We start from the raw sequence: 57671 nt of genomic DNA, 5'->3' as shown, positions 1-57671 counted from the left end.
GAAATGCCGCATCTGGTGCGCCGACGCCGTCATGGATGAAGCCGGTGTCCGGATCACCGAACACGACGAAGGCGAAGATACCGAGCCGGGTCCCGAAGTTGACGAAGAACGGGAATTGCGCCGCTTCCGGGAGTTCCTGGATGACGTGGAGCCGGAGGATTTCGAAGGCTGAAGGCAGCCTAAGGTTAAAGTTGAGGGTGAAAGTTTCGACACGATTTGAAAATCGTCCGGACGTCTTTGACCTGAGGCCCCTGCACGCCTAACGTCGAAGATATCAAGTTCCCGTTGCATACAGGACTCGCGCAAGTCACACTGAAAGGTGCGGACGCGTTGAAATTACACGAGTGCATTTTCCCTTTTCGTGTTGATCCCCGCATGCACCATCCCCAAGGGAACTTCTGACAAGGAGGGTCACGTGAGTCCCAAAGGCGAAGCAGGCGAGCTAAAGCAGGCCTCGACAGGCATTGCTGTACCCGCAAGCGGTGCCCAGGGTCTGCTTTTCACCGAGGACCTTCCGGTCCTGGATGAAGATGCCGGCTACCGTGGTCCCACGGCGTGCAAGGCGGCAGGGATTACCTACCGCCAGCTGGACTACTGGGCACGTACAGGACTTGTTGAACCCGCTGTGCGCGGCGCCGCTGGTTCCGGATCGCAGCGGCTCTACGGCTTCCGGGACATCCTGGTCCTCAAAGTCGTCAAGCGCCTCCTGGACACAGGTGTGTCCCTCCAGCAGATCCGCACGGCCGTTGAACATTTGCGTGAACGCGGAGTGGAAGACCTGGCGCAAATCACGCTCATGAGCGATGGCGCGAGTGTCTATGAATGTACTTCCGCGGACGAAGTCATTGACCTGGTGCAAGGTGGCCAAGGCGTATTCGGCATCGCAGTAGGCCGCGTGTGGCGCGAAGTCGAGGGCAGCCTTGCTGCGCTCCCAAGCGAGCACGCTGCAGAACAGTCCTTTCCGGACGACGAACTCAGTAAGCGCCGCTCCGCGCGCCGCACAGGCTGAACCGCCGTCGGGATCGCCGCGAGCGGTTACTGAAGACCAATGAAGCCGCCTTCCAACAGGAAGGCGGCTTCATCGCTATTCTCGAAGGGGAGTAGCTTCTGCCTCGCAGATTCCCCAGCCTTCGTCAGCGCTTGCGGCGTTCCCGCGTGCCGTTGTTTGAGGACAGCATGTTCTCCAGAAGAGAGTCAAACAGCTTGGCGGTGTTCTTGGCGGAGTCGCCAGGCCAGTGATGTACGGCGTGGGCGGCACCCTGGATTTGCTGCCAGTTCGCCTGCTCCGGAATATGCGGTGCCAGCAAGAGATCGCCGAACATCGATTCCATCTCCGCGAGGCGGAACGTGTGCTCGGACGAGGCGGGCCGGACCCGGTTGGCAACAATCCCTGCAGGAGCCAGCTGGGGAGCGAACTCCTGGCGGAACAGTTGGATGGCGCGCATGGTGCGCTCCGTGCCGGCTACCGAGAAGAGTCCCGGTTCGGCGACAAGGACCACGCGGTCACTCGCGCTCCACGCCATACGGGTGAGGCCGTTGAGGGATGGCGGACAGTCGACGAGCACCAGCTCGTACTTTTCGGCCGGGGCAAGGACCGTAGCCAGGCGACGGAGATCGCGCCGCCCGAGATCCGGCCGATCGTAGATTCCGGTGTAGGCGGATCCGACGGCGACATCAAGGGCCGTCCCTCCGCCATTGCCGCGCGCGTGGTCAACCCAGCCGCTGCTGACCACGTTCTCCAAGAGCCTGGCCTTGCGGGGGTTCTTGAGCATACGGCCAATGTCGAGCTGGTCGCCGGCCTGGACGCCAAGGGCCGTGGTGGCGTCGGCATGGGGATCCAAGTCCACAACAAGGGTGGGGATGCCTGCGGCCAGTGCGGCCGAGGCTAGCCCAGTGGTTACGGATGTCTTGCCCACGCCGCCTTTGAGGCTGCTGATGCTGACTACTTGCACTTGAAAACCCAAAACCTAACGCCGGTTGCCGTGTCGCGGTGCTTGTGTTCCGGCCTTGCCGGAACCGGGGCCCTGCCGCTGCCCTTCAACATCATATGTTGAGTGGACGCCGATTCCTGCCTTATCAGCCCGGAACGGCTTGGGCCGCTTGTTACTCGATCGCCTTTTAGCACGTGAAACTGCATCGTGCGCGAAGGTACACTGCTCGTGACGAATCCCTGTGTGACTGTCACCACAAAGATTTGTGTTTGGGTATGGAGGTCTTACACACTGTGACCACCGACCGTTACACCCGCAATGATGCAGGAGAAGCATGTTTTCCAAGATTCTGGTGGCTAATCGCGGCGAAATCGCGATCAGGGCCTTCCGCGCTAGCTATGAACTGGGCGCCAAGACCGTAGCGGTCTTCCCGTATGAGGATCGCAACTCGATCCACCGGCAGAAGGCCGATGAGGCCTACCTGATCGGCCAGGAAGGTCATCCGGTCCGCGCTTACCTGGACGTAGCCGAAATCGTCCGCGTCGCCAAAGAATCGGGTGCAGACGCGATCTACCCGGGCTACGGATTCCTGTCCGAGAACCCGGACCTCGCCCGGGCGGCCCAAGAGGCAGGCATCACGTTTATCGGCCCTCCGGCGGAGGTGCTGGAGCTCGCCGGTAACAAGGTCGCCGCACTCGAAGCCGCCCGCAAGGCCGGCGTACCGGTCTTGAAGTCCAGCGCGCCGTCCCGCGACATCGACGAGCTCATCGCCGCAGCCGACGAGGTCGGATTCCCGATCTTCGCCAAGGCTGTAGCTGGCGGCGGTGGCCGCGGCATGCGCCGGGTAGAGACCCGCGAGGACCTTCCGGAAGCCCTCCAGTCGGCCATGCGCGAGGCGGACGCCGCGTTCGGCGATCCCACCATGTTCCTGGAGCAGGCAGTGCTGCGTCCTCGTCACATCGAGGTCCAGATCCTGGCCGATGCCGAGGGCAACGTCATGCACCTCTTCGAGCGCGACTGCTCCCTGCAGCGCCGCCACCAGAAAGTCGTGGAAATCGCACCGGCCCCCAACCTGGACGAGTCCATTCGCCAGGCCCTCTACCGGGATGCCGTGGCTTTTGCGAAGGCCCTGAACTACGTCAACGCCGGAACGGTCGAGTTCCTGGTGGACACCGAGGGCGAACGAGCCGGCCAGCACGTGTTCATCGAGATGAACCCGCGCATCCAGGTTGAGCACACGGTCACTGAGGAAATCACGGACGTAGATCTCGTCCAGGCGCAGATGCGCATCGCATCGGGCGAGACCCTTGCGGACCTCGGCTTGAGCCAGGAGTCGGTATCCATCAAGGGTGCCGCACTGCAGTGCCGCATCACCACGGAAGATCCCGCCAACGGCTTCCGGCCCGACGTCGGAAAGATCACCGGCTACCGTTCCGCAGGTGGCGCGGGTGTCCGTCTCGACGGCGGCACGGTCTACTCGGGTGCCGAGATCAGCCCCCACTTTGACTCCATGCTGGTCAAGCTGACCTGCCGCGGACGCGACTACCCGGCTGCCGTGGCCCGCGCCCGGCGCGGTTTGGCCGAGTTCCGGATCCGTGGCGTGTCCACCAACATCCCCTTCCTCCAGGCCGTCCTTGCCGATCCGGACTTCATTGCGGGCAACGTGGCGACCGACTTCATCGACAAGCGCCCTGAACTGCTGAAGTCCCACGTCTCCGCGGACCGCGGCACCAAGCTGCTGACCTGGTTGGCCGATGTGACGGTCAACAAGCCCAACGGCGAACTCAAAGTCCACACGGACCCCGCAGCCAAGCTCCCATCGGTTGCTGGGATCGTTGCACCGGCCGGCTCGCGCCAGAAGCTGCAGGAGTTGGGACCCGAAGGTTTTGCGAAGGCGCTGCGCGAGCAGCAGGCTGTGGCCGTCACGGACACCACCTTCCGCGATGCCCACCAGTCGCTCCTTGCCACCCGTGTCCGTACCCGCGACCTCGTCGCTGCGGGCCCTGCGGTTTCCGCGCTGCTGCCGGAACTGCTGTCGGTCGAAGCCTGGGGCGGTGCCACCTACGACGTCGCACTGCGCTTCCTCGGTGAGGATCCTTGGGACCGGCTGGCCGCCCTGCGCAAGGCCTTGCCCAACGTCTGCCTGCAGATGCTGCTCCGTGGACGTAACACGGTCGGGTACACGCCCTACCCGGAGGAAGTCACCGAGGCGTTCGTCAACGAGGCTGCTGCAACGGGCATCGATATCTTCCGCATCTTCGACGCCCTCAACGACGTCAACCAGATGGCTCCGGCCATCCGCGCAGTGCGGGCCACTGGCACCGCGGTAGCCGAGGTGGCACTCTGCTACACCGGCGATCTCCTCGACCCGAACGAGAACCTGTACACCCTCGACTACTACCTGGACCTCGCCCAGAAGATCGTCGACGCCGGTGCGCACATCCTCGCCATCAAGGACATGGCCGGCCTGCTTCGCCCGGCGGCCGCAGCCAAGCTTGTCACCGCCTTGCGTGAACGCTTCGACCTTCCGGTCCACCTGCACACGCACGACACCGCAGGCGGCCAGCTGGCCACCCTGTTGGCAGCCGTGGACGCCGGCGTGGACGCCGTCGACGTCGCGTCTGCGTCCCTGGCCGGTACGACGAGCCAGCCGTCGGCGTCGGCCCTTGTGGCCGCCTTGGCACATACTCCGCGCGACACCGGACTCAGCCTGGCCAGCGTCAGCTCCCTGGAGCCCTACTGGGAAGCGGTCCGCCGGGTCTATGCGCCGTTCGAGTCCGGGCTTCCCGGTCCCACAGGCCGGGTCTACCAGCACGAAATCCCGGGCGGCCAGCTGTCCAACCTGCGCCAGCAGGCCATCGCGCTGGGCCTCGGCGAGCGTTTCGAGGCCATTGAGGACATGTACACGGCCGCGGACCGTATCCTGGGCCGCTTGGTCAAGGTGACGCCCTCGTCCAAGGTGGTGGGCGATCTCGCGCTGCACCTCGTGGGAATCCATGCAGATCCGGCGGACTTCAACGAGAACCCGCAGAACTACGACATCCCGGACTCCGTCATCGGCTTCCTATCGGGCGAATTGGGAGATCCTCCCGGAGGATGGCCGGAGCCGTTCCGCACCAAGGCGCTCCAGGGCCGCAGCATCAAGGTCCGCGACGTCGAACTGAGCGCCGAAGACAGTGCTGCGCTCAAGGGCGATTCCAAGTCCCGCCAGAGGACCCTGAACCGGCTGCTGTTCGAGGGCCCCACCAAGGACTACCTCAAGAGCGTGGACACCTACGGCAACCTGTCGGTGCTCGATACCCGCGACTACCTGTATGGTCTCCAGCTCGGTGCCGAACACGTCATGGAGCTCGAAAAGGGCGTGCGCCTGATCGCCTCCTTGGAAGCAGTCTCGGAGCCCGACGAAAAGGGCATGCGCACAGTCATGTGCAAGCTCAACGGCCAGTCCCGTCCCGTGGTGGTTCGTGACAAGTCGGTCGTGAGCAACGTGAAGGCCGCAGAGAAGGCGGATGCGTCCCAGCCCGGCCAGGTGGCAGCGCCGTTCGCCGGCGCCGTGACCCTGACCGTCAAAGCAGGCGACGCCGTCAAGGCCGGCGACACCGTCGCCACCATCGAGGCGATGAAGATGGAAGCATCCATCACGACGCCGGTAGCCGGCACGGTCTCGCGCCTCGCCATCAACAACGTGGAGCAGGTCCAGGGCGGCGATCTATTGATCGTGGTCGAATAGCGGCCCGCTCCTCCGCGGAGCACGCATCAAGGAAGGTCCCGGGCTGTGAGCCCGGGACCTTCCTTTTTTGCTTTGACCGATGCGTCGGGGTGCGGCGCGTCAGGAAGCCTTGGGCGCCGAGTACATTTCCTCGATCACGGCGTCGAAATCCTTCATGACCTGGGCGCGCTTGACCTTCAACGACGGCGTGAGGTGGCCGGAAGCCTCGGTGAAGTCGGACGGCACAATCCGGAACGACTTGATCGCTTCCGCATGGGAGACGGACTGGTTGGCGTGGCTGATCAGTTCCTGGACGGCTGCCCGGACGAGGGCGTTGTCCGCGGCAGCCGTCGTCGTCGTGGACGAGGGAAGGCCGTGGCGCTCGAGCCAGCCGGGCAGGGCTTCCTCGTCGAGGGTGACCAGCGCGCCGATAAAGGGCCGGTTGTCGCCGATGACAAGGACTTGGGACACCAGGGCGTCTGCACGGATTTGGTCCTCCAGCAGGGCAGGAACAACGTTCTTGCCGCTGGCTGTGACGATGATTTCCTTCTTGCGGCCGGTGATCTTAAGGAAACCGTGTTCGTCGAGTTCGCCGATGTCACCTGTCCGGAACCACCCGTCCACGAAGGTCTCCGCGGCGAGGTCGTCCCGCTTGAAGTAGCCCCTCATGACGCAGACGCCCTTGGCGAGGATTTCGCCGTCGTCGGCGATCCTGACCGCATTGCCGGGGAGCGGGGCCCCCACCGTGCCGATCTTGATCAGGGACGGGGTGTTGACCGAAATGGGTGCCGTGGTCTCTGTCAGGCCGTATCCTTCCAGGATCTGCAAGCCGATACCGTGGAAGAAATGGCCTAGCCGTTCGCCGAGGGGGCCGCCACCGGAGACGGCGTGGCTGACGTGGCCGCCCATGGCAGCGCGAAGCTTCCCGTACACCAAACGGTCGAAGACGGCGTGCTTGAGCCTCAGTACCAACCCGACGGATCCCGACTGCTGCGCCTTGGAGTAGGCGATCGCCGTGTCCACTGCCTTGTGGAAGATGGCACCCTTGCCACCGTCCTCTGCCTTCGTGAGGGCCGAGTTGAAGACCTTCTCGAAGACACGCGGCACAGCCAGGATGAAGGACGGCTGGAAGCTCTGCAGGTCCGCCAACAGGTTCTTGATATCCGGCGTGTGTGCCACTTGGGCGCCAGCGGCGACGGCGAGGACCGAGATGAAACGGGCAAAGACGTGGGCCAACGGGAGGAACATGATGGTCTTGGCGTCCTCGTTGACGACATCGCCGAGGGAAGCCAAGGCGTTCTCCGAGAGTTCCACGAAGTTGCCGTGTGTGAGTTCGCATCCCTTGGGGCGCCCCGTGGTGCCGGAGGTGTAGATGATCGTGGCGACGTCGACAAGCACAGCGCTGCTGCGGCGCGTCTCAAGTTCCTCGTCGCTGACACTGCTGCCGGCGCTGCGAAGGGCGTCAAGGCCGCCGCCTTCAAGCTGCCAGACATGGGCGACTGAGCTGAGGCCTTCAGCCGTGACGGCCTGCCGGATGACGTCTTCGTGGTGTGCTGACTCGGCGAATGCCGCGACTGCGCCGGAGTCACCGAGGTTCCAGGCCACTTGCGACGGCGATGACGTTTCATAGATCGGCACGGAAATGCCGCCTGCGAACCAGACAGCGAAGTCCACGAGGGACCATTCGTAACGGGTCCTGGACATGATCCCCACGCGGTCGCCCACACTGACGCCGTTGGCGATCAGGCCTTTAGCCAGGGCCGATACGTCCTTGAGGAAGTCCGTTGCCCGGATGTCCTGCCATTGGCCGGCGCTGTTGAGCTTGGCAAACAGTGCCGGGTTGGATGGCTTGGCGGCCTGACGAACCACGAGGTCCGTGATGTTGGTTTCGGGGGCAACATTCACCAGGGGCGGAACACTGAATTCACGCACGATAGCTCCTTCGATATCAACAGACCATTGCGGGGCTGCTCTAACTCTATACGGCCAAGTAATGGGTGTGTCGCAATTCACCTTACTCAAGTTACTGATGAGTAACTTTACGTGAAGCGTGGGATTCCGCCAACGCGGGCGGGCGAGCGCTCCGTCGGTACAGCCTGCATGTAAGTACATATGCGGCACTCGGAATAGGATGGCGACATGCCCCTGAATTCATCCAACGACCAGATCCCGGCAAGAGTTCGGAAGATTTCCTGGTCCGGCTCGACCTCAACCGGCCGGCGCCCCGGCTCCACGCACGGCGGCCTGCGTTGGGAATCGGTCCCGTGGGCCGCGCGCCGTTCCCATTTGGGCCGCAGGGGGCTGGCGATCGGAATCGACATCGGCGGCACGAAGGTGGCAGCGGGAGTTGTGGATTCCTCGGGCCGTGTGGTCGAGGAAGCGCGCCGCTCCACCCCGGGCAATGACGCCAGGGCAGTAGAGCAAGTGATCGTCGAGCTTGTCCAGGAGTTGGGCAAAAGCCACCGGATTGCATCTGTGGGGATCGGCGCCGCCGGTTGGATGGATCTCGACGGCGGCACGGTGCTGTTCAGCCCGCATCTCGCCTGGCGTAACGAGCCGCTGCGCGAAAACCTGCAGAGCCTGCTGAGGCGCCCGGTACTCGTCACCAACGACGCCGACGCCGCTGCCTGGGCTGAATGGCGCTTCGGCGCAGGACAAGGGGAGAGTCGCCTCGTCTGCATTACGCTCGGCACGGGCATCGGTGGTGCCATGGTCATGGATGGACGGGTGGAGCGTGGGCGTTTCGGCGTAGCAGGGGAGTTCGGCCACCAGATCGTGGTGCCCGGCGGGCATCGCTGCGAATGCGGTAACAGGGGCTGCTGGGAGCAATATGCTTCCGGTAACGCGCTCGGCAGGGAAGCCCGGGAACTGGCCCTTCGGAATTCACCGGTTGCCTACGAATTGCTCAAGGCCGCCGGAGGCTCTGCCGAGAACATCACGGGCGTTACGGTGACGGAGCGGGCAAAAGCCGGGGACTCCGCTTCGAGGGAGCTCCTGGAAGAAGTGGGGCACTGGCTGGGGCTCGGCCTTGCGAACCTGGCGGCCGCGCTCGACCCAGGGACGTTCGTCATCGGCGGTGGGCTGTGCGACGCCGGTGAGCTTCTTGTGGGCCCGGCGCGGACAGCATTCACCCGGAACCTCACTGGCCGCGGTTTCCGTCCCGCTGCCGCCATCAAGCTTGCCGCACTAGGACCGCGAGCAGGGATGATCGGTGCTGCCGATCTCTCCCGGGTCAGCGGCAGGGCGCGCGGCTAGACGCGGGCGCCGTCGTCGTTCTCGTCTTTTTCCTGGGGCAGCTTCATGATGAGGTACACCACTGAGGCGAGAAATGTCGCCAGAATGCCCATCACGGCCAGGAGCGGCGCCGAGCGCCAGAACATCGCGGTGAAGAGCAGGGCGAGCGGGCCGCCCACCGCTCCGAGCCAGGCGAGCATGGTCAGCGGTTCGGTACCGGCCAGGCTCGGCGGTTCCTCCGGCACGAACCCGTTCTCGTCCTCGACGTCGTAGTCACGCGGACCGGTAGCGCCGCCCTCCCCGCTCACGGGTTCTTCGGCAGCGCCCCTTTTGGACAACCCAAGAGGATCGAAGTCTTGGAAGGAACGGGACGATGAGCGGCCTGGAACTTGGCCAGGCTCTGTTCCGGTATCGTTGGTGGGCTCCTCCGCTGCCGGCGCTTCGTCCAGCGCCGAGGAAGGCATCGACTCAAGCCGGGCCACCAAATCGAGCCAGACGGCGTCGTCGTCTTTGTTGGCGCTCTGGTCGGGGGAATCAGGGCCTGGCCTATTCATGGGGTGAATCCCGGAGCTCGGTGCCGGACTGGCTGGCGGGGGCGGAACTGCTTGTCAATCCGGCCATCGTTTTCTTGATGAACTCGGCCGAGCCCCGGAAAATCTCCAGGGCATCGTTGTCCAGCGTGGCCACGTGGTAGCTGTTCTCCAAGGTGCTGAACTCCATCGAAGCCGTGACCCGCTCCGTCAACTGCTTGATGCTTCGATCCGAAACCACGTGGTCCACGGAGGAACGGAAGATGCGCACCGGCGCGGAAATCCGGGGGAGCAGGGTGACGGTGTCCTTGTACATCTTTTTCAACTCATGGGCGGCGGCGACCGGTGTCCTGGGGTACGCTCCCTCGTCCATGCCGGGTTTGAGGATGTCGTTGGCAATGGCCGGGGTGGATTTCATGACGTGCTTGAGGATGCCAACCACGGCGGCGCGGGGGTCATCGATCACCAGTCCCGGATTGACGACGACGGTACCAGCCACGGGGCGCGTAGCCGCGATCCGCAGAGCCAGCGTCCCTCCCATCGACAAGCCGGCGGCGAAGACGAATTCGCACTCGGCCTGAAGCTCGAGATACGCGGCATCCACCGCATGGTGCCACTCCTGCCAGTGCCGGGTGGCCATGTCCTGCCACGTGGTCCCATGGCCTGGAAGCAGGGGGAGTCGGACGGCGTAGCCTTCCGCCGCAAGATACTCTGCCCAAGGGCGCATGCTATGCGGGCTGCCCGTGAAGCCGTGGCTCATCACGACGCCGATGCTGGGTCCACTACCGGTGAAGTCGCTGGCGTACGGCGAGGGATCGATGAGAGTGTTCATGATGACTCCGAGGCTACTCTGTTGGCGGCACTGCTTTCCGTGATGAGTCCATCGTGTCACTGTTCGGGACATTTCTCACTGGAGTAGGGTGGCTTCTGAGTGCCGGCCGGGACCGTCCGGAGGCCGTGCAGACGCCGCCCCTGAGAGGAACCAAAGTGTTCTATTGGGTCATGAAACGGATCTTTCTGGGTCCGCTTCTCAGATTGCTGTTCCGCCCTTGGGTCAAGGGCCTCGACAATGTTCCCCACGATGGCGCCGCGATACTCGCATCCAATCATTTGTCCTTTTCAGACTCGATCTTCATGCCGGTGATGGTGCCCCGGCGCGTCAGTTTCCTGGCCAAGTCCGAGTACTTCACGGGCACGGGGCTCAAGGGCAGGCTCACGGCCATGTTCTTCCGGCTCACCAACCAGTTGCCGATGGACCGTTCGGGCGGGGCTGCGTCCGAGTTGTCCTTGCAGGCCGGCAGGGACGTCCTGGCCGACGGCGGCCTGCTGGGCATCTACCCGGAGGGCACCCGCAGTCCCGATGCCAAGCTATACCGAGGCAAAGTGGGAGTCGCCAAACTTGCCCTCCAAACCCGGGTGCCCGTTGTTCCCGTAGCGATGATCGGCACCGAGAAAGTCCAACCCATCGGCAAGCGTTTGCCCAACATCCGCCGGATCGGGATCATTTTCGGGCAACCGTTGGACTTCAGCCGGTACTACGGCCAAGAGGAAGACCGCTCCGTTCAACGCGCCGTGACCGATGAAATCATGTACGAACTCATGCGGCTCTCCGGGCAGGAATACGTGGACGAATACGCCGCCGTCGTCAAGCAGCGGCTGGCCGGGCAGCTTCCGGGGCCAGGGTCGGACGACGGCGGCGGCACAGTCACCCGGAAAGTGTGACGACCAGCGAATAAGGGTTACGGAAGCCGTGCCCCGAACAGCGCGCAAGGCAACTAGTCTTGGAGAGTGACTGAGCTATCCGCGAACCCCGCACCGTCCGTGACCGGCACCCTGACTAGTTCCCTGGGCAGCCCCCTGACCAGCACCGCGCAAAGTGGCGCGGCAAACTATCCCGGCTTGGACGATTGGCGTCAGATGCCTATCTCGCAGCAACCCACCTGGACCGACAGAGGCGTCTTCGATGCCTCCGTCAAAGAACTCTCTGTGCTTCCGCCGCTGGTCTTCGCGGGCGAAGTCGACATCTTGCGCGAGCGTTTGGCCGCTGCGGCCCAGGGCAAGGCATTCCTGCTTCAAGGCGGCGACTGCGCCGAGACATTCGGAGACGCCACCGCTGACAAGATCAGCGCCCGGGTCCGCACCATCCTGCAGATGGCCGTTGTCCTCACCTATGGTGCGGCGATGCCCGTCATCAAGATGGGCCGCATGGCCGGCCAGTTCGCCAAGCCACGGTCGTCGAACGAGGAAACCCGCGACGGCGTGACCTTGCCTGCCTACCGCGGCGACATCGTCAACGGCTACGACTTCACGCCGGAGTCCCGCGCCCACGATGCCAGCCGCATGTTGAAGGCCTACCACACCTCGGCTTCCACGCTGAACCTCATCCGCGCCTTCACGCAGGGCGGCTTCGCCGATCTTCGCCTGGTGCACCTCTGGAACAAGGGCTTCACCGAAAACCCCGCCCATGCCCGCTACGAGTCCTTGGCGAGGGACATCGACCGTGCCATCAAGTTCATGGCATCCTGCGGTGCCGATTTCGAAGCCCTCAAGCGCGTGGAGTTCTTCGCCAGTCACGAGGCACTGCTGCTGGACTACGAGCGCGCCCTGACGCGCATCGACTCCCGCACGGGACTTCCCTACGACACATCCGGGCACTTCCTCTGGATCGGTGAGCGCACGCGTGAGCTCGATCATGCGCATGTGGACTTCCTGTCCCGCGTGCGCAATCCGATCGGCGTCAAGCTCGGTCCCGGGACCTCGGGAGACGACGCGTTGCGCCTTATTGACAAGCTGGACCCGAACCGCGAGCCTGGCCGCCTCACCTTCATCACCCGGATGGGTTCCAAGAACATCCGCGAGAAGCTGCCCGCCGTCGTCGAGAAGGTTACGGCCTCCGGCGCGCAGGTTCTCTGGGTCACCGACCCGATGCACGGGAACACGGTCACCTCGCCCAACGGGTACAAGACCCGCAACTTCGACGACGTCGTGGACGAAGTCCGCGGTTTCTTCGAGGTCCACCACGCCCTGGGCACGGTACCCGGTGGCTTGCACATGGAGATGACCGGCGACGACGTCGCGGAATGCCTTGGCGGCGCCGATCCCATTGACCAGGACGCCTTCCTGGACCGCTACGAGTCGGTGTGCGATCCGCGCCTGAACCACATGCAGTCCCTCGAGATGGCATTCCTCGTGGCTGGAGCCCTCACAAAGCGGTAGTCCAGCTCCTGCGAGCAGGCCCGATACAGGAAAGGCGATCCGGAATGTTCCGGATCGCCTTTCCTGTATGGGGGCGTCCTACACGACGGTCAAGGTGACGACGGAGCCCTCCGGCGCATCGCTGTCCACGGGGTTCTGGTCACGGACGGTGCCGAAGAAGCCACCCAGGATGTTGTTGATCTTGACGTCGAATCCGAGCGACTCCAAGGCTTTGCGGGCGGCGTCCGCCTGCTTGCCGATGAAGTTGGGGACGTGCACCATTTTCGGCCCTTTGGACAGGGTCAACGTCACCGCGTCGCCGCGGACTAAGGTGCCGTTGGCAGGGGTCTGGCTGACCACGGCTCCTGCGGGGACCTTTTTGTCGTTGACGGGTTCCGGCGCAATTTTCGCGGTCAATCCGGCGTCGCTGATCGCTTGGACGGCTGCTTGCTGAGTCATGCCGCGGACATCGGGTACCGGGAGGGGCTGGGGTCCCTTGGAAACCACCAGTGCCACCGGGGTGCCGTGGCGGACTGCGGTGTCCTGGGCCGGGGACTGGGAGATGACCGAGCCTGAGGGCACTTTGTCGTCATACTGCTCGGTGACTTTGCCGAGCGTCATCCCGGCCACGCCAAGGGCATTCTTTGCCTGGTCGAGTGTCAAGCCCGGCATCGCAGCGAGCGGAAACAACTGCGGACCCTTCGAGACGAAGAGCGAGACCGCTTGGAACTTCCGGACCACCTGGCCAGACGAGGGCTCGGAACCAACTGCCAACCCGGCCGTGACGTCGTCGTCGAACACGTCCTTTGGCTCGGATTGGAAGCCTGCGGTTCTCAGCAGCTGCTGTGCCTCCGCAACCGTTTTGTTCTTGGTGTCGGGAATGGTTCCGGGCGAGCCGGGCCCCATGCCGAAGAACCAGCCTGCCGCAGTGGCAAGGATCGCCAGGACAATCACGACAATCGTCCAGATCACCGCCCGGCGGCGCGGATTGCCTTCCCGCAAGGAGCGCGACGGCGTGGCCGCGGCCCGGGCGCGGTCCTTCTCTTCCTGGCGCGCCATCCTCTTGATGTCGCGCTTGCTCGCCGGGGCTCCGGCCGGTGCTTGGGGCGCCCGGTCCTGTGGCACCTGGACGTCGAAAGACGCGGCACCGGGGGAGAACCCCGACGGCGGAAGCACCGTGGTTGGATTGCGCTGGCTTGAGATGATCTCCGTCGGGCGGCCGATCCGTTCCAGGGGCTCAGTGCGTTCAGCATGGAAAGGGGCGACCACCGCGGTTGCCCCGGCCGCTTCTTGTTGCCCTTCGGGCCTTGCCGCCTTGGCTGCCGGCGGGTTGATGTCCAGTTGCGCGTCGCTCAAGGTCGTCCGGATATGCCGCAGTTCCGACAGGAGCGCAGAACCGTCCACTGGACGCTCTTCGGGTTCCTTCGCGGTGCACCACTGGACGAGTTCGTCCACGTCCGTAGCAAGTCCGGGCACAGCGAGCGACGGCGGAGCGACCGCCGCGTTGACGTGCTGGTAGGCAACCTGGATGGGAACGTCGCCCGCATAGGGTTGCTCGCCGGTAAGCATCTCGTAAAGCATGATGCCGGCAGAGTAGATGTCGCTCCGGGCATCGGCGGGTTTGCCGAGGACCAGTTCGGGAGCCAAATATGCCACCGTGCCGATCAGGGCGCCGGTGCTGGTCGTCGCAGTGACCGCCCGGGCCAGGCCGAAATCGCCCACCTTGATGCGGCCGTCGTCGGCGATCAGGACATTCTCCGGTTTCACGTCGCGGTGAATCAGCCCTGCAGCATGGGCGGCCGCGAGCCCTTCGATGACGGGGTCGATCAGTGCAAAGGCCAGCCGGGGTGGAAGGGCTGCCTTCTCGTTGAGGACGTCGCGCAGAGTGTGGCCTTTGATGTACTCCATGACGATGTACGCAATGTGGCCGTCCTGTCCGTGGTCGAGGACCCCCACGACGTGCGGGTGGGAAAGGCTGGCCGCGGCCCGGGCCTCACGCTGCAAGCGGTCGAGGAAATTTTGGTCATTGGCCAAGAGCGGATGCAGCACTTTGAGCGCCACGTCGCGGTCGAGCCGCTTGTCGGTGGCGAGATAGACGGTTGACATTCCGCCGCTCGCAAGGCGCGATCGCACCAGGTAGCGCCCGTCCACGAGGGATCCGAGGAGATGGTCCGAAACTTGTTCCTGCACCCTACGATCCTAGTTGAGCAAAAACACGGGCCCGAATCGACATGCGATCCGGGCCCGTGTTATGCGACGTGACTTAGCTGAAGTTCTTCTTCAGGGCCAGGATCGAGGCGACGTAGGCCTTGGTGTCGTCGTACATGCCGTGCTTGCTCACCGAGTACTGGCCCTGGTAGTAGCCTGCGATGGCCGTGTTCAAATCCTTGCTGGTATTCACGAGGGTCCGGATGATGGCGATTCCGGCGGTCACGTTGTCATACGGATCCAGGATGTTGAGCTTGCGTCCCACCAGTTGCGAAGCCCATTCTCCGGAGGACGGAATCACCTGCATCGTGCCGATGGCGTTGGCAGGAGAGACCGCACGCTGGTTGAAACCGGATTCCTGGTAGGCGAATGCCATGGCCAACGAAGGGTCCACGCCCATCCGACGGGCGGTATCGGCGACGATAGCCTTCATCTGGGCGGTGCTGGGAACCGGGGAAGCATTGAGCAGGGCCTTGTTCGCATTGGCTGAACTGACCACCGCATCCGGGTAGGTGTAGCCCAGGAACGTGCTCGGAACCAAGGGGGTGCTGACGGGAGCCGGGGCTGGGGCCGCAGAAGCGCCCGGGATGGCGAGCTTCTGCCCCGGATAAATGATGGTGCTCATGGACAGCTTGTTGGCTGAGAGCAGCGATGACAGGGAGACGCCAATGCGGGACGCGATGCCGCCCAAAGTGTCACCCGACTTGATGGTGTACGAGCCGGTGTTGGCAAGTGCTGGTGCCGCCGGCGCGGGAGCAGGCGCCGGGGCCGGTGCTGAAGGAGCTGGTGCGTTCGTTCCCGGGCCGACCTTGATCTTCTGTCCCGGGTAGATGATGGACCCGCCGTTGAGGCCGTTCCACGTGAAGACGTCTGACAGCGCCACGCCGTGGCGGGCCGCAATGCCGCTCAGGGTATCCCCGGACTTGACTGTGTAGCTGGCAGCCGACGACGACGACGGGCTGGGGGCCGGGCTCGGCGCGGGTGCCGGCGCACTTGGAGCAGTCCCGGAACCGGACAGCTTGATCTGTTGTCCCGGGTAGATGATGGTGTTGGCCGAGAGCCCGTTGAGCTGCAGGACGGTGTTGGTGTTCAACCCGTAGCGGGCCGCGATGCCGCTGATGGTATCGCCCCGGACGATGGTGTACGTGGCCGGAGTCGCCGGTGCCATGGGCTGCATGGCAGCCGGGATGGTGGCGGCAACCGCAGACGCGGGAATGACGTTTGCAGACACAGCCGAGGCCTGCGCTTGCATGGCCGCAGCCAGCGACGCAGGAATCTTCTGGGTTTGTACCGCTGGAAGCGCGGTTGCCGCTGGGGCGAGCGCCAATGAAGAGAGCATGACGGCGGGCAGTGCCGCTGTGGTGGCCGCAATTATGGGCATGCTCGTTGTCTTCTTGGGCGAGCGGGGCGTCGTCATGGGAGCAATCCTCATCTCAGCAGCGGATGTTGGGAATGCCGCTGTTGCCAGTGTTACTAAAGTGAGTAGTGATGCAAATGTGATCAATGTGAATCTCTCACATTTTTCGATTCCGCACAAGAAATCCCGGCGCATTCGATTCTTGGGCAATTCGAGGACACAAATTCCGCTCCCACCGTCCGTCTGGCTAGGCGCAAAGCGCGCGGGCGTGGCAATCTTGATCCGTGAGTAATGTAGAAAGCCTCGTTTCCGATTGGCTGCCGCTGCCCGATGTGGCAGAGCTGCTGAACGTTTCAATCACCAAGGTCCACGGTCTTCTGGATGAGCGTGCAGTGGTGGCTGTGAGAGTGGGCGAACGCAACATCCGTTCGATTCCTGCCCTTTTTATCCAGGACGGTCATGTGGTGGATAGCCTGAAGGGCACCATCGCAGTGCTTGGCGATGCCGGGTACACGGATGAGGAGCTCATTGCGTGGCTTTTCACTCCGGATGAGTCACTGCGTGGCCGCCCTGTCGACGCGCTGCGTGAAGGGCGCAAGACTGAAATCCGACGCAGGGCTCAATCACTTGCCTGGTAAGGGACTCCTGCCTTAAATACAGTGGTGGCGATCAGCTTGCTGATCGCCACCACTGTATTTAAGGCAGGTATTTAGACTGTCCTTAACCTGGATTTACGCAAGGGTTCACGCAGCCCGGCTGACGGCGGCTTCGGCCAACTGCCTCAGTGCGGTAAGCGGGAGTTCAGCCAGGGGGAGGCGTTCCAAGGCTTCGAAAGCCTCGTTGCTGAGCTCTTCGATCATTGATTCCGTGGCTTCGAGCGCGCCGCAATCCACGATGATCCGCCTGATTTCGGCAACCTCGGCCTCGCCAAGGTCCTGCCTTCCGAGCATGGTATCGATGTAGCTCGAATCAGTAGCCCCGGCCTGGTTGATGGCGAAGCCCACCAGCACGGTCCGCTTGCCTTCGCGGAGGTCATCCCCCGCGGGCTTTCCCGTAGTCCCGGGGTCTCCGAATACCCCCAGGACGTCGTCGCGTAACTGGAATGCCTCACCAAGCGGCAACGCGAAGGCGGAATAGCCTCGCAGGAGCTCTTCACTGGCACCGGCCAAGGCCCCACCAAGAGCCAAGGGGTGTTCCGTTGAGTACTTTGCCGATTTGAAACGGATGATGGACTGGGCGCGGTGGACGGCACCTGCGCGGTCCCGCACCGGGCCTGCAACTTCCTCCAGGATGTCCAGGTATTGGCCGGCCATGACCTCGGCGCGCATCAGGTTGAAGATCCGCCGCGCAGGCGTTCCGGAGGCTGCCCTGCCGCCAATCTCCGTGAACGCCTCTTCGCTGAAGGACAGGCACAGGTCTCCGGTCAGAATGGCGGCCGCATGCCCGAACCGTTCGCTGTCGAGGGCCCAGCCTTGGCCCTCATGGAGTTGGCTGAACCGCTTGTGGACGCTTGGACCGCCGCGCCGTGTATCAGAGCGGTCGATGATGTCATCGTGAATCAGGGCCGCAGCCTGAAAAAGTTCCAAAGCGCAGCCAGCAGTGATGATGTCCGGATGCGCGGACTCACCCCCGGCACCTCGCCACCCCCAGTAGCACATCAGGGCCCGGAGCCGTTTGCCACCTGTCACAAGGCTCGTGATTGAGCCCATGAGGGGAGCGACGTCGGGGGAGATGGTGGCCATGGTTTCTTGTTGCACCCCAAGGAAGCCGTTAAGTTTGGCGGCGACGTCGGCCACAAAACGGCTCTGTTCCGAACCGAGGCTCTCCGTGGTCACTTGATTGACCCGGCGGCCACGTTGGCACCGATGGTGAACGTGGATTTGCCTGTGGTTTCCACCACCGAGATATTCACCGTTTCATTGTCGCCACGGAGGAAGTCCTTTGATTTGATACTTCCCACAGTGTTTCCGGGAACTTCCTTAAAGCCCTGCACCGTCAGCGCAGAGGTATAAAAGGCCACTACTGCGTCCGCCGGGGACGTAATGGTGCCCACCAGGGCCACCGAGGCCGGGGAGGAGTTCTTATCGAAACTGCTGGATTCGACTGCTGCCTGGGGCATCAGTGGAATCAGTTGCTGGGGGAATCCCGGGACCAGGGCGCCGACGGCAGCGGAAGCTCCTGCGGCTGCCGTGGAAGTGGTAGCCGGCGCCGGACTTGCCGAGGCAGTGACCGCCCCGGACGATGTTGGCGCCGCCCCTTGGGATGCCGTGCTTGCAGGGGACGACCCGCAAGCCGAGATGGTCAACGCGACGCCCGTGGCCAACAGGGCCAGGCTGACGGGTTGAGGCTTTCCAAAGAGCTTCACAGGGATTTCCTCCTGGGGACGACGCCGGATGCTGCCTCCAGTTTAGGACGCCGGATGCGGCCTCCAGTAACCAGTGCCGCGGCATAGGATTTCCTTGTGAGACCACAAGCAGAGAACAACGGGCGGGGCCCCGGACAAGAATCCGCCCCGGATCCTGCTGCTCTGCGGGAACTGCGGCGCACCAGCATCCTCCACGTGGACATGGATGCCTTCTTTGTCTCGGTGGAACTGCGCACTCGTCCTGAACTCAAGGGAAAGCCCGTCATTGTGGGCTTCCCGGTGGATCGCTCAGTTGTGCTGTCCGCCTCCTACGAAGCGCGCGCGCTGGGCGTGAAGTCTGCAATGCCCATGGCCAACGCCATGCGGATGTGCCCCAACGCCGTCATCATCGAGCCCCGCCACAGCCTCTACTACGAGGTGTCCCGGCAGCTGATGGGAATATTTGAATCAATAACGGACCTCGTGGAGCCCTTGAGCGTCGACGAAGCTTTCCTGGACGTCGGCGGCGCGATCAGGAGGCTTGGTCCGCCTGTCCAGATCGGCCATTTGATCCGGCGCCGCGTTGCGTCCGAGCTGGGAATCACTGCGTCCGTGGGGATAGCCGCCAACAAGTTCGTTGCCAAGATCGCATCTACGCGCTGCAAACCCGACGGACTGCTGCTGATTGAGGCGGGCCAGACCGTAGCCTATTTGCACAGCCTGCCCGTGAACGCCTTGTGGGGAGTCGGGGCCAAGACCGCCGATGTCCTCGCCAGGCTGGGGATCCGTACCGTGGCTGATGTTGCAGCCACGCCGCTTGCTTCCTTGAAAAAGGTCCTTGGAGCTTCGGGAGAGCATGTCCACCGATTGTCGATGGGTTTGGATCCGCGGCCGGTCACGCCTACCCGCCTCGAAAAGAGCATCGGCTCCGAGGAAACGTTCGCTGTTGACACCCCGGATGACGCACTCCTGCACCGCGAGTTGCTGAGGCTCTCCCACCGAACCGCTTCACGGTTGCGGACAGCCGGAATGCTGGCCCGGACCATAGCGCTGAAGTTGCGCTACGCGGATTTTTCGACAATCAGCCGTAGCAAGACAATGCATACGCCGGTGGACAGCGCCCAGCTGATCTATCAGGTGGCGAGCCAGTTGCTGGCGTCCTTGGGGGAGCGGCCCATGAGCGTGCGCCTTGTGGGAGTCCGGGCCGAGCAGCTCGAACCGGCCGAACATGCCTCGCTGCAGTTAAGCCTGGATCGCAGGGACGACAACTGGCGGGCGGCTGAGCAGGCGCTTGACCGTGTCACCGAGCGATTCGGCAGCAAGACTGTCCTTCCGGCAACGCTTCTGGAACCGCATGCGGAGCCTGAAGGACCGGGCCCTCACTAGGTGGCGAAGAGCCTTCGCGGGCCTCCGGCGTGTCTTTCAGAACAGCGGCCAACAAACTATCCTAGAGATACACAGATTTAGACCGTCTGGATAAATTGTCATGTTGCGTCTGTTCCGTGAGACCGTGTTCACAAGACCCGGTCTTCGGGAACCCTTTTTTGGGTTCGTCCGTTCAAGGGAACAGAGGCAACGGCCGCGGCGTATCCAGGCGCTGGCCGACTAAAGGAGGTCGCGATGCCCCTATCGGAGCACGAACAGAAGCTCCTCGAGCAACTCGAGAAGCAACTGCATGAGGACGATCCAAAGTTTGCCAATTCAATGGGCTCTGACCCCATTCGATCATGGTCGACCAGGCACATCGTTATTGGCGTTCTAGGCACTATCGCCGGGATTCTCTTGTTGTTGGTAGGTGTGTCCTTGCAGAACATCTTCCTTGGCGTGCTGGGCTTCATCGTCATGGGCGCCGGCGTTTACTTCGCCACCCTGCGAAGGGCAGTCGGCGGCAAGTCGAAGAGTGCGAAGCCGGGTAAGGCAAAGAACTCATTCATGAGCAACCTCGAGGAACGCTGGGACGAGCGCCGCCGCGGCGAGGAGTAGCTGAGCGCTCCATTCAGGGGCTTGTCTTCCACGGATGCCGAGTCCTCCACATTGCACCACCAGGCTCTGGCCTGATTGCGAAAAGACCCGAATATCGGGTCTTTTCGCATTTAACGCCGAGTTCGCAGCGCCTCCCGGACCTGCAGGCGCGACTCGGGGCCGCCGTCGTGCGCTTCCCTGGAGCGCCGCCGCAAAGTCTCCTCCACTCTCAACCACCCCTGAAATCCTCATGTTTTCAGGCTCCCGCATTCGAAAGTGGGGCCGAAACACGCCGGATTGCGTTGACTGTGGGGGCTTGTGGAGTAAAGTGGAGCGAGTAAGAGGGTAGTGGCGGCGTGGGGCAGGTACGGGCACCTTTACGGATGGGGGCGGTGGGCCAGTGTTTCTTGGCACGCATTCTCCCCGTCTGGACGAAAAGGGCCGGATCATCCTTCCCGCCAAGTTCCGCGAGGAACTTGCTGACGGCTTGGTGCTCACAAGGGGCCAGGAGCGTTGCATCTACGTCTTCAGCCAGCGGGAATTCGAACGTATTCACGAATCCATGCGGGAGGCCCCCATCTCCTCCAAGCAGTCACGTGACTACATCCGGGTTTTCCTGTCCGGAGCCTCTGACGAGGTACCTGACAAGCAGGGGCGCGTGACGATTCCGCCCGCGCTCCGGAGCTACGCAGGTCTTGAGCGGGAATTGGCGGTCATCGGCGCCGGAACCCGTGCGGAGATCTGGGATGCCCAGGCTTGGGACGAATACCTGGCCGAGAAGGAAGCCGCCTTCTCGGAGACCGACGACGACAACCTTCCCGGGTTCATGTAGAAACCGGGACAGGAAGCAGCAAGGCTTCTTGGACGGGATCTCCAGCCGCCCATCGCATTGTTTTCCTGGCTCACCTTCCCCGGAGCCAGGCAGACGCTGCGATAGGCGCGGATGGGGATCCGGCTCAAGAAGCGACCCGCCCGACTGACAGACGAACAATTCAGCTCTGAGGAGGCCGCATGGAGGAGCAAGACGCGCCAAAACCAACCGCGGAGCGACATGTACCGGTCCTGAGGGACCGGTGCATCAATTTGTTGGCCCCAGGTTTTGAGGCGGCCCGCAGCCGTGGCGAAACACCCGTCGCCATCGATGCCACGTTGGGAATGGGTGGCCACTCCGAAGCAATGCTGCAACGGTTCCCCGATCTGCACCTTGTAGGGATAGACCGTGACGAAGAGGCCCTCGCCCTCGCTGGAGAGCGCCTGCAGCCATTCTCGGCCCGCACTGACCTGGTACACGCTGTCTATGACGAGATCGAAGATGTCCTTGCGGACCTTGGTATCCCCGAGGTGCACGGGATCCTCATGGATCTCGGCGTGTCTTCCCTCCAACTGGACGAGCGGGAGCGCGGCTTTGCCTACTCCTATGACGCGCCACTGGACATGCGGATGGACACCAGCCGCGGCCAGACTGCCGCTGACGTAGTCAACAACTATTCCGAAGAAGACCTGGTCCGGATTATCCGCAAGTGGGGCGAAGAGAAGTTTGCCGGCAGGATCGCAAACCGCATCGTCACGGCGAGGGCCACCAAGCCATTCGCCACCACCGGCGAACTCGTCGAGCAGATCCGCGGCGTTGTTCCTGCGGCGGCTGCAAAGTCCGGCGGGCATCCGGCAAAGCGGACTTTCCAAGCCTTGAGGATTGAAGTCAACGAGGAACTCGACGTCCTGGAGCGAGCAGTTCCTGCCGCTCTCTCAGCCTCGGCAATGGGGGGACGGGTAGTGGTGATGTCGTACCACTCACTCGAAGACAAGATCGTCAAGTCCGTCTTCCAGTCCCGGTCCAAGTCATCGGCCCCGCTCGGCTTCCCGGTGGAGCTGGAGGAACACAAGCCGGAATTCAAGACCTTGACCAAGGGCACGGAAGTGCCGACACCAGAAGAAATCGCCGAAAACCCGCGTGCGGCATCTGCCCGCCTGCGGGCCGTGGAACGCATCAAAGCGAGGAGAACAGCATGAGCACCGCTGCCGCGAAGATCCTGCCGACCACGGTGGGCAACACCGCGCGTGCACTGCCTGCCCGGGGACCGGAGCGCGACGCGACCCGCAAGGCGCGGACGCCGCTCTCGCTCGTGCAGAGTGTTCCCGGACGACGGCGGACTCCGTTCGTCGTTTTTTGCTTCGGCGTGCTCGCGGCCGCCTTGTTGACTGTCCTGGTGCTCAACATCTCCGTTTCCACGGCCCAATACGACCTTGTGAAGCTCAGGAACGACGATGCGTCCCTGAACAAGCAGAACCAGGATCTGACACAGCAGGTCCAGAACTACCAAGCTCCCCAGAATCTGGCCGCCAAGGCCGCAGAATTGGGAATGGTAGCTTCCACTGCCACGGGCCAGATCGATCTGGACAACCTGACGGTCACAGGAAAAGCCACGCCGGCAACCAAGGGACAGAATCCCGGTGCCGTTATCGCTGCTCCTGCGGTTGCGGGCCAGTCCAGCGTCGTACCTCCTGCACCCGCCAAGAATGATTCGCTGGACAGCCGCAAAGCCAACGGGACCGCCGACTCCACACCGGCTAAACCGCAGGCGCCCGCGGTTCCTGCGGCACCCAAGCCGCCGGTTGTGGATCTCCACGGTGGTTCGGTCCCCGCTCCACAGCAGAAGGTACCCGGGCAGTAGCGTCCAGCCGACCTGATTTCAGGGTAAACAGCAAGGCAAGCAGCAAGGAATCGACGTGGTCCAGAACACCGGCAAATCGAAGAACAAGAGAACGCCGGCGGCGAAGAAGCGCCTGCGCATTGGCCTCGGAATCATGCTGACCCTGTTGCTGGTGGTTGGGGGCAAATTGTTCCTGGTCCAAGGACTGGACGTCGGAGGCCTGGCCGAGGCGGGTTACAACAACAGGCTGACAACCACCATCCTGCCAGCCGAACGGGGCAAGATCCTTGACGCCAACGGCACCGTGCTGGCCAGCAGCGTGATCCGCTACAACATTGTGGTGGACCAAACGGTCAATACAAACACTGATCAATTTCCTCGTTTCAACTCCCAGACCCAGGCCATAGACACGATCTCCAGGTCCCAGGGGATAGCAGAGCTTTCCAGCGCCCTGGGGATGGACGTCGGGCAGGTCACGCAGGCCGTGACCGGGGTGAAGAAGTACAACATCGTGGCCAAGGAAGTGAAGCCAGACGTCGAAGACCGGATATCCCAACTGCACATCCCTGGTGTGGTGTCGGAAGGCGTCAGCAAGCGGGTCTATCCCAACGGCAGTGTCGCCGGTGGCGTCATTGGCTTCCTCAAGGACGGCACCACGGGCCAGGCCGGCCTTGAGCAGACCCAGGACGATCTACTTCGCGGCAAAGATGGCAAGCGCGTCTTTGAGATCGGCGCCGATGGCCTTCGCATCCCCGTGGCAACGGACCTGCTGACACCTGCCGTGAACGGCCAGGACGTCAAGCTGACCCTGAACACGGACATCCAGTACTTTGCGCAGCAAGCCATCCAGACCCAGGTCAACCAGCTCAATGCCGAGTGGGGATCGGTCGTCGTCGAGGACATCAAGACGGGGAACATCATCGCGATGGCGGACACGAACGCCCCGGACCCCAACGATCCCGGCAAGGTGGCGGCCGCGGACCGCGGCGTGCGGTCGGTGACGGCCGCCTACGAGCCCGGCTCGGTGGAGAAAATGATCACGGCATCGGCCGCGATCAATGAAGGAAAGTCCAGTCCGCTGGACACTGTCACCATTCCACCGGCCGTGACCATTGACGGCCAGACGTTCACCGATGCGTTCACGCACGGCACCGAACAGAGGACGCTCGCCGGTATCCTCGGCTATTCGATGAACACAGGTACCGTGATGATCGGGAGCCGCCTGAGCAAGCAACAGCGGTACGACTACCTCCAGCGATTCGGCATCGGCGAAGCGCCGGACATTGGTCTTCCCGCCGAAACCACCGGCATCCTGGCCAAGCCCGATCAATGGGATGACCGCCAGCAGTACACCGTACTTTTCGGACAGGGCGTCTCTCAGTCCACCCTCCAGACCGTCCGGGCCTACCAAAGCGTGGCCAACGGCGGTGTGATGCTTCAACCGCGGCTGATCGACGGCTACGTCGGAGCCGACGGGGTCGAGAACAAGGTGCCTGCCAAGGATCCCCGCCAGGTGGTCACCAAGGAAACGGCCCAACAGGTCCGGGACATCCTTGAGAGCAACGTCACCATGGGTGAAGTGAAAGACGCCGGCATCGACGGATACCGGGTGGGTGCCAAGACAGGAACCTCCGAGGCGCCTCGTGAAGATGGTTTGCCCGGCTTCGATGGGTACACCGCCTCCATTATCGGAATGGCTCCTATGGAGAATCCACAGTTCATCGTCGAGGTAGTTGTCCAGCGTCCTAAAGGGAACATTTACGGCATCACCCAGGGGCCGATTTTCCGCTCAGTCATGGGCCAGGTCCTGCGCACCTACAACGTCCCGCCGTCCACCGGCACTCCGGCGCGCTTCCCCCAGTACGGCAAATAGGGCCAGTACTGCAAACAGGGCCAGTACTGCGAAGAGGAACAGTGCGGGAAGTAAGTCAGTTTCGCCAAGTAAGCTTGTTGGGCATCTGTCCGGCCACATAACGATCCACCCATGCCGTTTCCGGGAGTCCTACGGTTCTCGCGCGGCCAGTTTTACGAGTACCAACGGAGACCCCCTTGTCAGAGCAGAATGATGCCGTATCGATCCCTACAGGGACCCCGCCGGCTACGGACAAACCCGGCTTCCGTCCAGCCGTCGTGGCGCCTGTTCCCCTTGAGGTCATCGCGGCCTCCCTCGGAATCGCGCTGCCCCCGGACACCGGCGGCACGTCGGTGACGGGTGTGTCCCTCAACTCGCGCACCGTCGAGCCGGGAGACTTGTATCTGGCGCTGCCCGGAGCCACCCGCCACGGGGCCGACTTTGTCACCCAGGCGGTGGCGGCCGGTGCTGTGGCCGTCTTGAGCGATGAAGCGGGCGCCCGCCAATTGGCGTTTGGGGACCTTGCTGTGCCCGTGCTGATCGTTGGCATTCCCCGTGCCGCCGTCGGCACGCTCGCTGCCCTCATTTATCGAAGCCAACCCGTCGATGGGGTTTCACCCACACTTTTCGGTGTAACCGGGACGAACGGCAAAACGACCACGACGTATTTCATCAACTCCCTCCTCCGCGCACTGGGCATGAATCCCGGCCTGATCGGGACGATCGAAATTCTTGCGGGTGGCGAGGCCATCCCGAGCCTGTTGACCACGCCGGAGTCTACGGATGTCCATGCCTTGCTCGCCCTCATGCGCGAACGTGGGCTCGACGCGGCGTCCATGGAGGTCTCCTCCCACGCCCTGTCGTTCCACAGGGTCGACTCGGTGATGTTCGACGTTGCCGGCTTCACCAACCTGACACAGGATCACCTCGATCTCCACGGAAACATGGACGAGTACTTCCGGACCAAGGCGGAGCTCTTCACCAGCGCGCGCGCACGGCGGGCTGTAGTGACCGTGGACGACCCGTGGGGGCGCTTGCTGGCCGACGAGGCGGGAATTCCCGTGACCACGCTGTCGGCCACGCAGGGGAGCGTCGCTGACTGGACGGTGGAGGCATCAGCGCAACGCGGGCTTGGAACGGACTTTGAATTGCGCCACCGCGATGGAACAGTCCTGCGCGTCCACACAGGATTGCCGGGGGACTTCAACGTCGCCAACGCGGCGCTGGCTACCATTATGGTGCTCGACTCCGGCATCGACCCGCTGGCACTGCAGGCGGCGCTGGACAGGCACGATCCCTTCACCGTTTCCGTACCGGGCCGGATGCAGCTGATCTCGGATGCCCCGGCATCCGTTGTTGATTTCGCGCACAACCCGGACGCACTAGCGAGGGCCCTGAAGGCTGTACGCTCCCAAGCATCTGGATCCCGCGTGATTGTCGTTTTCGGCGCCACTGGCCAGCGCGACCAGGGCAAGCGGCCGACCATGGGCGCCATAGCCGCCCGGCTCGCCGACGTCGTGATTATCAGCGACGACGATCCCCATGACGAAGACGCTGCGACGATCCGCTGGGAAGTCATCGCCGGTGCCCGTGCCGCGCGCGAGTCAGAGGACCTCGACTGCGAGATCGTGGAAGCGTACCCCCGGGACGTCGCCATCCGCCAAGCCGTGGAACTGGCCACTGAGCGGGACACCATTCTGATCGCCGGCCGAGGACACGAGGTCTGGCAGGAAGTGAAGGGTGTCAACCTTGCCCTCGATGACCGGGTGGAACTGCGGGCGGCCTTGACAGCCAGGGGATTCAAAGTTTCCACGGACGAGCGGATAGAGTCCTAGACCGAGATGATTGCACTTACTGCGGCGGAGATCGCCGATATCACCAACGGCCGATTGGCAGCGGACCCGGGCATTGTCCCGGCGTCCGTCGTTACCGATTCCCGTGAGGTGGCTGCTGGATCGTTGTACGTGGCCAAGCCAGGAGAGAACGCCGACGGCCATGATTACGTGGGCGTCGCTTTTGAGCGCGGGGCCGTCCTGGCGCTGACAGAGCGCGACGTTTCCGACGACGACGGCCGGCCTTACCCCGCCGTCGTCGTCGATGACGCCGTGCTCGCCATGGGTGCGCTGGCTGCAGAGTCCGTGCGCCGCATCCGCGCCGCCCGTGCGGCGCAGGGGCAGGCCTTTACTGTTATCGGCATCACAGGCTCGGCGGGCAAGACCACCACCAAGGACTTGCTCGCTGGCATTCTTTCCCGGGCCGGGGCCACAGTGGCCCCGCAGGGTTCGTACAACGGTGAAGTCGGCGTGCCGCTCACCGTGTTCGGAGCCGATGCAGGCACCCGTTATCTCGTGATCGAAATGGGCGCCACCGGCGTTGGCCACATCAAGTATCTCGCCGAGATGGTCCAACCGGACATCGGCGTCGTTCTTTGCGTCGGCACCGCCCACGCCGGCGAGTTCGGCGGCGTGGAGAACATAGCCAAGGCCAAGGGCGAACTCGTCGAGGCGCTGGGGCAGGACGGAACCGCCGTCATCAACCTCGACGACACGCGGGTCGCAGCGATGGTCTCCCGCACCCACGCCAAAGTGCTCGGAACCACGGCCACCGGCGTTTCCGGCTCCGCAGTCGAAGCCAGGAACGCCGATATCGACGAAGACGGCCACCCGGAATTCGAGCTCCTCCTGCCCGACGGCGGGGTCCCCCATCCCGTCCACAGCAAGCTCATCGGTGCGCACCACATCACCAACCTGCTTGCCGCCGCGGCCGCGGCGTTCGCCGCAGGACTCCCTGCGGCCGGGATTGCCGACTCGCTGAGCGAGCAGTCGCCGGCCAGCCGATGGCGAATGGAACGCACTGAGCGGGCAGACGGCGTCACCATCATCAACGACGCGTACAATGCGAATCCGGAATCCATGCGCGCAGCCCTGCGCACCCTCGCCGACCTCGGCCAGGGACGCCGCACCTGGGCGGTGCTGGGCGCGATGCTGGAACTTGGCGAAGATTCCATCCGCGAACACACCGCTGTGGGGACGCAAGTGGTTCGCTTGAACATTTCCCGGCTCGTAGTGGTTGGCCGCGAAGCCCGGTCGCTGTACATTTCCGCGATCCAGGAAGGCTCCTGGGGCGACGAATGCAGTTTCACCGAAACGGCCGACGAGGCCTACGAACTGCTGCAGGCTGAGCTCGAACCAGGCGACCTGGTGCTTTTCAAGTCCTCAAACGGGGTCGGCCTGAGGTATTTGGGGGATCGGATAGCATTACCCCCACAGGCCGGGACGAGTGCGAACACCGCGGCTACAACTGCCGCCAATGAAGGGAACGAGCTGCTGTGATTGCACTGTTGATCGGCGCGGGCGTCGCCCTCTTGGTGGCTTTGATCGGAACGCCACTCTTCATCCGGTTCCTCGTCACCAAGGGATACGGCCAGTTCATCCGCGACGACGGACCCACTTCCCACCACACCAAGCGTGGCACTCCCACCATGGGCGGTACCGTCGTGGTGGCCGCCGTGCTCATCAGCTACGGGTTGACCCACCTGATCATGTGGATGATGAACCCACGATCACCGGGCCCCTCAGCTTCGGGCCTGCTCTTGCTGTTCCTTATGGTCGGCATGGGATTCGTGGGTTTCCTCGACGATTTCATCAAGATTTCCAAGCAACGCAGCCTCGGACTCAATGCCAAAGCCAAGCTGATCCTTCAAGCGTTCGTGGGCATTGTCTTCGCAGTGCTGGTCCTGAACTTCCCTGACGCGGAGGGGATCACCCCGGCCTCCACGCATATTTCCCTTGTACGGGACATTCCCTGGCTGAACCTGGCCTTTGGGGGCACCGTCCTTGGTGCCATCCTCTTTGTCATCTGGTCGAACCTGATCGTCACCGCGGCAACCAACGGCGTCAACCTCACGGACGGACTGGACGGCCTTGCCGCTGGTGCCTCCATCATGGTCTTCGGGGCTTACACACTCATGGGCATCTGGCAGAACAACCAGGCTTGCGGTTCACCCCGCGAGGCGGGCAGCGGCTGCTATTCGGTCCGCGACCCGCTCGATCTGGCGCTGTTGGCGGCAATTTGCAGTGCTGCGCTGGTGGGATTCCTCTGGTGGAACACGTCTCCGGCGAAGATCTTCATGGGTGACACCGGTTCCCTGGCTATCGGCGGTGCGGTGGCCGGCTTTGCGATCCTCTCCCGCACCGAACTTCTTTTGGGCATCATCGGCGGGCTCTTCGTCCTCATCACGCTGTCGGTCATCATCCAGGTGGGCTACTTCAAGGTCACCAAGGGTAAGCGAGTCTTCAAGATGGCCCCCCTTCAGCATCATTTCGAACTCAAGGGCTGGGCCGAGATCACGGTGGTTGTCCGATTCTGGATTCTCTGCGGCCTGTTCGTGGCCGCAGGCCTTGGGATTTTCTATGCTGAATGGGTGGTGCTGCTGTGAGCTCAAGTCCTCAAACCAAGCCTTCGGCCAATGACCGGCTCGGGAACCTCGTCAGTTGGGATTCCGATTGGAAGGGCCTGCGCGTCGTCGTGACGGGCATCGGCGTCTCCGGTTTCGCGGCCGCCGATACCTTGATCGAACTCGGCGCACGCGTGGTGGTTGTTGACGCTGCCACCAGTGCCAAAGCCCTCGCCCAGGCGGACACCTTGAAGATCGTGGGCGCAGCCGACGTCCTCCTCGGCCAAGACGCCGTCAAAACACTGCCCCGTGTGGACGGTGAGAAGGCCGAACTCGTCGTGACGTCGCCGGGCTGGCGGCCGGACCAGTCCCTTCTGGCAGCTGCCAAACGGGCCCACGTACCGGTGTGGGGCGACGTCGAACTCGCTTGGCGGGTGCGCGAACGCAAGGGCCGCAAGACGGCGGACTGGCTCACGATCACGGGTACCAACGGCAAAACCACCACGGTGGGCATGACCGAAGCCATGCTGCAGGCAGCGGGGCTCAAAGCAATCGCTGTGGGGAATGTAGGCACTCCCATCCTGGACGCACTCCGTGATCCTGTGGAGTACGACACTTTCGCGGTTGAACTTTCCAGCTTCCAGTTGCACTGGATCGAATCCCTCTCCCCAGTGGCCAGCGTCTGCCTCAACGTCGCCGAGGACCACGTCGACTGGCACGGCTCTTACGAGTCCTACCTCGCGGACAAAGCAAAGATCTTCGAGAACACCCAGAAGGCGTGTATCTACAACGCTGAGCAGATCGAGACCGAGCGCATGGTGGAAAACGCCGACGTGGTCGAGGGTTGCCGGGCAGTCGGTTTCACCACCTTGACCCCGGCTGTCAGCATGCTCGGCGTCGTCGAGGGGTTGCTCGTGGACCGCGCGTTCATCGAAGAACGCAAGAGTTCGGCAGAGGAACTTGCCTCCCTGGCGGATCTGGGCACTCCTGCTCCGCGACACATGGTTGCCAACGCGCTGGCTGCTGCCGCATTGGTGCGCGCCTACGGCGTCGAATCGGCTGCGGTGCGTGAGGGACTCAGGAACTATCTCCCGGGAGACCACCGCATCCAGCCTGTGGCCAAGCAGAACGGCGTGCTCTGGGTCAACGACTCCAAGGCGACCAATCCGCACGCTGCTTCTGCAGCCCTGTCGGCGTTCGAAAAGGTCGTCTGGATTGCAGGCGGCTTGTCCAAAGGCGTCAACTATGACGACTTGGTCAAAAGCAACGCGCACCGGCTCAAGGCGGTAGTGCTGATCGGCTCCGACACCGCGGACCTGGAAGCCTCCCTCAAGCGACACGCAGCGGATGTGCCCGTAATCGGGCAGCCCAAGGGCGACACTGAAATGGTGCAGTCCGCCGATTCAGCTGGTGCCGCCGCGGAACCGTCTCCGATCTTCGGCGACACCGTCATGGCCCATGCTGTCGAGTCGGCAGCAAGTATCGCCGAGCCCGGCGATACCGTGCTGATGGCCCCGGCGGCTGCCTCCATGGACCAGTTCTCTTCCTACGCTCACCGTGGCGATGCTTTCATCCGGGCAGTGCGCGAGCTTGTGGAAGGCCAGGCACAGACCACCGAGGAGTAACAATGGTCAGCACGCCCACGCGCAGCGGGCCCGGACGGACCCCGGCCGGCAAGGCAGATCCCGCTGGACGCGCGGCAGGCGTTGCCCGAGCCTCGCTGCCGGCCCGCATTCGCTCGGGGATTACCGGGTTTTGGACAACCCTCGAGGGAAGCGGTAAATCGAGGGGCGGGTCAACCTACTACCTGATCCTTGGCGCCTCGCTCGCACTCACGGCTATCGGGATCATCATGGTCCTGTCCGCGTCCAGCGTCGAAGCGATTGCGGCCGGCGAATCCCCGTACTCCATCGCCACCAAGCAAGGCATGTTCGCCGGTATCGGCATCGTCGCGATGCTGGTGCTTTCACGAGTCAACGTCCTTTGGCTCAAGAGATTCGCGTGGCCCTCGATAATCCTTGCCGGTGCCTTGTTGGTCCTTGTCCTGGTCATCGGCAAGCGTGTGTTGGGCAACCAGAACTGGATCGAGATCGGCGGCTTCACCTTCCAGCCTTCGGAGTACGCCAAGTTCGCCCTGGTGCTCTGGATGGCCACGGTGCTTTCCGTCAAGGCCAAACTCCTCGACAAATGGACGCACGCCCTGATCCCCATCGTCCCGGTATCCGGCGTCATCATTACTTTGATCGTCCTGGGGCACGACCTTGGCACCTCGTTGGTGGTCATGCTCATCATGGCTGCAGGGTTGTTTTTCGGCGGTGTCAATCTGAAGCTCTTCGCCGGGGCGGGTGGTGTTGCTGCCGCTGCCGCGCTGATTCTGGCATTCACCAGTGGAAACCGGATGTGCCGGATCACCTCGTGGATGGGGCAGAGCTGCGCAGGGGCAAGCGACATCGGCTTCCAGAGCGAACAGGGGCTCAGCGCGCTTGCCTCGGGAGGTTGGTTTGGCGTTGGACTTGGCCAGAGCCGGCAAAAATACCAGTGGATTCCAGAAGCCCACAACGACTTCATCTTCGCCGTCATCGGGGAGGAACTCGGCCTCGTGGGGACCATCGTGGTCTTGGTGCTTTTTGCACTGCTCGCCGTTGCCATCTACCGGGTTGTCAGCCATCAGGAAGACTTGTTCGCCCGCGTGCTCGGCGGCTCGATCATGGCGTGGATGCTTGGACAGGCCGCGATCAACATGGCCATGGTGGCCGGTCTGCTGCCCGTTATCGGCGTTCCGCTGCCTTTCATTTCCTATGGCGGTTCAGCGTTGGTGATGTCGCTATGCGGCGTGGGCGTAGTGTTGTCTTTGGCCCGCGCCCAAATGGCTCCTGCCAGCCGTTCCAAGCCGCGCTGGCGACTTGCGAAAACTGCACGAAAGCGTACATAGCACTCCATGAATTCCCAGCCCAAGCCCCTCTCCGTGGTCCTCGCCGGCGGCGGGACCGCCGGACACATCAGCCCGTTGCTCGCCATTGCCGATGCCATCAAGTCGCTGAGGCCAGATGCCAGGATCCTTGCCGTCGGCACTCCCAATGGCATGGAGACGCGTCTCGTTCCGGCTGCCGGCTACGAGTTGGCCACCATCGATCGGGTTCCATTTCCCCGGAAGCCTTCCGCGGACCTGCTCAAACTGCCCGGCAGGCTCGCGGCTGCCGTCAAACAGGCCGGACGCATCCTGGACGACGCGCAGGCCGACGTCCTCCTCGGCGTCGGCGGCTATGTCTGCACTCCGATGTACCTCGCGGCTTGGCGTCGTAGGATCCCCATCGTCATCCACGAGGCAAACACCCGCGCCGGGCTTGCCAACCGCGTAGGAGCCATGTTCACCAAGCGTGTGGGGGTGGCCTTCCCCGAGACCCGGCTACGGCACGCCCGCCACGTCGGGATGCCCATGCGCAAAGCCATCGCCGGATTGGACCGTGCGGCTTGGCGCGCGGATGCCAGGCAGTCCCTGGGCCTGGACGCTGGACAACCCGCACTCATCGTCACGGGCGGTTCTTCCGGCGCCCAGAGCATCAACCGCACCATTGCCGGTGCTGTCGCCGCTTTGGCCGAAGCCGGTATCCAGACACTGCACATCACCGGCCGCGGCAAGGCAGTAACGAACGACGACGGCGCCCCCCTGGCTGCCGACGGCTATCACCAGGTGGAATACGTGGATGGCATGGAAAATGTCTACGCGGCAGCAGACGTTCTCCTTGCCCGCTCAGGGGCTGCAACGGTCAGTGAGGTGGCCGCCGTCGGGCTCCCTGCGGTATTCGTTCCGCTGCCCATCGGAAACGGCGAGCAGGCGATGAATGCCTCCGCCTTGGTCAAGGCCGGGGCAGCGCTTTTGGTCGACGACCGGGCATTGACCACGGAATGGCTCAAAGCCGAGTTGATTCCTCTGCTCACGGATCAAGCCCGCCTTGAGGACATGGCCAGCAAGGCAAAGGGACTTGGCATCAGAAATGCTGATCAGCGGATGGCTGATCTCGTCTTGGAAGCGGTAACCGAATGACCCAGCCCCTCGCACACATCGGTTCCCTCGGCCGGGTCCACTTCATCGGCATCGGCGGTGTGGGCATGTCCGCCGTCGCACGCATCATGGTGGCCCGGGGCGTTCCGGTGAGCGGTTCGGACGCCAAAGACCTGCCCGTCATGCAGGACCTCCAGTCCGCCGGGGCACGGATCGCAGTTGGCTACGCCGCAGAAAATCTTCGTGACGCGCAGACCGTCGTCGCGGGTTCGGCCATCAGGGCTGACAATCCGGAGCTGGAAGCGGCCCGTGCGGCCGGACTTCCGGTGCTCCACCGCTCAGAGGCCCTCGCGGCAACCATGGGCACAGACCGTGTGGTGACAGTGGCCGGCACCCACGGGAAGTCCACCACCACCTCTATGGTGGCTGTGTTGCTCAAGGAAGCGGGCCTGGATCCGTCGTTCGCCATCGGCGCCAACGTACCCGCCCTCGGTGTCAACGCAGCGCACGGCACCTCGGATATCTTCGTTGCCGAAGCCGATGAATCAGACGGTTCTTTCCTGAACTACCGGCCCCTCATCGCCGTCGTCACCAACGTCGAGGCCGACCACCTGGACTATTACGGCACGCCGGAGGCTGTCTATGCCTCCTTCGACAGTTTCGCGGCACTCCTGCCCGCCAACGGTGTGCTTCTTGCGTGCGCGGACGACGACGGCGCCCGGGCCCTCGCGGAACGGACCCGCGCAGCGGGCAATACCCGGGTGCTGAACTACGGAACCGCAGAGGGCGCCGATATCCGCCTGCACGATGGGGGACCTGGCGATGTCTGGGTGTCTATCGACGGACAGAGGTACCGGCTTGACCTCCAAGTACCAGGGCGGCATAACGCCTTGAATGCGGCCGCCGCGTTCGGCGTCGCAGTCGAGCTCGGCGTGGCGCCCCGGGCTGCCGCGGCTGCCCTCGGCCATTTCACTGGAGCATCGCGGCGATTCGAGTTCAAGGGGCAGGGGAGGGGGGTGCGTGTCTATGACGACTACGCCCACCACCCCACGGAGGTCCGGGCCGCCTTGTCCGCGGCCCGTTCCGTGGCGGGCGGTAACAAGGTGCATGTGCTCTTCCAGCCGCACCTATTTTCGCGCACCCGGGAATTCGCGGAAGAGTTTGCCGAGGCGCTTGGCGAAGCGGATACCGCCCTCGTGCTGGACATCTACCCTGCCCGCGAGGATCCCATTCCCGGGGTGACGAGCACCTTGATCACGGGACGCCTCAAGAGCGGCAGGCTCGTGGCCGGCGGGCAGGAAGCCCTGGACGCGGTTCTCTCTGCGGCCGGCGAGGGCGACATCGTCCTGACCGTCGGAGCCGGCGATGTGACGGCCTATGGGCCCCGGATCGTGGAGCTGTTGGGTGGCTGATACCAGGAAGCCCACTTTCAAGCCGCGGGCGGGCACCCGGCCGGGAGTCGTCAGTGCCGAACGCGGCCTCGACGATCCCGTCGAGGGCCCTTCGGAAGCCGTTAGCGGCAAGGACAGCAATGTGCTGGCCTTCCCGGAGCCCAAAGGACGCAAGCGGCGGCGGACGGTGCTCACGGTGTTGGCCATCGTCGTCGCCCTGGTCGCTGGAATTATCGTTGCGGCGATCTACTCGCCGGTGTTCGCTGTGCGCACAGTGACGGTCGATGGCACCAAGTTACTCCAAGCGGGGAGCGTCCAGAAGGCCCTCGAACCGGTGAAGGGGAAACCCCTTCCACAAATCAACGACGCCGAAATTGCCGCGCTGCTCAAACCCCTCGTCCAGGTGCGTTCCGTCAGTACCGAAGCCCGCCCGCCGTCGGAACTTTTGGTCCACATTGTGGAGCGGGTACCCGTGGCGCTGGTCAAGAGCGGTGACAACTATTCACTGGTTGACGTCGATGGTGTCCAGCTTGGATCAACCGCCGATCCCGCATCGGTTCCTTTGCCCCTCATCGATGGGCAAGGGACCAACCAGAATCTCTTCAAGGCGATCACGGCCGTCCTTGCGACGCTGCCGGCGGATGTTCTGGCGAAGATGGCCAGCGCGTCGGCCACCTCGCCGGACGCGGTCGAGCTCAAGCTCACGGACGGCAAGATTGTTGTGTGGGGGAATGCGGACGAGAAGGAGCTGAAGGCGCGCGTCCTAGAGGCGTTGCTTAAGGCCCCGGCAAATCCAAAAGTTCCGGTGAACGTCTACGATGTCAGCGCACCGAGGCACCCGTTTACCAAATAGACCATTTCAGGAAGTAACTTCGGTGACGTACGGGGCTATTTTTCGGACTTTCACACGACACGCGGAGGCGGTCATTGAATGTCGGATTCATAGCCCATACCGTCACTTAAGAGTTACTTGACATAACTATAACCTTCAACTAGAGGGTTAAGGTCCAAGGATTCAAGTTGGACTCGATCTGTTTCGCTATAGGACACAAGCAAGGGGCACGAAACGTGGCAGCACCGCAGAATTACTTGGCCGTCATCAAGGTCGTCGGCATCGGCGGCGGTGGCGTGAATGCAGTTAACCGAATGATCGAAGTCGGCCTTCGCGGCGTCGAGTTCATCGCCATCAACACTGATGCCCAGGCTCTCCTCATGAGCGACGCGGACGTCAAGCTTGACGTCGGACGCGAGCTCACACGCGGTCTGGGAGCCGGCGCAAACCCCGACGTCGGACGCCAGGCCGCCGAGGATCACGCCGATGAGATCGAAGAGGTTATCCGCGGAGCAGACATGGTCTTCGTCACCGCAGGCGAAGGCGGCGGCACCGGAACCGGCGGCGCCCCCGTCGTGGCCCGGATCGCACGCTCGCTCGGTGCCCTGACCATCGGCGTCGTCACGCGGCCCTTCACCTTCGAAGGCCGCCGGCGCGCCGGTTCGGCCGAGGCGGGCATCGACGCCCTGCGCGACGAAGTCGATACCCTCATCGTCATCCCCAACGACCGTCTCCTCTCCATCAGCGACCGTAACGTCTCCGTCCTGGACGCTTTCCGTTCCGCTGACCAAGTCCTCCTGTCCGGTGTCCAGGGCATCACGGACCTCATTACCACCCCTGGCCTGATCAACCTTGACTTCGCCGACGTCAAGTCGGTCATGCAGGGTGCGGGCTCCGCACTGATGGGCATCGGCTCGGCACGCGGGGAGGACCGCGCTGTCAAGGCCGCTGAGCTTGCCATTGCTTCGCCGCTGCTGGAAGCGTCGATCGATGGTGCCCACGGTGTCCTGCTCTCCATCCAGGGCGGCTCGGACCTGGGGCTGTTCGAAATCAACGAAGCCGCCCGGCTCGTGCAGGAAGTGGCCCACCCCGAGGCCAACATCATCTTCGGTGCCGTCATTGACGACGCCCTGGGTGACGAAGCGCGTGTCACGGTCATCGCCGCTGGTTTTGACGACGTCAAGGCCACATCACCGTCGATGAACCAGTCTGCTTCCCAGCAGCCTGGTCAGCACCAGGCCCCCGCAGCCCCGGACCGTCCCGCAGCGCCCTCAGCTGCCCCGGCCTATTCCGCGCCGCAGCACGTTTCCGCTGGCGTCGGCGCTTCCGGCTTGAGCAACTGGGGCCAGCAGCGTCCGTCGGCTTTGCCGGCTGACTCCGGCTTCGACGTCGACCTTCCGGCCGTCGTCGAACCGGACCTTTCGGGAAGCCGCACCGACGACCTCGATGTTCCGGACTTCCTGAAGTAGCCGGTCAGTTCAAACCCACCCCAGGAGAGTTAGCCAGTAGTGTTTTGGTGGCGAAAAGAAGTGCGACCGGGAATCTCGGTCGCCTTCTCCGATGACGATGCGGGCAACCTTGCACTGCACGTGGCGGACAATCCTGACGATGTCTTGGCGCGCCGGGCCCGGCTGGAAACAGCGGCGGGGCTCGGCGAACGGCATTTCCAATACATGGACCAGGTCCACGGAAAAGCCGTCGAGTTCATCGCCGCGCACGGTGACGGACCAACGGCCGATGCCATGGTGTCCAGGGGACAGCCGCTTGCGGTCATGGTGGCCGACTGTGTCCCCATCGTGTTGTTGGGCGAAATGCAAAACGAAATGGACCCGGTCCTTGCGGTGGTCCATGCCGGCCGGCCTGGGGTTGCAGCGGACATCGTTTCGGCCGCGGTCGACGAAATGCGAAACCGCGGTGCCTCGACCATCAGCGCATGGGTTGGCCCTTCCATCTGCGGTGAATGCTACGAAGTTCCTGAACAGTTGCGGACGGACGTAGCTGCCGCCGTCCCGGAAACCTGGTCCACAACCTCATGGGGTACGCCCGCACTGGATTTGCCCGCCGGTGTGCGCGCCCAGCTGAAAGCACTCGACGTCACGGTGGAGTATTCGGGGGAGTGCACGCGGGAGACCGCTCGGCTCTACTCGTACAGGCGCAATCAGCAAACAGGCCGCTTTGCGGGTTTGGTGTGGACGCATGAGTGAGACTTTTCCAACAGCGGGAAGCGCCGCGGCCGATCCGCGAACCGCCGAACTGCGCGAACGGCTCGCCGCGGTCCGCCAGCGGATTTCGGCGGCAACCGTGGCGGCCGGGCGAAGCGAAGAGCCGCAACTGATAGTCGTCAGCAAGTTCCATCCCGCGGCGGATGTCGCTCGGCTGGCGGCACTTGGCGTGACGGACGTCGGTGAAAACCGCGACCAGGAAGCGGCCGCGAAGTCTGCCGAGCTCGCCGGGCTTCCGGTGCGTTGGCACTTCATCGGTCAACTGCAAAGCAACAAGGCCAAGTCCGTGGCGAAGTACGCGTTTTCCGTGCAATCGATCGACCGTCCGCAACTCGCCGAGTCCTTGGCCAAGGCTGTTGCGCGGCAACAGTCCGAGTCCGGCAGGCCGGACCTTGACTGCTACATCCAGGTCAGTCTTGAGGACGACGCCGGCGCCCACCGCGGCGGCGCCGCTCCGTCCGACGTCGAGCGCCTCGCCGAATCCATCGCTACCGCCTCCGGGCTGCGCCTGGCCGGCGTAATGGCCGTCGCGCCGCTCGGAGCGCCCCCGGAGGAATCGTTCGAGAAACTCGCCGCCATTTCAAAGGATCTGCGCGGACTGCATCCGGACGCTGCGGGGATATCAGCGGGTATGAGCCAGGACCTCGAAGCTGCCGTTCAATTTGGTGCGACACACCTGCGAATTGGCTCGGATATTCTCGGTTCGCGTCCGCGGGTGGGGTAGCGTCAAAGTATTGGAAGCGACGGGCCGGGATTTCAGCTATGTCAAGTCATGGGCGGCCCGCCTACTGCAGACACGATAGGAGTCCAGCATGGCTGGCGCACTGCGCAAGACAATGGTTTATCTTGGGCTCGCCGATGGCGATGAACACTACGAGTCTGAGCAGCACGTGCAGCACACGGACGAGGACAGGTCTGTCGACCACAATCGTGAAGAGCGCCGCGCCCCTGCACCTGTACGTGAAGTAGTTCGTGAAGTCCCCCCTGTCGCCGAAGAGGAATACCGCGCACCCGTGACACCTATCAAGCGTGCGGCATCTAGCCGCGAAGACGCCTCCGGATTGAGGCAGATCACCACCGTCCATCCCCGTTCCTACAACGACGCCAAGATCATCGGCGAGAGTTTCCGGGACGGCATCCCCGTGATCATGAACGTCACGGACATGGGCGAGGGAGATGCCAAGCGCCTCGTCGATTTTTCCGCCGGTTTGGTCTTCGGCCTCCATGGCAGCATAGAGCGCGTCACCAGCAAGGTTTTCCTGTTGTCGCCGTCGTACGTCGAAGTCCTTGGCGACGACAAGAAGGTCAGCGAAGCACAAGCAACGTTCTTCAACCAGAGCTAGCACCGTCAACACCGATGCCAGGCAGAGCGATCTGCCTGGCATCTGTGTTGCAATAGAGGGACTGACCGAGATAAGTGGCGAACTAGGAGATCTGAGCTAACCCGTGGGCATAGTTTTCGGCCTTTTGTACATTGCATTGCTGCTGTTCCTGGTCACCCTCATCATCAGGCTCGTTTATGATCTGGTGCAGATGTTCGCGCGCCAGTGGCGCCCACGTGGCGCTGCCCTGGTGGCCGCGCACGTGGTCTATTCTGTGACTGATCCGCCCTTGAGACGGATTCGCCGGCTGATTCCACCCCTGCAGCTTGGTGGGGTGTCCCTTGACCTGGCATTTCTGATCGTGTTTATTGTCGTCAGCATCGCGATGGGATTCGTCTACACGCTGGCGTAGCTTTTCCGCAGGCCATTTGCCGTCGATCTGTTTTCTTCGGCCCGTGGGCTGCAATCCTTCGACCCAACACGATGGTGTTGAATTGGGGGAATCAGATGATATTTAGGTACCGTAGTTTTGAACGGCCGGAAGGCCTACTGACTAACTAGACCAACGAGGTGACCAGATGGCTTTGACGCCAGAAGACGTTGTCAACAAGCGCTTTCAGCCGACCAAGTTCCGCGAAGGCTACGACCAGGACGAGGTCGACGACTTTCTCGACGAAATCGTCGTCGAGCTGAGGCGTTTGAACCAGGAGAACGACGAGCTGCGCAAGAAGCTCGGCGAAGGCGGAAACCCGGTTCCTGCCAGCGCAGCATCCACACCCGTGGTCGAGAAGGTGCCCGCACCGGCGAAGGCCGACAAGGACGCACAGGCCAAGGCAGAAGCCGAAGCGAAGGCAGCCGCCGAGGCTGAGAAGAAGAAGGAGCCGGCCGTTACCGCTGCTCCTGCCGCCTCCGCGCCGTCGGTGGGCTCTCCTTCCGCCGAGTCCGCAGCCGGCCTGCTGGCCATGGCGCAGCAAATGCACGACAAGCACGTGTCTGATGGTGAGCAGCAGAAGGAAAAGATCATTGCCGAGGCACAGATCGAAGCCTCCAGCCTTGTCAATGACGCGCAGGACAAGTCCCGCAAGATCCTCGGTGCCCTCGAGCAGCAGCGCAGCGTTCTCGAACGCAAGGTGGAGCAGCTCCGCGGCTTCGAGCGCGACTACCGCTCCCGCCTGAAGGCCTACATCGAAGGCCAGCTGCGTGACCTGGACGCCCGCGGCTCAGTTGCGGCTCCTGAGGTCGGCGAAGCCGCCGCAGAGGTCTAGCAAGTATTCTGAAAGCCGGTGGCTGGGGATTCCTCGGCCACCGGCTTTCGCCTGTTAAGGCGCCAGAAGCCACGGTTACCGAATGAAAGTACTATGAGCGACGAACAAACTGACGGCACAGCACAAAGCAACGGCAGCCCGGAGCCCGTCCGCACCAAGGTCCACGTGTGGCGTCCCGCACTGCTTTGGGTCTTTGCGGGCTTCGCTGTGTTCGCGTACGCCTTCGATCAATTGACCAAACTCTGGGTCACCAGCACCATGGTGGAAGGCGAGCGGATCCCCGTCCTTCCTCCGCTCCTGCATTGGTACTACATCCGGAACTCCGGCGCTGCGTTCTCCATCGGTGAAAACGTCACATGGGTCTTCACCATCGTCATGGCGGCCGTTTCAGTGGTGATTCTGTTCCAGGTGCGTCGATTGGGCTCGGCCTGGTGGTCGCTAGCCCTCGGCTTGCTGCTGGGTGGCGCACTCGGAAACCTCACGGACCGCCTTTTCCGCGAGCCTTCCTTTGCCATGGGCCATGTGGTGGACTTCATCCAGTTGCCCAACTTCGCTATTTTCAATATCGCAGACTCGGCGGTTGTTTCCGGCGTCGTGATCATTTGCCTGCTGACCTTGCGGGGGATCGGCTTGGACGGTTCCCGCCAGCACTCCGCCGGTTCCGCGCAGGCCAAGGCCGGCACACCGGAGGACGAGGATCCAGGCGATGTCTGAGCAATTCGTGGTGCCCGAAGAACTGGGCGGGTCCAGGGCCGACGCAGGCTTGGCGAAACTGATGGATATCTCCCGCTCCGCGGCCGCTTTGCTGATCGCCGAGGGCAACGTCACCGTCTCCGCAGGCACGGTGGGCAAATCGGCGAAGCTCGTCGCCGGGTCCGTGCTGGAAGTCACCGTTCCCGAACGCCGGGATCCCTTGGAAGTCGTGGAGGAAGTCGTGGAAGGCCTGAATATCCTGTTGGACGATGACGACTTTGTTGTCATCGACAAGCCCGTTGGGGTGGCGGCGCACCCGTCGCCGGGTTGGGTAGGCCCTACCGTGGTTGGTGGCCTCGCAGGTGCGGGATACCGGATCTCCACTTCCGGCGCGCCTGAGCGTGCCGGCATCGTCCACCGCCTCGACGTCGGAACGTCGGGCGTCATGATTGTGGCAAAGAGCGAACACGCTTACACGGTGCTCAAGCGGGCCTTCAAGGAACGCACGGTGGACAAGGTGTACCACGCAGTGGTCCAAGGCCTCCCGGATCCACTGGAGGGCACCATAGACGCGCCCATCGGGCGCCATCCCGGGCATGATTGGCGCTTTGCGGTGATCGAGGACGGCCGTCCCTCGGTGACGCACTACGAAGTCCTCGAGGCCTATGGCAAGGCGACCCTCGTGGAAATCCACCTTGAGACAGGCAGGACACACCAGATCCGGGTCCATTTCTCGGCCCTCAGGCATCCCTGCGCGGGCGATCTGACCTACGGAGCGGACCCGCGGTTGGCTGCCAACCTGGGGCTTACCCGGCAATGGCTGCACGCGCGGCGGCTTGGCTTCAGCCACCCCAGGACCGGCGAATGGGTGGAAGTCACCAGCCAGTACCCGGCGGACCTGCAGTACGCGCTTGAACTTCTTGAAAGCGGCAACGCGTAGCGGGATTCACGCTTCAAGCGATCCACACCAACTGCGCGAGCCCTGCCGGTAGACTGTCGTGGTGACTTCCAGCAATGACTCGTTCGTCCATCTGCACACCCACACCGAATACTCCATGCTGGATGGTGCGGCCCGTCTCACTGAGTTGTTCGATGAGACCGAGCGGCTGGGCATGCCTGCGCTGGCCACCACGGACCACGGATACCTGTTCGGTGCCTTCGATTTCTGGAAGAAGGCCACGGACAAAGGCATCAAGCCGATTATTGGCGTCGAAGCCTATGTCACGCCGGGCACGGCACGCGGCGACAAGGAACGCGTCCGTTGGGGCGAGGAGAGCCAGCGCAAGGATGACGTCTCCGGTGGTGGTTCCTACACCCATATGACGTTGCTGAGCTACAACAACGTGGGCATGCGCAATCTGTTCCGGGCATCCTCGATTGCTTCCCTCGACTCGGTGTTCGGCAAATGGCCCCGCCTGGACCGGGAATTGCTGAACACGTATTCCGAAGGCCTGATCGCTACCACCGGCTGCCCATCCGGCGAAGTTCAGACCCGTCTTCGGCTGGGGCAATACCGGGAGGCGCTGGCTGCGGCTTCTGAGTTCCGCGACATCTTCGGTGCGGAAAACTACTTCTGCGAACTCATGGACCATGGCCTGGACATCGAGCGGCGGGTCACTGGCGATCTGCTGCGTTTGGCCAAGGAGCTGAAGCTTCCGCTCGTGGCCACCAATGACCTCCACTACACGCATGAGCATGACGCGAAGGCCCATGAGGCCCTGTTGGCGATCCAGTCGGGCTCCACCCTGCTCGAACCCACCTATGACAACGGCGGCTCCCGATTCGCTTTCTCCGGCAGCGGCTACTACTTGAAGTCGCCGCAGGAGATGCGCGAGCTGTTCCGCGACCATCCTGAAGCATGCGACAACACTTTGCTGATCGCAGAGCGCTGCGAAGTGTCCTTCAATACGGGTGCCAACTACATGCCCCGGTTCCCCTGCCCTCCCGGCGAGGATGAGACCTCGTGGCTGGTCAAGGAAGTGGCCACGGGACTCGATTACCGCTACCCCCAGGGCGTCCCGGACAAGGTGCGCAAGCAAGCCGACTATGAGCTTGAGGTCATCACGTCGATGGGGTTCCCGGGCTACTTCCTGGTGGTGGCCGACTTCATCAACTGGGCCAAGAACAACGGGATCCGGGTTGGCCCGGGCCGTGGTTCCGGTGCGGGCTCCATGGTGGCGTATGCCATGCGCATCACCGACCTCGACCCGCTGGAACATGGACTGATTTTCGAGCGTTTCCTCAACCCGGACCGTGTGTCCATGCCCGACTTCGACGTCGACTTCGATGATCGTCGCCGCTCCGAGGTCATCGACTACGTCACCCGGAAGTACGGCGACGAGCGCGTGGCGATGATTGTCACCTACGGCACCATCAAGACCAAGCAGGCGCTCAAGGACTCCTCCCGAGTGCTCGGCAACCCGTTCAGCATGGGTGAGCAGCTCACCAAGGCCCTGCCGCCGGCCGTGATGGCCAAGGACATCCCGCTGGCGGACATCCAGAACCCCGAGGCCAAGCGCTATGGCGAGGCCGGAGACTTCCGCCAGCTGATCAGCACGGACCCAGAGGCCGCCAAGGTCTTCGAGACCGCGCTGGGCATCGAAGGACTGAAGCGGCAGTGGGGCGTGCATGCCGCCGGCGTCATCATGTCTTCGGACCCCATCATCGACGTCATTCCTGTGATGCGCCGCATCCAGGACGGCCAGGTGATCACGCAGTTCGATTACCCGACGTCCGAAGGCCTCGGGTTGATCAAGATGGACTTCCTCGGCCTGAGGAACCTGACGATCATTTCCGACGCCCTGGAAAACATCAAGATGAACCGAGACGTCGATCTCGATCTCGAGAACCTGGCCTTGGACGACGCGGCGTCGTACGATCTGCTGGCGCGCGGCGACACTTTGGGCGTGTTCCAGCTCGACGGCGGGCCCATGCGGTCGCTGCTCAAGCTCATGAAGCCTGACAACTTCGAAGACATCTCCGCCGTGTTGGCGCTGTACCGGCCGGGCCCGATGGGCGCCAACGCGCACACGGACTACGCGCTCCGCAAGAACAAGATCCAAGAGGTCATTCCCATCCACCCGGAGCTCGCGGAGCCGCTGCAGGACATCCTGGGCGGGACCTTTGGCCTGATCGTGTATCAGGAGCAGGTCATGGCCGTGGCCCAGAAGCTCGCCGGCTACTCGCTGGGTCAAGCCGATATCCTGCGCCGTGCCATGGGCAAGAAGAAGAAATCGGAACTGGACAAGCAGTTCGCCGGCTTCTCCCAGGGCATGCAGGACAACGGCTACTCCATGGCTGCCGTCAAGACCCTGTGGGACATCCTGCTCCCGTTCTCCGACTACGCCTTCAACAAGGCGCACTCCGCCGCCTACGGGGTCATCTCCTACTGGACTGCGTACCTAAAGGCCCACTACGCTCCCGAATACATGGCCGCCCTGCTCACTTCCGTGGGCGACGACAAGGACAAATCGGCCATCTACCTCAATGAATGCCGGCGCATGGGCATTACGGTCCTGCCGCCGGACGTCAACGAGTCAAGCCTCAACTTCACCCCTGTGGGAACGGACATCCGCTTCGGAATGGGGGCCATCCGCAACGTCGGCGTCAACGTGGTGGAAGCCATGGTGGCGGCCCGTGCGAGCGAGGGCGCCTACACCTCCTTCAAGGACTTCCTCATGAAGGTTCCGGCGGTCGTCTGCAACAAGCGCACCATCGAGTCCCTCATCAAGGCCGGCGCATTCGACTCCCTCGGCCATCACCGCCGTGCGTTGGCCATGGTCCACGAAGAAGCGATCGACTCCGTCATCACGCTCAAGCGCAATGAGGCGATCGGCCAGTTCGATCTCTTCGCCGGATTCGAGGACCAGGAGCCGCAGGCCTCCCTGAGCACGGAGATCCCGGACCTTCCGGAATGGGAGAAGAAGGACAAGCTCGCCTTCGAGCGGGACATGCTCGGACTCTACGTCTCGGACCACCCCCTGCAAGGGCTTGAGGGCGTCTTGAGCCAGCACGCCGAGCAGTCGATCACCTCGATCCTCGGAGAAGACGGACCGCACGACGGCGCCATCGTCACCATTGCGGGCATGATCACTTCGCTCAGCCGCAGGATCGCCAAAGCAAGCGGCAACGCATACGCACGGGCGGAGATCGAAGACCTGGGAGCTTCCATCGAGGTCATGTTCTTCGGCCAGGTCTACGGCCCCATCGCTTCGGTGCTCGCGGAGGACCTGATCGTGGTGGTCAAGGGCCGCTTGCAGCGGCGCGACGACGGCGCGGTCACCTTGAACTGCATGGAGCTCTCGGTTCCGGACTTGAGCGAAAGCACCAACGGCCCCCTCGTCATCACGATGCCCACCTACAAGGCAACCGAGGCCGTCGTCACTGATCTTCGCGATGTCCTGAACACCCACCGGGGAAACTCCGAGGTCAGGCTCCACTTGCAGGGTGACTCCAAGGTCGAGGTCATGGGCCTGCCTGTGCACTTGCGCGTGAATCCCACCCCGTCACTCTTCGGTGACCTCAAGGTACTTCTTGGCCCGACCTGCCTGGACAGCTGAACTAGATCTCCTGCCTTTAACTAGATCTCGTAGTCGAGCGGAACCGGCTGGCCGTAGGAGCCCGAGTGGTACAGAAGGGGAGTGTCATCCTCACCGACCAGCCCGTCGACAACCTCCACCACCACGATCGCGTTGTTTTCGAATGACAGGCGCATCTGGATCTTGCCGATTAACCAGCCGGCCACGTTCTTGAGGATGGGGACGTCGAAAGGCCCCGGTTCCCAGTGATCGCCCTCAAACCGTTCCTGGGTGCGGGCGAAGCGGTCTGCGAGGGCTTGGTTCTCGAGGCCGAGCATGTGCAGGCCGATATACGTCGAATTCGCCACCGCCGGCCAGGAACTGGAACTGCGGGACATGTTGAACGTGAAGCGTGGTGGCTCGGCAGACAGCGAAGCCACGGACGTCGCGGTGAACCCGAAAGGCTTGCCGTTGAGGTCGGCAGTGATGATGGCCACCCCGGCGGCATGCCGGCGGAACATTTGCTTGAATGTTCCTTCAAAAGCCGAATTGTCCGAAGCCACTTTGCTCGATCTCCTGCATGACCTATTGGTAATAACGCTGGTGTATTCAGCGTATTCCGCCGCTCCGCGGGTCGCTTGCTTGTTGAGCGTCCAGAAACGTTTGTTAATGTTTGTGTCATGACCAAGCCAACATCGAACCTTCTCGAATCCGGTCCCGCGAGGGACACAGGCCCGGAGACGGACACGGGCACGCGAGACCGCAAATGGTGGCTATGGCTCGCCGTGCCCGCAGCCTCGGGCATTGGGCTGGGCCTGGCATGGTGGCTGTTGGCTCCGGGCGGCCTTAACCTGATCTCCGGAAATCCTGCCCTCGCCGATCCCACTGCCTCTGCGGGGCGGCTTCCGAGGGACTTGGTCTTGGCCGGGCTCCTGCTGCTTTCCGGCTGCTTCACTGCCGTTCTGCTCGACAGCAAGGTCCGGAAGCCGGGGCAGGGCATCCGCACGTTCTTGGCCGTTCTAGGTGGCGCGGTAGGGGCCTTGGTGGCATGGCAGGTGGGCCTGCTGGCCGCGCAGTGGTGGGGTCCAGCCTCAAACGGAAGTGAAGGCTTCTCTTTGCGGGCGGCGACGGCACTCCTGCTGTGGCCGGGAACGACCGCCCTCGTGACATTCCTCCTGACTCTGTTCGGCTTGATGGGGAAGCAGCCGGAGGCACAGCCGCTCGCCCCGTAAAATGATCTGGTGACCACTTCTCCGGAGAACTCTGCCGACACAGCCGCCCAGTCCCTGGACTTCCGACGCATTGACTTGCGCGGACGGTCCCTGACCTTGGCCGAACTGCGAGCCGTGGTGCCCAGGGCGAAGCATCAGACCATGGCGGACGCCGAGCAAAAAGTCCTGGACATCATTGCCGCCGTCCGCTCCCGCGGCTTCGAAGCGCTTGGTGAGTTCGCGCTGGCGTTCGACGGCGTGGAACAGTCCCACCCTCGTGTGCCGGCCGCCGCCCTCGCTGACGCCCTTGAAAACCTGGACCCGTCAGTCCGTGCGGCCCTGGAGGAATCCATCAGCCGTGCCCGGCGCTTCGCGGACGGCCAGCGGCCCGCGAACGTCGATGTGGAACTGGGGGACGGCGCCGTCGTCAGCCAGAACTGGGTGCCGGTGGGCCGCGTGGGACTGTATGTTCCCGGCGGCCTGGCCGTCTACCCGTCCTCGGTGATCATGAACGTTGTTCCGGCGCTGGCTGCCGGGGTCGCGTCGATCGCATTGGCTTCGCCGCCCCAGAAGGACTTCGGAGGCTTGCCCCACCCCACCATCCTGGCCGCGGCCGCATTGCTGGGTATTGGCGAGGTCTATGCCATCGGGGGTGCCCAGGCGATTGTTTCCTTTGCCTACGGCATCCCGGGGGCTGGCGATGATCAGCCCATCGAGCCCGTGGACGTTGTGACTGGCCCCGGAAACATTTTCGTGGCCACCGCCAAGCGGCTTGTGAAAGGCGTCGTGGGGATCGACTCCGAGGCCGGCACCACCGAGATCGCCATCTTGGCTGATGCTTCGGCCCGCCCGGAGCTCGTGGCCGCGGACCTCATCAGCCAGGCCGAGCACGACCCCAAAGCGGCGTCTGTCCTGATCACCGATTCCGAGGAACTCGCCTCCGCTGTGCAGCGGGAACTCGCGGTGCAGGCAGGAACCACGAAGCACGGCGAACGGGTCAGCACTGCATTGTCGGGCCCGCAGTCAGGCGTGGTGCTGGTAGACGATCTTGAGCAGGGCATCGCAGTCTGCGATGCGTACGCGGCCGAGCACCTGGAAATCATGACGGCGGACGCAGCCGCGGTCGCCGCAAGGATCCGTAACGCGGGCGCGATCTTCGTGGGGGACTACAGCCCTGTCAGTCTCGGAGACTACTGTGCAGGCTCCAACCATGTCTTGCCCACGAGCGGCACCGCAGCCTTCTCTTCCGGCCTGAACGTGACAACATTCCTGCGCGCAGTCCAAGTGATCAACTACAACAAGGCTGCCTTGGAACAGGTCAGCAGACACATCGTGAGCCTCGCCGATGCCGAAGACCTTCCCGGCCACGGCGATGCTGTCAAGATTCGTTTCGCGGGAGCCTAAACCACTACATGTATGGGTAACAACCACTACATATAGTAATTACAGTCTTGTCATTAGGGCTCATGTAGCCGTAAACTGGTGCCGGAAGTCAAACTTCCGGCACCTTTTGCGTCCCCGGCGGACGCCGCGCGGACAGCGGGCCGGAACCGAACAGGGGAGGCCCAGCGTGTATTGTCCGTTCTGCCGAAACCCCGACTCACGCGTAGTGGACAGTCGAATGGCCGACGACGGCTCAGCCATCCGCCGTCGGCGCCAGTGCCCCGAATGCGGACGCCGTTTCACCACCGTGGAGACCACCAGCCTTTCCGTCATCAAACGTTCAGGCGTGGGAGAACCCTTCAGCCGGATCAAGATCATCAACGGCGTTCGCAAGGCCTGCCAAGGCCGTCCCGTGACTGAGGACGACCTCGCAATGCTGGCCCAGGAAGTCGAGGAAAATATCCGATCCTCCGGCGCGGCGGAAATCGACGCCCACGAGGTCGGCTTGGCCATCCTTGGACCACTCCAGAAACTGGACGAGGTCGCCTACCTGCGTTTTGCCAGCGTTTACCAGGCCTTCGAATCGCTTGAGGACTTCGAATCGGCCATTTCGCTACTCCGCCATGAGGCCGAGACCGCAGCGGCGGAGAATGCAGCGAAGGTCGCCAAGGGCAAGAGCTCGGAGAAGAGCCCAATCTAGCTCCGGTGGTGGTAGCGGAGGGGAAGCCGCAGCCACCACCGGCACCACCTCTACTTGGCCAGTTTGTGGTGGAGGGCGACGTCCAGCGCGGCCCCCACGATTCCGGCGTCGTTCTTCAGTTCCGCCGTGACGATGCGCGTCCGCAGATCCAGGTGCGGGAAGTACTCATCCGAACGCTTCGAAATACCGCCACCGATGATGAAGAGCTCGGGCGAGAACAGGAACTCGACGTGGGAAAGATAGCGCTGCAGCAGCACGCTGTATTCTTCCCAGCTCAAGCCGTCGCGTTCACGTGCGACGGCGGATGCCTTCGTTTCGGCGTCGTGGCCGTCCACCTCGAGGTGGCCGAGCTCGGCGTTGGGCACCAGGTGCCCGTTGAAGATGAAGGCCGAGCCGATGCCTGTGCCGAGTGTGATGACGAGTACCGTGCCGTCGACGCCTTCGCCTGCGCCGTAGCGGGCTTCAGCGAGGCCGGCTGCGTCGGCGTCGTTGATGACCTCGACGGGACGGTCCAGGCGCTTGGTGAGCAGCGAATCAATGTCGGTGTCGAGCCAGGACTTGTCCACGTTGGCGGCAGAACGGACCACGCCGTGCTGGATGATTCCGGGGAAGGTGACTCCCACGGGCGAACCCTTGGCCGGGGCGTCCTCGCGGGCCGACAATTCGTCGACGATCTGCGCGATCACTTCGGCGACAGCTTCGGGGGTGGCGGGCTGCGGCGTGGGAATCCGGAGACGTTCCCCGAGCAGTTTGCCCTTCTTGAGATCGACGATGCCGCCCTTGATGCCGGTGCCACCGACGTCAATGCCGATCAGCGGGCCGTTCTTGTGGGTCTTCTCATCCTTCTTGGTCAATGCGTTTCCGTTCATGGCAGGAGGGGTGGGCATGTCGCAGCACGAACGGCTGCAGGTGACCTTCCGGAAAGCTTAAGGAAGAGTCAGGATTTCGGCGCCGGTCTCGGTGACCAACAGGGTGTGTTCAAATTGGGCGGTCCGCTTGTGGTCGCGGGTGATTACGGTCCAATCATCGGGCCACATGTCCCACTCGATCGTTCCGAGGGTCAGCATGGGTTCAATCGTGAAGACCATGCCGGCTTCGATCACGGTGTTGTAAGCCGGCGCGGCGTCGTAATGGGGGATGATCAGGCCCGTGTGGAAGGCCTCGCCGACGCCGTGGCCGGTGAAGTCGCGGACCACGCCGTAGCTGAAGCGTTTCGCGTAGGACTGGATGGCCCGGCCGATGACATTGATTTCGCGGCCCGGCGCTACCGCCTTGATGGCCCGGTTGAGCGACTCCTGGGTACGTTCGACGAGCAGCCGCGATTCTTCGTCTACGTCTCCCACCAAGAAGGTGTAGTTGGTGTCACCATGGACGCCGTTGATGTAGGCCGTGATGTCGATGTTCAGGATGTCGCCGTCTTGCACCACAGTGCTGTCCGGAATGCCGTGGCAGATGACCTCGTTGAGCGAGGAGCACAGGGACTTGGGGAAGCCTCGGTAGCCAAGCGTTGACGGGTAGGCGTGGTGGTCCAGGACGAACTCGTGGCCAATCCGGTCCAACTGGTCCGTAGTGACGCCCGGCTCGATGTGCTTGCCGACCTCGACGATAGCCTGGGCCGCAATTTTGCTGGCGACGCGGATCTTCTCGATGGTTTCCGCCGATTTGACTTCTGAACCGGTGAACTTCGCCGGTCCTGGCTTGCCAACATACTCCGGGCGCCGGATTGACGCCGGTACAGGTAGCTGTGGGCTGACGGTTCCACGGGTGAGCGTGCCGATGGGTGCGGTCAGAGCGGGAGAAGGCATAGATTGATCATATAAGGGACGCACGAGACGCAAGTAACTAAGTAGCTACATATCGCCCCGCACGAAGGGCAACCGGCCCCGCCGAGGTTACGGCGGGATTCGCAAAGGAGAGACCGTGGCGGAGTTCTGGTACAACGTTCAGACACACCAAATCGAAGAGGACGCGTTGTCCGACTGGACCCAGCTGATCGGTCCCTACAAGACCCGCGAGGAAGCCGAGCACGCCCTCGAAAAGGTCAAGGCCCGCAACGAAGCCTGGGACAAGGACGACGAGGACTGACTCTGCGTTCTCCTAGAACGAGTGTTCCGGGCCAGGGAACTGGCCGGACCTGACGTCGTCGGCGTACGCCCTCGCTGCTTCGCTCAGTGTGGTGCGCAGATCCGCATATTGCTTGACGAACTTGGCCATCTTGCCGCCGCGCAGTCCGGCCATGTCCTGCCACACCAGGACCTGTCCCGTGGTCGCGTTGCCGGCGCCGATTCCGATAGTGGGCACCTCAATAGCGGCGTCGACGGCGGCTGCGGTTTCCGCAGGAACCATCTCCATGAGCACGCAGAACGCTCCGGCATTTGCGAGGGCGATTGCGTCTTCGACCAGGCGGGCGGCGTCATCGCCCCGGCCCTGGACACGGTAGCCGCCCAGCGAGTGTTCGCTCTGGGGCGTGAAGCCGATGTGCGCCATGACGGGAATGCCTGCCTGGACCATGGCCCGCACAGTTCCCGCATAGAACGCTCCGCCTTCGATCTTGACGCCGTGTGCCAGGCCTTCTTTCAGGAAGCGAACGCCTGTTGCCACAGCCTGCTCCGGCGACACTTCATAGCTGCCAAAGGGAAGATCGGCCACTACCAAGGCACGTTTGGCGGATCGGGCCACGGCACGGCACAAGGGGAGGAGTTCGTCGACGGTCACTGGGAGGCTGGTTTCGTTCCCGAAGACGTTGTTGGAGGCCGAATCGCCGATCAGCAGGACCTCGATGCCGGCCTGGTCGAAAATCTCAGCCGTGTATTGCTCGTAGGCAGTCAACATCGCAAAGCGCTCACCCTTGGCCTTGGCCTGTTGAAGGTGGTGGGTGCGGATCCTGGCGGCGGGCTTCGGCGTTGAAGCATCCGCTGAGGCCCCGGAACCTGCAGCGGCAGGTCCGGTTCCGTAGGGCGCGGGAAGTTCGACGGGCATGCTGGAATCGGAACTGTTGCTTGGGGCCATGAATAGAGCGTATGCGGTACCAGCCGTCCTAGCCACCGGTGCATGAGGAGCCTCACATTTGTAAACGCTGTGTTACGCGAACTGGGCGTGCAGCCATTCCGGGCCAATGCTTAGTAGAGTGAATGCTGAGTTGTCGTCGGCTTCGAACCCCGAACCCGCGGCATGGACGTTGACCCGGAAATGAGGCCTCATGGACCGCCAGCAAGAGTTCGTTCTGCGAACTATCGAAGAGCGTGACGTGCGCTTCGTACGCTTGTGGTTTACCGACGTCGTCGGTTCGCTGAAATCGGTGGCACTTGCACCGGCGGAAGTGGAAGGCGCCTTCGAAGAAGGCCTGGGTTTCGACGGCTCGGCTATCGAGGGCCTCGCCAGGGTGTTCGAGTCCGACATGCTGGCCCAGCCCGACCCCTCCACGTTCCAGATCCTGCCGTGGCGCGGTGAAACCGAGCAGACCTCGAGGATGTTCTGCGACATCCTGACCCCCGACGGCGAGCCGTCGGCCGCCGACCCCCGGAACGTGCTCAAGCGCACCCTCGCCAAGGCCGCGGACATGGGCTTCACTTGCTACACGCATCCCGAGATCGAGTTCTACCTCCTCAAGTCCCAGGATCTCGACGCCAACGGCGTTCCTGTTCCCGTTGACGAGGGCGGCTACTTCGACCACGTGCCCGGTGGCGTGGCACAGGACTTCCGCCGCACGGCCGTCACCATGCTTGAATCCGTGGGCATCTCCGTCGAGTTCAGCCACCACGAGGGCGGACCCGGCCAGAACGAGATCGATCTCCGCTACGCGGACGCCCTCCAGACGGCGGACAACATCATGACCTTCCGCACGGTCATCAAGGAAGTGGCCCTGCAGCAGGGCACGTACGCCACGTTCATGCCCAAGCCGTTCACCGACCACCCGGGTTCAGGGATGCACACGCACTTCTCGCTGTTCGAGGGTGACACGAATGCCTTCTACGAAGCCGGCGCCGAATTCCAGCTGTCCAAGACGGCACGCCAGTTCATTGCCGGTATCCTGCGCCACGCTCCGGAATTCACCGCCGTCACCAACCAGTTCGTGAATTCCTACAAGCGTCTCTGGGGCGGCGGCGAAGCGCCGAGCTACCTGAGTTGGGGCCACAACAACCGCTCGGCCCTGGTTCGCGTGCCGCTCTACAAGCCGGGCAAGGGCCAGTCCGCACGGATCGAATATCGCGGGATTGACTCCGCCACCAACCCTTACCTGGCCTACGCCGTGTTGCTCGGGGCCGGGCTCAAGGGGATCGAGGAAGGCTACGAACTTCCGGCAGCGGCGGAAGATGACGTTTGGTCGCTGACCTCGGCCGAGCGCAAGGCGATGGGTCACACTCCGCTGCCGGCCAGCCTCCACGATGCCATCCGCGCCATGGAGGATTCGGAACTCGTAGCGGACATCCTCGGCGAACAGGTCTTTGACCACTTCCTGCGCAACAAGCGTGCGGAATGGCAGGACTACCGGCTCCAGGTCACGCCTTACGAGCTCAAGCGCAACCTCGGCATTCTCTAGGCTGTGAGTGTGAGCCTGGCCCGCCGGCTCATCTCGGCCGGTTTCAGCGATCTTGAGAAGGGTGAACGGTTCCTTGCCGCGCGTGAACTCGACGGCATCGACCAGGACACGATCTTTGCCGGCCTGCACCTGAGCGCGAACCCGGACACCGCGCTCCAGTCGCTCGTCCGTTTGATTGAGAAGCATCCCTCTCTCAGGCAGCTCGCGGGGGAGCACCCGGATCGCAGTGAGCCGCTGTACCGCTTGCTGGGGGCATCCGAGGCCTTGGGGGAGTTCCTGATCAGGCATCCGGAACACCTGGACGTCTTCGATGTCCGCGTCAGCCCGGAACCCTTGTCTGCCGACGCCGGCGAGCTGCGGATGAAGCTGCTCCGCTCGGTGAAGGCAGACCCCAACTCTCCTCGGCCCGTCGCCGCAATGACGGGCGCCAGAGCATACACCGCCCTCCGGACGGCGTACCGGCGTGGACTGACCGAACTGGCCATCAAGGACCTTTGCGCCGCCAGTCCGCAGGACTTCATGCCCGCCGTCGGCGCCGAACTGGCCGACCTCGCCGGTGCGGCGATAGAAGCTGCCCTGGCGGTTGCCAGGGCAGAAGCCGCGGCGACTTTCGACACCGCCGATATTGCCGGCGTCGGGCTGGCGGTCATCGGCATGGGCAAATGCGGTGCCCGGGAGCTCAACTACATTTCCGACGTCGACGTCATCTACGTGATCGAGGCGCCGGACCTGGAGGACGCAGAAGCTGCGACCATCGGTACAGCCCTGGCTGCCGGCATCTCCCGTGCCATTTCGTCCACGGGATCCGAACCCGGGCTGTGGGAGGTCGACGCGAACCTGCGGCCGGAGGGGAAATCCGGTCCCCTCGTCAGGACGCTGCCCTCGCACTTGAGCTACTATGCGAAGTGGGCTGAAAGCTGGGAGTTCCAGGCACTCCTCAAGGCCCGGACCATCGCAGGGGACAAGGATCTGGGCTCGCGCTACGAGCAAGCCGTCCAGCCGCTCGTGTGGGCTTCGGCCGGCCGGGAAGGCTTCGTGGAATCGGTGCAGGCGATGCGCCGCAGGGTGACGAACAACATTGCTCCGGCGGAAGAACAGCGCCAGATCAAACTGGGTCCGGGCGGGCTGCGCGATGTCGAGTTCACGGTGCAGCTCCTGCAACTCGTCCACGGAAAGTCTGATGAAACGCTCCGTTGCCGGGATACGACGTCGGCAATTTCCGCGCTGTCCGCGGGCGGCTACATTGGCCGGGTGGACGCCGCTGCCTTCGATGCCGCCTACCGCTATCTGCGGGTTCTTGAGCACCGCATCCAGTTGTTCCAGATGCGTCGAACCCACCTCATGCCTACGAGCCAGGAATCCTTGCGTTTCCTCGCGAAGGCCGTCTTGGGGCCCTTTTCCACGGGCAGGCCGCATCCGGACGCCCTGATCGAAACCTGGCAGAAGACCAAACGCTCCGTTCGCGAACTACACGATCGGATCTTCTACCGGCCGCTGCTCAACACGGCAGCGAAGTTGAGCACCGAAGACGCCCGGCTCACTCCTGAAGCCGCCCAAGGCCGGCTTGCAGCACTCGGTTACCGTGACCCGCAAGGCGCCATGCGCCACATCGAGGCCCTCACTGCGGGGGTCAGCCGCCGCGCCGCCTTGCAGCGGCAACTGCTTCCCATCCTTCTCGGCTGGCTCGCCGAAGGTGTAGATCCCGACGCCGGACTGCTCGCCTTCCGCCGCGTCAGCGAAGCCCTCGGAACCACCCATTGGTATCTCGGGATGCTCCGGGACTCCCAAGCTGCAGCCGAGCGGCTGTGCCATGTGCTCTCCAACTCGCGGTTGATCGCCGATCTCCTGGAGGTTTCCCCGGAATCCGTTGCGTGGCTTGGTGCCGACAAGGAACTCATGCCGATTGGCTTCGAGGCCCAGTGGCAGGAAATCCAGTCCAAGATGTCACGCCATGCCGATCCGGAGAACGCGATGCGGCTCATCCGGCTCATCAGGCGCCGGGAAATCCTCCGGATCGCCATCGCGGACAGTTCCGGCCTCCTGGAACAGGACGCAGTGGGCACGGCATTGGCCGATGCCGACCGGGCTGCGGTTCTGGGCGCCCTTCACGTCGCCGAGGCCATCGTGGCTTCCGATGGGCCCCTCAAAACACAGGTGCTGGTGGTTGCCATGGGCAGGCAAGGCGGACGCGAGATTGGCTACGGCTCGGACGCCGACGTCATGTACGTCCATCGTTCCCTTCCTGGCGCGACTGAATCCGAAGCCCAGCAACAAGCCCTTGCCATCGTGGGGCACATTTCCACTTTGCTGACCCAACCCCTCAAACCGGCCATCCTGGCGGAACGGGTCCTCACCGTTGACGCCGATCTTCGCCCCGAGGGGAAGAACGGAGCCATGGTCCGTTCCCTCGAGTCATACGCGGAGTATTACCGGCGGTGGTCCCTCATCTGGGAAGCCCAGGCGCTGTTGCGGGCACAACCAATGGCCGGCAACGACGAATTGGCCGCGGAATTCCTCTGGCTCATCAACCCGATCCGCTACCCGGAATCGCTCGACGAGACAGATGTGCGGGAGATCCGACGCGTCAAGGCACGTGTTGAGTCAGAACGGCTCCCGAGAGGCGCCGATCCGGCCAGGCACGTGAAGCTCGGCAGGGGCGGACTCAGCGACGTCGAATGGCTGGTGCAACTGCTGCAGCTCCAACACGCAGGACGGCATCCGCAACTCCGGACCACTTCCACCCTGCGTGCCCTCGACGCGATTGAGTCGTTGGGCCTGATCGACAAGGGTGACATCGTGTTGCTTCGCGAAGCCTGGCGGCTCGCGAGCCGTATCCGCTCGGCGAATGTGATCTGCACCGGGCGTGCCTCCGATCTCCTGCCTGCCTCCCGACGGGATTTGGAGGCCGTTGCCAGGTGGTGTGGTTACGCTCCCGGGCAAGCCGCGGTGTTCGAAGAAGACTACCTGCGCCTGAGCCGGCGGACCCGGGCCGTGTTTGAGAAGGACTTCTACGGCCAATGAGCTCCAGCTCGTGCCGCCCCGCGGAGTGCGGAGACGGCTAAGCTCGAAGGATGCTGGAAACCGTGTGGCTCATTCCCTTGAAGGACCTCGACGACGATGCCCGCGCCATCAAGCTCGGCGACGTCGCGGCTATGGAATTGGCCGCGGGGCAGGAAGACTTCGTCGGAGACCCGTTCAAGATGATGCTCATGGGCCTCGAAGACGAAAGCCGCCTGCCGTACGTGATCGAAGCCGCCGGTGCCGCCGTCGGAGTCTTCACCTTGCAGGCTGGTGCCGCGACCTTGGCTGGATGGCCCGACGACGATTCCGCTTGGCTCTTGCGTGGGTTCCTGATCGACCAGACGCGCCAGGGGATGGGCCTGGGCTCCCTGTCGGCTGCCGCTGCTGCGCGGGAAGCGCAGAAGCTGACAGCGAGGCTGGGTGGTGGGCAGGCCGGCGTCGTGCTCTCCGTTAACGAACGCAATCCCGCCGCAAAGGCTGCGTACGCAAACGCGGGCTTTGCCGAGACGGGCAGGTACCTGGGTGGTTCCGCCGGTCCGCAATGGATCATGTACCGGGGTTTCGGCGACTAGGCGGTACTGGCGACTAAGCGGTAATTAGGACTCGACGAGCGTCAGGATTGTTTCCGGGCGTACGCCGTCGAATTTCATCGCTTCAGCCGCAACTTCGGACTCCATCATCCGCTGGAACGTTTCCATGTCCGGGACTTCGACGATCAGTCCGACGCGGTTGGTTTTTGCCGGGTCAGAGAACGTTCGAACCGTTATGCCCATGGGTCCGAAGATTTCTTCCCGTTTCGGTGAGCTGAGCCAGTGCTCAACGTCGTCGACCTCATGGAAGATCACCAAGGTTGTCATCTTATGCCTCCGCTTTCAGAAGTTGCGCCAGGAGCCGGAAGGGATGAGGACTCTCTTAAGCATCCTGATCACGCTGAACGTACCACGGCGTCCACCGCGGCGACAGGCCCGGCGGACCGGCAGAACTGAGCACAAACACCTGGTCCGGTCGGCAATGCGGAAATGCGCCATTGTTTCGGCGCCGCGGCGCTCGCCACCGACGCTCGCTCACTTATGTGGGTGTTTGGCCGGACGCTCGCTCACTTATGTGGGTGTTTGGCCGGACGCTCCCTCATCGTCAAGCTGGTTGTGAGTCATTCATTACCTGTTGATTGAAGGAGCCGGCGATGGCCGTTGATAACAAGG

General features: G+C 63.2%; 50 protein-coding genes (1 of these 50 running past the window's edge). 37 read left to right on the top strand and 13 right to left on the bottom strand.

What is annotated here, in order from left to right; translation table 11 throughout:
- Together NFJ07_RS19215 and NFJ07_RS19210 are read left to right on the top strand one after the other, a co-directional pair.
- On the top strand, positions 1-172 hold the 3' end of the coding sequence (locus tag NFJ07_RS19215; RefSeq protein WP_234753890.1) for a bifunctional nuclease family protein. Its footprint begins 332 nt before the window's first position; 172 of the gene's 504 nt are visible here — the last part of the coding sequence; its start codon lies off the left edge, out of view; its stop codon occupies positions 170-172.
- 243 nt (positions 173-415) lie between these two features.
- Positions 416-1009 (top strand): MerR family transcriptional regulator, encoded by a 594-nt coding sequence (locus NFJ07_RS19210; RefSeq protein WP_269996843.1) that lies wholly within the window; start codon positions 416-418, stop codon positions 1007-1009.
- 124 nt (positions 1010-1133) lie between these two features.
- Here the strand turns inward: NFJ07_RS19210 and NFJ07_RS19205 are convergent, their stop codons facing one another.
- Positions 1134-1952 (bottom strand): ParA family protein, encoded by an 819-nt coding sequence (locus NFJ07_RS19205; protein ID WP_269996841.1) that lies wholly within the window; start codon positions 1950-1952, stop codon positions 1134-1136.
- A gap of 313 nt (positions 1953-2265) precedes the next feature.
- On the opposite strand from NFJ07_RS19205, the gene NFJ07_RS19200 reads away from it, so the two are divergent.
- Entirely contained in the window at positions 2266-5661 is a 3396-nt protein-coding gene (locus tag NFJ07_RS19200) for a pyruvate carboxylase (protein ID WP_269996839.1), read from the top strand.
- 99 nt (positions 5662-5760) lie between these two features.
- Here NFJ07_RS19200 and NFJ07_RS19195 read toward each other — a convergent pair whose 3' ends face one another.
- Entirely contained in the window at positions 5761-7572 is a 1812-nt protein-coding gene (locus tag NFJ07_RS19195; protein ID WP_269996837.1) for an AMP-dependent synthetase/ligase, read from the bottom strand.
- Positions 7573-7779: 207 nt separating this feature from the next.
- Here NFJ07_RS19195 and NFJ07_RS19190 point away from each other — a divergent pair, with 207 nt between their 5' ends.
- Positions 7780-8895: an ROK family glucokinase gene (locus NFJ07_RS19190; protein ID WP_269996835.1), complete on the top strand. Its 1116-nt coding sequence runs from the start codon at positions 7780-7782 to the stop codon at positions 8893-8895.
- Here the strand turns inward: NFJ07_RS19190 and NFJ07_RS19185 are convergent.
- Positions 8892-9428 (bottom strand): hypothetical protein, encoded by a 537-nt coding sequence (locus NFJ07_RS19185; protein WP_269996833.1) that lies wholly within the window; start codon positions 9426-9428, stop codon positions 8892-8894. The genes NFJ07_RS19190 and NFJ07_RS19185 overlap by 4 nt on opposite strands.
- Entirely contained in the window at positions 9421-10236 is an 816-nt protein-coding gene (locus tag NFJ07_RS19180) for an alpha/beta hydrolase (RefSeq protein ID WP_269996831.1), read from the bottom strand. Before NFJ07_RS19180 ends, NFJ07_RS19185 begins: the two co-directional genes overlap by 8 nt.
- Before the next feature lie 155 nt (positions 10237-10391).
- Between NFJ07_RS19180 and NFJ07_RS19175 the strand changes: the two genes are divergently transcribed.
- Together NFJ07_RS19175 and NFJ07_RS19170 are read left to right on the top strand one after the other, a co-directional pair.
- Positions 10392-11126, top strand: coding sequence for a lysophospholipid acyltransferase family protein (locus NFJ07_RS19175; protein WP_269996829.1), 735 nt, complete (start codon positions 10392-10394; stop codon positions 11124-11126).
- Positions 11127-11192: 66 nt separating this feature from the next.
- Positions 11193-12620 carry a class II 3-deoxy-7-phosphoheptulonate synthase gene (locus tag NFJ07_RS19170; protein WP_442865371.1) on the top strand — a complete coding sequence of 476 codons (1428 nt, stop codon included), beginning with the start codon at positions 11193-11195 and terminating at the stop codon, positions 12618-12620.
- A 78-nt stretch (positions 12621-12698) separates the two neighbouring features.
- On the opposite strand, the gene pknB is transcribed toward NFJ07_RS19170, so the two are convergent.
- On the bottom strand, positions 12699-14789 hold the full coding sequence (gene pknB, locus NFJ07_RS19165; RefSeq protein WP_269996827.1) for a Stk1 family PASTA domain-containing Ser/Thr kinase: 2091 nt from the start codon (positions 14787-14789) through the stop codon (positions 12699-12701).
- 73 nt (positions 14790-14862) lie between these two features.
- Positions 14863-16224 (bottom strand): lytic transglycosylase domain-containing protein, encoded by a 1362-nt coding sequence (locus NFJ07_RS19160; RefSeq protein WP_269996825.1) that lies wholly within the window; start codon positions 16222-16224, stop codon positions 14863-14865.
- A 224-nt stretch (positions 16225-16448) separates the two neighbouring features.
- Between NFJ07_RS19160 and NFJ07_RS19155 the strand changes: the two genes are divergently transcribed.
- Complete coding sequence (locus NFJ07_RS19155) at positions 16449-16802, top strand: Rv2175c family DNA-binding protein (RefSeq protein WP_028266705.1); 354 nt, start codon at positions 16449-16451, stop codon at positions 16800-16802.
- Positions 16803-16907: 105 nt separating this feature from the next.
- Here NFJ07_RS19155 and NFJ07_RS19150 read toward each other — a convergent pair whose 3' ends face one another.
- Both NFJ07_RS19150 and NFJ07_RS19145 read right to left on the bottom strand, forming a co-directional pair.
- Positions 16908-17906 carry a polyprenyl synthetase family protein gene (locus NFJ07_RS19150; protein WP_442865372.1) on the bottom strand — a complete coding sequence of 333 codons (999 nt, stop codon included), beginning with the start codon at positions 17904-17906 and terminating at the stop codon, positions 16908-16910.
- An 89-nt stretch (positions 17907-17995) separates the two neighbouring features.
- Positions 17996-18529, bottom strand: a complete 534-nt coding sequence (locus NFJ07_RS19145; RefSeq protein WP_269996820.1) for a hypothetical protein — start codon at positions 18527-18529, stop codon at positions 17996-17998.
- 162 nt (positions 18530-18691) lie between these two features.
- Between NFJ07_RS19145 and dinB the strand changes: the two genes are divergently transcribed.
- From dinB to dnaE, 23 genes are all read left to right on the top strand, one after another.
- A complete protein-coding gene (dinB, locus tag NFJ07_RS19140) occupies positions 18692-19894 on the top strand; it encodes a DNA polymerase IV (protein WP_269996913.1) in 1203 nt (400 codons plus the stop codon).
- Positions 19895-20128: 234 nt separating this feature from the next.
- Entirely contained in the window at positions 20129-20491 is a 363-nt protein-coding gene (locus NFJ07_RS19135) for a DUF3040 domain-containing protein (RefSeq protein ID WP_269996818.1), read from the top strand.
- Between the two features lie 379 nt (positions 20492-20870).
- Positions 20871-21302, top strand: a complete 432-nt coding sequence (mraZ, locus tag NFJ07_RS19130; RefSeq protein WP_269996815.1) for a division/cell wall cluster transcriptional repressor MraZ — start codon at positions 20871-20873, stop codon at positions 21300-21302.
- Between the two features lie 179 nt (positions 21303-21481).
- Positions 21482-22480, top strand: a complete 999-nt coding sequence (gene rsmH, locus NFJ07_RS19125) for a 16S rRNA (cytosine(1402)-N(4))-methyltransferase RsmH (protein WP_269996814.1) — start codon at positions 21482-21484, stop codon at positions 22478-22480.
- Positions 22477-23142: a hypothetical protein gene (locus NFJ07_RS19120; RefSeq protein ID WP_269996812.1), complete on the top strand. Its 666-nt coding sequence runs from the start codon at positions 22477-22479 to the stop codon at positions 23140-23142. Before rsmH ends, NFJ07_RS19120 begins: the two co-directional genes overlap by 4 nt.
- Positions 23143-23197: 55 nt before the next feature.
- The gene (locus NFJ07_RS19115; protein ID WP_269996810.1) at positions 23198-24994 is read left to right on the top strand and encodes a peptidoglycan D,D-transpeptidase FtsI family protein; all 1797 of its coding nucleotides are present in this window, start codon (positions 23198-23200) and stop codon (positions 24992-24994) included.
- 176 nt (positions 24995-25170) lie between these two features.
- A complete protein-coding gene (locus NFJ07_RS19110; RefSeq protein WP_442865370.1) occupies positions 25171-26808 on the top strand; it encodes a UDP-N-acetylmuramoyl-L-alanyl-D-glutamate--2,6-diaminopimelate ligase in 1638 nt (545 codons plus the stop codon).
- Between the two features lie 6 nt (positions 26809-26814).
- The gene (locus NFJ07_RS19105; protein WP_269996808.1) at positions 26815-28305 is read left to right on the top strand and encodes a UDP-N-acetylmuramoyl-tripeptide--D-alanyl-D-alanine ligase; all 1491 of its coding nucleotides are present in this window, start codon (positions 26815-26817) and stop codon (positions 28303-28305) included.
- Positions 28302-29411: a phospho-N-acetylmuramoyl-pentapeptide-transferase gene (mraY, locus tag NFJ07_RS19100; RefSeq protein WP_269996805.1), complete on the top strand. Its 1110-nt coding sequence runs from the start codon at positions 28302-28304 to the stop codon at positions 29409-29411. Before NFJ07_RS19105 ends, mraY begins: the two co-directional genes overlap by 4 nt.
- Positions 29393-30994: a UDP-N-acetylmuramoyl-L-alanine--D-glutamate ligase gene (murD, locus tag NFJ07_RS19095; RefSeq protein WP_269996803.1), complete on the top strand. Its 1602-nt coding sequence runs from the start codon at positions 29393-29395 to the stop codon at positions 30992-30994. Before mraY ends, murD begins: the two co-directional genes overlap by 19 nt.
- Before the next feature lie 2 nt (positions 30995-30996).
- Positions 30997-32301 (top strand): putative lipid II flippase FtsW, encoded by a 1305-nt coding sequence (gene ftsW, locus NFJ07_RS19090; protein ID WP_269996801.1) that lies wholly within the window; start codon positions 30997-30999, stop codon positions 32299-32301.
- Positions 32302-32307: 6 nt separating this feature from the next.
- Positions 32308-33414, top strand: a complete 1107-nt coding sequence (gene murG / locus NFJ07_RS19085; protein ID WP_269996799.1) for an undecaprenyldiphospho-muramoylpentapeptide beta-N-acetylglucosaminyltransferase — start codon at positions 32308-32310, stop codon at positions 33412-33414.
- Complete coding sequence (gene murC, locus NFJ07_RS19080; RefSeq protein ID WP_269996797.1) at positions 33411-34784, top strand: UDP-N-acetylmuramate--L-alanine ligase; 1374 nt, start codon at positions 33411-33413, stop codon at positions 34782-34784. The genes murG and murC overlap by 4 nt, the downstream gene beginning before the upstream one ends.
- On the top strand, positions 34777-35616 hold the full coding sequence (locus NFJ07_RS19075) for a cell division protein FtsQ/DivIB (protein ID WP_269996795.1): 840 nt from the start codon (positions 34777-34779) through the stop codon (positions 35614-35616). Before murC ends, NFJ07_RS19075 begins: the two co-directional genes overlap by 8 nt.
- Before the next feature lie 215 nt (positions 35617-35831).
- Positions 35832-37064 (top strand): cell division protein FtsZ, encoded by a 1233-nt coding sequence (gene ftsZ, locus NFJ07_RS19070; RefSeq protein WP_269996793.1) that lies wholly within the window; start codon positions 35832-35834, stop codon positions 37062-37064.
- Positions 37065-37103: 39 nt separating this feature from the next.
- Positions 37104-37799, top strand: a complete 696-nt coding sequence (locus NFJ07_RS19065; RefSeq protein WP_269996791.1) for a polyphenol oxidase family protein — start codon at positions 37104-37106, stop codon at positions 37797-37799.
- The gene (locus tag NFJ07_RS19060) at positions 37792-38541 is read left to right on the top strand and encodes a YggS family pyridoxal phosphate-dependent enzyme (RefSeq protein ID WP_269996789.1); all 750 of its coding nucleotides are present in this window, start codon (positions 37792-37794) and stop codon (positions 38539-38541) included. Before NFJ07_RS19065 ends, NFJ07_RS19060 begins: the two co-directional genes overlap by 8 nt.
- Positions 38542-38629: 88 nt before the next feature.
- Positions 38630-39160, top strand: coding sequence for a cell division protein SepF (locus tag NFJ07_RS19055; protein WP_078105563.1), 531 nt, complete (start codon positions 38630-38632; stop codon positions 39158-39160).
- A 103-nt stretch (positions 39161-39263) separates the two neighbouring features.
- Positions 39264-39551: a YggT family protein gene (locus NFJ07_RS19050; protein WP_269996787.1), complete on the top strand. Its 288-nt coding sequence runs from the start codon at positions 39264-39266 to the stop codon at positions 39549-39551.
- 166 nt (positions 39552-39717) lie between these two features.
- On the top strand, positions 39718-40404 hold the full coding sequence (locus NFJ07_RS19045; RefSeq protein ID WP_269996785.1) for a DivIVA domain-containing protein: 687 nt from the start codon (positions 39718-39720) through the stop codon (positions 40402-40404).
- Positions 40405-40497: 93 nt separating this feature from the next.
- Positions 40498-41118 carry a signal peptidase II gene (gene lspA, locus NFJ07_RS19040; protein WP_269996783.1) on the top strand — a complete coding sequence of 207 codons (621 nt, stop codon included), beginning with the start codon at positions 40498-40500 and terminating at the stop codon, positions 41116-41118.
- Positions 41111-42037 (top strand): RluA family pseudouridine synthase, encoded by a 927-nt coding sequence (locus NFJ07_RS19035; RefSeq protein WP_269996781.1) that lies wholly within the window; start codon positions 41111-41113, stop codon positions 42035-42037. Before lspA ends, NFJ07_RS19035 begins: the two co-directional genes overlap by 8 nt.
- Before the next feature lie 61 nt (positions 42038-42098).
- Positions 42099-45656, top strand: coding sequence for a DNA polymerase III subunit alpha (dnaE, locus tag NFJ07_RS19030; RefSeq protein WP_269996779.1), 3558 nt, complete (start codon positions 42099-42101; stop codon positions 45654-45656).
- A 20-nt stretch (positions 45657-45676) separates the two neighbouring features.
- On the opposite strand, the gene NFJ07_RS19025 is transcribed toward dnaE, so the two are convergent.
- Entirely contained in the window at positions 45677-46135 is a 459-nt protein-coding gene (locus NFJ07_RS19025; RefSeq protein ID WP_113990687.1) for a flavin reductase family protein, read from the bottom strand.
- A gap of 159 nt (positions 46136-46294) precedes the next feature.
- Here NFJ07_RS19025 and NFJ07_RS19020 point away from each other — a divergent pair, with 159 nt between their 5' ends.
- From NFJ07_RS19020 to nrdR, 3 genes are all read left to right on the top strand, one after another.
- Positions 46295-46846, top strand: a complete 552-nt coding sequence (locus NFJ07_RS19020; protein ID WP_269996776.1) for a hypothetical protein — start codon at positions 46295-46297, stop codon at positions 46844-46846.
- A gap of 9 nt (positions 46847-46855) precedes the next feature.
- Positions 46856-48229, top strand: coding sequence for a histidinol dehydrogenase (gene hisD, locus NFJ07_RS19015; RefSeq protein ID WP_269996774.1), 1374 nt, complete (start codon positions 46856-46858; stop codon positions 48227-48229).
- Positions 48230-48395: 166 nt separating this feature from the next.
- Entirely contained in the window at positions 48396-48908 is a 513-nt protein-coding gene (gene nrdR, locus NFJ07_RS19010) for a transcriptional regulator NrdR (RefSeq protein ID WP_269996772.1), read from the top strand.
- A gap of 50 nt (positions 48909-48958) precedes the next feature.
- On the opposite strand, the gene ppgK is transcribed toward nrdR, so the two are convergent.
- On the bottom strand, positions 48959-49762 hold the full coding sequence (ppgK, locus tag NFJ07_RS19005; protein WP_269996910.1) for a polyphosphate--glucose phosphotransferase: 804 nt from the start codon (positions 49760-49762) through the stop codon (positions 48959-48961).
- A 72-nt stretch (positions 49763-49834) separates the two neighbouring features.
- Positions 49835-50713, bottom strand: a complete 879-nt coding sequence (map, locus tag NFJ07_RS19000) for a type I methionyl aminopeptidase (protein ID WP_269996770.1) — start codon at positions 50711-50713, stop codon at positions 49835-49837.
- Positions 50714-50828: 115 nt separating this feature from the next.
- Between map and NFJ07_RS18995 the strand changes: the two genes are divergently transcribed.
- On the top strand, positions 50829-50993 hold the full coding sequence (locus NFJ07_RS18995; protein WP_184739025.1) for an SPOR domain-containing protein: 165 nt from the start codon (positions 50829-50831) through the stop codon (positions 50991-50993).
- 12 nt (positions 50994-51005) lie between these two features.
- Here the strand turns inward: NFJ07_RS18995 and panB are convergent, their stop codons facing one another.
- Positions 51006-51917: a 3-methyl-2-oxobutanoate hydroxymethyltransferase gene (gene panB, locus NFJ07_RS18990; RefSeq protein ID WP_269996766.1), complete on the bottom strand. Its 912-nt coding sequence runs from the start codon at positions 51915-51917 to the stop codon at positions 51006-51008.
- Positions 51918-52107: 190 nt separating this feature from the next.
- Between panB and NFJ07_RS18985 the strand changes: the two genes are divergently transcribed.
- From NFJ07_RS18985 to NFJ07_RS18975, 3 genes are read left to right on the top strand one after another with little or no spacing between them, the layout of a single operon-like run.
- Positions 52108-53448 carry a glutamine synthetase family protein gene (locus NFJ07_RS18985; protein ID WP_269996764.1) on the top strand — a complete coding sequence of 447 codons (1341 nt, stop codon included), beginning with the start codon at positions 52108-52110 and terminating at the stop codon, positions 53446-53448.
- Positions 53449-53457: 9 nt separating this feature from the next.
- Positions 53458-56469 carry a bifunctional [glutamine synthetase] adenylyltransferase/[glutamine synthetase]-adenylyl-L-tyrosine phosphorylase gene (locus tag NFJ07_RS18980; RefSeq protein WP_269996762.1) on the top strand — a complete coding sequence of 1004 codons (3012 nt, stop codon included), beginning with the start codon at positions 53458-53460 and terminating at the stop codon, positions 56467-56469.
- 50 nt (positions 56470-56519) lie between these two features.
- On the top strand, positions 56520-57041 hold the full coding sequence (locus tag NFJ07_RS18975; RefSeq protein ID WP_269996760.1) for a GNAT family N-acetyltransferase: 522 nt from the start codon (positions 56520-56522) through the stop codon (positions 57039-57041).
- Positions 57042-57065: 24 nt separating this feature from the next.
- Here the strand turns inward: NFJ07_RS18975 and NFJ07_RS18970 are convergent, their stop codons facing one another.
- Complete coding sequence (locus NFJ07_RS18970) at positions 57066-57326, bottom strand: hypothetical protein (protein ID WP_269996758.1); 261 nt, start codon at positions 57324-57326, stop codon at positions 57066-57068.
- Between the last annotated feature and the right edge of the window lie 345 nt (positions 57327-57671).

Source organism: Arthrobacter sp. B2a2-09 (assembly GCF_027587375.1).
GTDB lineage: Bacteria > Actinomycetota > Actinomycetes > Actinomycetales > Micrococcaceae > Arthrobacter.
Note: the sequence above shows the minus strand (reverse complement) of the source record. Positions and strands in the feature narration are given on the sequence as shown.

Coding starts and splice junctions, on each gene's coding strand:
- NFJ07_RS19020 (WP_269996776.1), top strand. CDS start 46,295: ATGACCAAGCCAACATCGAACCTTCTCGAATCCGGTCCCGCGAGGGAC.
- NFJ07_RS19180 (WP_269996831.1), bottom strand. CDS start 10,236: ATGAACACTCTCATCGATCCCTCGCCGTACGCCAGCGACTTCACCGGT.
- NFJ07_RS19045 (WP_269996785.1), top strand. CDS start 39,718: ATGGCTTTGACGCCAGAAGACGTTGTCAACAAGCGCTTTCAGCCGACC.
- rsmH (WP_269996814.1), top strand. CDS start 21,482: ATGGAGGAGCAAGACGCGCCAAAACCAACCGCGGAGCGACATGTACCG.
- NFJ07_RS19105 (WP_269996808.1), top strand. CDS start 26,815: ATGATTGCACTTACTGCGGCGGAGATCGCCGATATCACCAACGGCCGA.
- NFJ07_RS19160 (WP_269996825.1), bottom strand. CDS start 16,224: ATGACGACGCCCCGCTCGCCCAAGAAGACAACGAGCATGCCCATAATT.
- murC (WP_269996797.1), top strand. CDS start 33,411: ATGACCCAGCCCCTCGCACACATCGGTTCCCTCGGCCGGGTCCACTTC.
- NFJ07_RS19135 (WP_269996818.1), top strand. CDS start 20,129: ATGCCCCTATCGGAGCACGAACAGAAGCTCCTCGAGCAACTCGAGAAG.
- murG (WP_269996799.1), top strand. CDS start 32,308: ATGAATTCCCAGCCCAAGCCCCTCTCCGTGGTCCTCGCCGGCGGCGGG.
- NFJ07_RS19055 (WP_078105563.1), top strand. CDS start 38,630: ATGGCTGGCGCACTGCGCAAGACAATGGTTTATCTTGGGCTCGCCGAT.
- NFJ07_RS18970 (WP_269996758.1), bottom strand. CDS start 57,326: ATGACAACCTTGGTGATCTTCCATGAGGTCGACGACGTTGAGCACTGG.
- NFJ07_RS19185 (WP_269996833.1), bottom strand. CDS start 9,428: ATGAATAGGCCAGGCCCTGATTCCCCCGACCAGAGCGCCAACAAAGAC.
- NFJ07_RS18975 (WP_269996760.1), top strand. CDS start 56,520: ATGCTGGAAACCGTGTGGCTCATTCCCTTGAAGGACCTCGACGACGAT.
- NFJ07_RS18985 (WP_269996764.1), top strand. CDS start 52,108: ATGGACCGCCAGCAAGAGTTCGTTCTGCGAACTATCGAAGAGCGTGAC.
- NFJ07_RS19025 (WP_113990687.1), bottom strand. CDS start 46,135: ATGTTCCGCCGGCATGCCGCCGGGGTGGCCATCATCACTGCCGACCTC.
- NFJ07_RS19150 (WP_442865372.1), bottom strand. CDS start 17,906: ATGGCCACCATCTCCCCCGACGTCGCTCCCCTCATGGGCTCAATCACG.
- NFJ07_RS19200 (WP_269996839.1), top strand. CDS start 2,266: ATGTTTTCCAAGATTCTGGTGGCTAATCGCGGCGAAATCGCGATCAGG.
- NFJ07_RS19035 (WP_269996781.1), top strand. CDS start 41,111: ATGTCTGAGCAATTCGTGGTGCCCGAAGAACTGGGCGGGTCCAGGGCC.
- NFJ07_RS19120 (WP_269996812.1), top strand. CDS start 22,477: ATGAGCACCGCTGCCGCGAAGATCCTGCCGACCACGGTGGGCAACACC.
- murD (WP_269996803.1), top strand. CDS start 29,393: ATGGGTGGTGCTGCTGTGAGCTCAAGTCCTCAAACCAAGCCTTCGGCC.
- ftsW (WP_269996801.1), top strand. CDS start 30,997: ATGGTCAGCACGCCCACGCGCAGCGGGCCCGGACGGACCCCGGCCGGC.
- panB (WP_269996766.1), bottom strand. CDS start 51,917: ATGGCCCCAAGCAACAGTTCCGATTCCAGCATGCCCGTCGAACTTCCC.
- lspA (WP_269996783.1), top strand. CDS start 40,498: ATGAGCGACGAACAAACTGACGGCACAGCACAAAGCAACGGCAGCCCG.
- map (WP_269996770.1), bottom strand. CDS start 50,713: ATGCCTTCTCCCGCTCTGACCGCACCCATCGGCACGCTCACCCGTGGA.
- NFJ07_RS19060 (WP_269996789.1), top strand. CDS start 37,792: ATGAGTGAGACTTTTCCAACAGCGGGAAGCGCCGCGGCCGATCCGCGA.
- NFJ07_RS19190 (WP_269996835.1), top strand. CDS start 7,780: ATGCCCCTGAATTCATCCAACGACCAGATCCCGGCAAGAGTTCGGAAG.